Below are 57,671 nucleotides of genomic sequence, written 5' to 3' on the forward strand. Positions count from 1 at the left end.
TGGATTAAAGGGATGGAAGTTGCAATCGATGCTGCAAGACAATCGGGTAAAATTGCAGAAGCAACTATTTGTTATACTGGGGATATTTTAGATGATAACCGTGCGAAATATACTGTCTCATATTATAAAGAAATGGCCAAAGAACTAGAAGCTGCAGGTGCTCATATTTTAGCAATTAAAGATATGGCAGGTTTATTAAAACCTGAAGCTGCTTATCGTCTCGTTTCTGAACTAAAGGATACAGTTTCATTGCCAATACATCTTCATACTCATGATACAAGTGGGAACGGTATTTATTTATATGCAAGAGCAATTGATGCGGGCGTAGATATCGTCGATACTGCACTTGGAACGATGGCTGGATTAACTTCACAACCTAGTGCAAACAGTCTCACATATGCTTTAAAGGGTGCTAAAAGAGAAATTCGTACAAACATTAAAGAAATAGAACAATTATCGAATTACTGGGAAGATGTTCGGAAATATTACCAGGAATTCGAGTCGGGTATGATGAGCCCACATACTGAAGTTTATGTGCATGAAATGCCAGGTGGACAATATAGTAATCTGAAGCAACAGGCAAAAGCAGTGGGACTTGGTGAACGTTTTGAAGAAGTGACAGCTATGTATTCAGTCGTTAATTTAATGTTTGGTGATGTGGTAAAAGTTACTCCTTCTTCCAAAGTGGTAGGGGATATGGCTCTATTTATGGTCCAAAATGACCTAACAGAAGAAACTGTGCTATCACGAGGACTTACTATTGATTTCCCGGACTCAGTTATCGAGTTTTTCCAAGGATATATTGGACAACCTTATGGTGGGTTCCCTAAAGAATTGCAACAAGTGATTTTAAAAGGTCGCGTGGCTATTACAGTTCGCCCAGGTGAATTATTAGAACCTGTCAATTTTGATAAATTAAAAGAAGAACTTTTCCATAAACTAAATCGTCCAGTAGATAGTCATGAAGTACTGGCTTATGCGTTATATCCTAAAGTATTTGATGAATATTCAGTTATGGAGAAAAAGTTTGGAGATGTATCTGTTCTTGATACGCCAACTTTCTTATATGGAATGCGATTAGGTGAAGAAATTGAAGTGGAGATTCAAAAAGGCAAGACGCTAATCATTAAAATGGTTTCAATAAGCCAACCACAATCGGATGGTAATCGGGTCATTTATTTTGAATTAAATGGTCAACCTCGAGAAGTTATTATACAAGACATGACGATCGAGTCTGATGTTACGCAAAAACCGAAAGGGGATGTCGCAAATCCAAATCATATCGGTGCTACAATGCCTGGAACTGTTTTAAAAGTTGCAATAGCTAATGGCAGCCGTGTAAAACGTGGCGATCATTTGCTTATTACAGAAGCTATGAAAATGGAAACAACTGTTCAAGCTCCATATAATGGTGTTATTAAAGAAATTCACGTCTCAACTGGCTCGTCTATTGCGACAGGCGATCTATTAATTGAAATGGAAAAAGAGTAATTAGAAAAACACAGACTGCACCGACAATGAACTGAACCCCGAATAGTGGACACTTTAAAAAAAGTGACATTATCCGGGGGTTTTTCTATTCACAGACCCGTTATACTTGAAGCTAAAAATAATGGACGGGAACTTTTCAGATGAGCAAATTTATATTCAAGACTTCAAAGTTCGCTGCAGTGAAAGAAAATTTGGCTGGAAAAGGTCCTGTTTAAATCTTTACTGAAAATGGATTTGACCTTGAGATCTGCACAATACCGAAGTCATCTAATCGCAACATAAATTACAGGTTCTTTTTAATAAACTGTCAGTTTATAGCTCAATTTAAAATTAAGAATGCGTGTTTTTTCAAATGGTCTTATGGCAGAGGTTGTCTCGTATTTTTATTTTTTGTGCGTTAGGTAATCTTAAATATGAAATGAGTTTCTTCTATTATATAGTCACAACTATAATGATTCTTCATACTCCCTGACTAATTTATAAAAAGTCGTCTTTTTCACACCAATTTCTTGCATTGCTTTCACTGCCGTAATCTTTCCCGATTTCCAGCTAGTGTACGCTTCTTTAAACTCCTCAGTGACCGTAACCTTTGGTCGCCCAAAAATTGTGCCGTTTTGCAAAGCCACATCAATTCCTTCACGCTGCCGTTTTCGAATTCGATCGGGTTCTTCTTCAGCCATCCATGAAAGAATTTGTAAGACAAGATCCGCAATGAATGTCCCTAAGCTGTCCTTATATTGGGTTGTATCTAGTAATGGCATATCCATCACAATAATATCTGCCTGGATGTTTTTAGTAATATCATTCCATTCGTTCAAAATTTCTTCTTTGTTCCGACCAAACCGATCAAGTGAGTGAATATAAAGTACGTCATTTTTTCGGATGATTCGTTTTAGCAATTGGTATTGTGCTCTTTCGAAATCTTTCCCACTTTGTTTATCCATGAAGATGTCTCGTTCACTTAGACCTAATTTTTTCATGGCCTCAAGCTGGCGAACTTCATTTTGATCTTTACTGCTGACTCGTATGTAACCAAACTTTTTATTATCCATTTTTTTACTCCTCATTTGGATTGCTATCTATTATTCTACCAAAAGAGTTCGTAAAAGTATGCATGAAACCATGGACGTTCATAAAGTAATTTTATAGTTTTACGAACTACAAAAACCATTAAATATGAGTAATTTAAAACAGTTCGTAAAAGTGTACTTTTACGAACTCTTTGAAAAGAAGAATAGATTTAATTTTCTCTATTGTTCGAGAAACATGTAAGGTACAATTGAATTAACAAATATTTCAATATTTTTAATTAGGGCTTATAACGCTCAACTTTTCAAGTTTAGTTTGTAAAATAAACAAATAATCTTGAATACGAATTTTTATACATACAGATAGTGGAAGGGGAATCACAATGATATTACATACAGAAGAAATCGGAATAGGCGAACCAATTGTGTTCTTACACACTGGCTTGCAAACAGGTTTAACTGATTTTCAATACCAAAGAGAATTCTTTAAAGATTCTTTTCAGGTTATTCTGCCTGATTTAAGAGGGCATGGGAAATCTGTTAACAACGATTTATCAAATTTTTTCGAGGACGCTGCGAAAGATCTGTTTAGCACACTTGAGGAAAAAGAAATGGAATCCGTTCATATTGTCGGTGCTTCGTTAGGAGCGTTGGTAGGATTGTTTTTCGCTAAAAGGTTTCCGGAGAAAGTCAAAAGTTTGACGCTATCTGGTATTACTCCAGGAAAACCAGAAAATTGGCTTCAGATGCACCAAGAGGATGTTGGCATTCAAACGCAATTACTGCAAAACGAAAAAGCTGTAAATTACTTTGATCAATTGCATTTAGCGGATTGGAAACAGTTTCTTTATATGGGGCGTGATGAAGAGTGGTATCCATTCGACGAAACGAAAGATTTAGCTGGCATCCATTCACCAATTTTGCTTATCGTGGGTGAAGGAAATCCTAACGAGACAAAAGGGGCTATATCTTATCCTTCTATGCAGAATAACGTCCATGTTTCTATTATTCCGTTTGCTTCTCACTTAGTTCATTCTGAACAACCGGAACTATATAGTAAAATATTGGACTTGTTCCTTAAGAGTATTGAGAAGAGTTCATAACAGAGTTTACATATCATGATATTATCGGAAGTAATCTGAAAACAGGTGCTAACTCAAAAACATGGGATATGAGGCTCCCTTTTATAAAAATCTATTATTCCTTCTTGTTTTTTATGAAATAACTTCTACTGTTAATCAGCTTTATTGTCAGACATAGTTTTTTTGTTTAAAAATAATTTTCAAATCTTGAGTCGATACTCATTAATGAGTATCGGCTTTTCTTATCCGTTGATAATAGAAATAATCAAAAAAAGGAAAATTGAGGTGTAGTTATAGAAATGAAGCAGGTAGTGAATGGTTTATCTAAAATAATGATAGAGCATTGGGATACATTGAAAGAGGCTTTGTACAGTGGAGAAACAGAAGGCCTTTCATTAGATGAAATAATTGAGAAGTATACTTTTTTCAAAGTTTTTGATGACTTAGTTAATAATATGGCGCCACAATTCAGCTTTCCGATTAAAGATTTAGGAAGGATGTATAGAGGCGTTGGAGTAAATGAAGATATTGAATTAGATTTTTACCAAAGAATGATTCCTCATCCTGATTATGTGGAAAATCATAATCGGATGAATCCACCAGGTGAGGCGTTTATATATTTAGGGGTAATACCGGTAAAAAAGGGGAAATCTAAAGAAATAGAAAAAAAGTTTATTCTTAAAACAATAGAAGCAGAACTTCGAGTAAAAAAAGGAGACTCTTATACAAGTGCGAAATTTGAGTCCAATTGTGATAAACATATCTTTGATGTAGTAGGAGATTCAAGTCTGCCAACAGACATATATGAACTAGCTGAAATTCTTAGAAAAAAACCAGAGGAAAGAAGTAAAATCACTGCATTATTTTACTTTAACTTATTCAATAATGATCAGATATTTAAGCCTGTTCACAGTACAAAGCAGGATGTCAGAGCAAGGGAATACGCTCCTTTTCAATTTTTAGCTAGATATTTTAAGAGCAAAGGGTATATAGGAATAAAATATAGAAGTACTGTACATAGAGAAGGAACGAATATAGTAATATTCAATTCTGAAAACGTTAAACTAGTTGAATCTTCAATGGAGAAGATTGTTAGTTAAAAAGGAGCAAGTTTATAAAGTTCCTTCTTTTTATCAGATAATATATCTTCGCAAAATATCAATTTAACGAATAAATAGAGTCGCAGTGTAGAGTAACAGAATATAATAGAGAAAGTTAGATATTATATTCCATTTAGGAGGATTTTATGAATTTCGAAAGATGTAGTTGCTGCTTGGATCTCCAAAGCATAATTGAATTTTATGATTCTCACAAGCTTGGCCAGATACCTATGAGTCTAGAAATTTCTGAAACGTTTACAACTGAATGTCCATATTGTAATGAACAACTTGAAGAAGGAGATATTATAATATCGGAAGGAAACACTTTTTTAGAATTAGTTGGGCAAGAAATTGGGGAAGTTTTATCTACTGAAATTGCTGAATGTCAGGATTGTAACGTAGATAAGATCATATATGAGCAACGCTATGGAGATATGGAAAGTTTAAATACTGTTTTCGAATTACTGGATGGATGGCAATTCGGGAATGAAGTAAAAACCTTTGTTTCAGGAAATATTCGTTGTTCAAAATGCAATGAAGTTCTTGCAGAAGATATACCTTATGTTACTGCTGGAGAACTTGCTTCTTGGTATGGCGAGTACGACGAGATCTTTGATCAAGTCTTTGGTATATCTTCGCAAGATGGAGAAGAATTTATAGAATATTTAGCTCAATATCCTATGCTTGGACTTAACCATCCAACTGGTCAAGAGATTTTCAATATGATTAAGGAAAGTACTGTGACAGGGATTGAATTACTGCAGCCTAAACTAAAATTTCTTCGTGGTCGAACTAGAAAAAAATTAGAAAGACTCGTTCCTTATATACCTGAAGAACTCTGGAATCCCCCTGTTGAAGTGTCTACCCAAGGTCGTTATAACCCTGCAGGCGTATCTGTACTATATTTAGCAGAAGTTGAAGAAGTAGTAACTAAAGAAATAGCATTCAATGGTGAAAAAAATAACTTAGATATAGCAGAATTTCAGGTGGAAAAACCTCTCAAAATATTAAATCTATCTGATACAAACAGTAGCGGTTTTAGCCAAATGTATACTGATGAAGACTCGGAAGTAAAAAAGAAGTATCTCTTCCCTAACTTTATTATGCAGTGTCTTATGCTGAACGATTTTCAGGGAATCATTTATGACAGTGTAAAGGAAGATGGTATTAACCTTTGCTTATTCAATTTCGAAAAAGACAAAGATATCTCAATATCTAACATTTATACCTATAAATAATTATTCGTTAAAATTACATTTTGTGAACAATTAAGATAAAAAAATAGAAGACAACTTTTTTTATCTTCTTCTCTTCAATATCTTAAAGATATTTCTAATAAGGCATCAAACCCATATTACTTTACATATGACGGCTTATCGGAAGTTGCCAAAGATATATTAGAACCCCCAACAACCTTGTCTTAACAGGATTGCTGGGGGTTCTCAATTTATATGCAAAATAGCACTTGAAATAGGTGCAAAATAACATCTAAAGTGACAGATGCTTTTTTAATCATTTGTGCCGTGTTCAGAAAAGGACGAGTTTTGGATCACAATATGATGAATAATGCTAAATGAAAAAGCATCACTAAAAGTGAACGTTCCACTTTTGTTGATGCTGGATGTTGAAAAAGTTCAAAAAATATTCAAGTGCAAAATAGGAGGACTCAAGAAAAAGTGATTATTTAGTTGGTTAAATGATAATTATTTAATCGTGGCATACCCATCCCGGGTATATTATGATATGTTGATAGGAAGGTACGGGAAATAAATATTAAAAACTTTTTAAATAGAAACCAAAGAGGAGTGAGAGCATTGGGAAAGCAAGGTAAAGATAAAAATCACAACCATCACAATCACAGTATGCATGAAGATCCCAACCAAAAAAAACACGGTGAACCTAATCACAGCCTGCATGAAGACCACAATCAATCAGATCACACTCAACATGACCACAATTTACATGAGGGACATAATAATCACATGGAACATGGTAATCATGGCGGGGGTCATTCAAAACATCACGGTCATATGGTCGAGGATTTTAAAAAGCGCTTCTGGATATCTTTAGCGTTAGCTATACCTATTTCATACTTATCAATGATGATTCAAATGCTTTTTGGTTATGATGTGAATTTTACTGGTGACACCTTTTTATTATTCTTACTTTCAACTATTATCTTTTTCTATGGAGGAAAACCATTTTTACTTGGTGCATGGAATGAGCTGAAAGACAAAGCTCCTGGAATGATGCTTTTAATCTCACTAGCAATTGTAACTGCTTATGTATATAGCACATTGACAGCTTTTTTCATTGCAGGAAGTGACTTTTTCTTTGAGCTAGCTACTTTGATTGTTATTATGCTACTCGGACATTGGATTGAAATGAAATCAATTATGGGAGCTTCCAAGGCGTTAGAAGAATTAATCAAGTTAATGCCAAAGGATGCTCATAAAATTGATGAATCAGGAAATCTTGTAGATGTAACTATAGAGGTTTTGAAAGCAGGGGATCAAATTCTTGTTAAATCCGGAGAGAAAATTCCTATTGATGGGCAAATTTTTGAGGGGGTATCAACAGTTGATGAATCCATGTTAACAGGTGAATCTGTTCCTGTAGAAAAAAGTCCTGGTATGGAAGCAATTGGTGGTGCTGTAAATGGTGAAGGTGTACTAAAAATAAAAGTTAGTAAAACAGGTAATGATACTTATCTTTCACAAGTTATTCAATTAGTGAGTGATGCGGAAAAAACGAAATCGAAAGCCCAAGGATTTGCGGATATTGCTGCTAAATGGCTTTTTTATGTTGCAGTAGTTACAGGGGTTATTACTCTTACTTACTGGGCGATGACCGGAGATTTTGACTTTGCATTAGAAAGAATGGTAACTGTCTTGATTATCGCTTGTCCACACGCACTAGGTTTAGCTTCCCCATTAGTAACTTCAAGATCTACTTCCATTGCAGCGAAAAAAGGTTTGTTAATCCGTAATCGAACAGCATTTGAAGGGGCATTTAAAATTAATCGTGTTGTATTTGATAAAACGGGTACCTTAACAGAAGGAAACTTTGGTGTGACAGATATCCATCCAAGCAATGGTATTAGTGAAGACGATTTATTAAAACTGGCTTACTCTGTTGAAGTTCAATCTGATCATCCAATTGCAAAAGGAATTGTCAAAGAAGGCAAGATTCGAAATCTAGAACTTTATGAAGTAAAAGATTATCAAAACCTAACTGGAAAAGGGCTAGTCGCACAAGTTAATGGTGTAGAAGTTGCAGCTGTCAGTCCAGGGGCGATGAGAGCAAATCAAATCTCATTTGATGAAAATACGTACGAAGAACTTGCGCAACAAGGAAAAACTGTAATATTCGTGTTAAAGGAAAATGTGTTACAAGGAATGATAGCTTTGGCTGACATTATAAGAGAATCCTCCTATCAAGTAATTAAAGAATTAAATGATCTTGGTATAGAAACAATTATGATGACCGGGGATAATACTCGTGTGGCAAACTATGTAGGTGAAAAACTTGGTCTTTCAAAAGTAATTGCAGAGGTTTTACCGCATGAAAAGTCAAATAACGTGAAAAAGCTAAAAAAAGGTGGCAAAAAAGTAGCGATGATAGGTGATGGCATTAATGATGCACCTGCATTAGCCGAGGCAGATCTAGGAATTGCGATTGGTGCAGGGACAGATGTTGCGATTGAAACAGCAGACGTCATCCTTGTTAACAGTAACCCAGTAGATATCTTAAATATCTTAAAACTTTCTAAGGCCAGTCATAGAAAAATGAAACAAAACTTATGGTGGGCTGCTGGATATAATATTCTCGCAATTCCATTAGCGGCAGGGGTTTTGATTAGTGTAGGTATTGTAATAACTCCTGCAATTGGGGCTGTCGTTATGTCACTAAGTACAATTATTTGTGCAATAAATGCTCAATTGTTAAAAATTGATTAAAAGTGTACAAATATATAAAAATAAAAACCAGAAATGTGAAGAAACAGAACCTCACCAAAGGGTTGCCTCTATTGCTTTGGTTGACATATTCTTCAACATAACTAATATTACTGCAAAATCAAAAACAAAAATAAGCTTGGTAATAATTCGCCCGAAAAGTTTCGGGCGAATTTTTTCCTTTTCTCTATATAAAGTAATTTATTTCATCAAGGAGAACACTATTTAATCAGGATTATTGGTTAGTCGTATTATTGTATTTTATTAATTAATGTGGATTCTATTTCTGGTCTCAGAAAAAATTGGAAATAGTAAATAATATAGCCTTTAAAAGAAGCGATATTTTAATTATTGTAGAAGATTTGTATACGATATAGGAGTATAAAGTATAAAGTATAAATTATATCATGGAATAGTTGATAGAATTACTGCTGCGTTTTCAGCAATTACATACAACTAAGAATTTAAAAAGGAAGGAACACTCCAGTGCTCCTTCCTTTTTTTGGGTATTTTTTTCAAATACTTTTGCCACCACTTGGATTTCTTTTTATTAATCTAACCAAAAGAGTTCGTAAAAGTATGAAAGAAAACGTGAACATTCATAAAGTTTATTTATATCTTTACGAACTGGTTTTTTCTTTTTTAATGCCATAAATGTCTAGTTATTGTCTCGAATATCGATTTCGTCCCTTCAATGCGCTGAGAATGTGAAGCGATACACCTAAACTAATGAGTAGCTTAGTGAAAGAATATCTTTCATCTTCTAAAGTTTAGCTGTAGATTTCTGCTAATGGAATAAACAAGACAAGTATTCTTTTTGCTGAAAAAGGAAAGGAAGAGGCTTATATACTACAGAAACGTTGTTGTAAATAGGAGGGATTTACAAATCACTTGTAGGCTTAATATTCCTCAATCAATTGCAATAATTTTCAGAAAAAAAGAGAATAATAGGTTGTTTTTTTACATTCAGTACATTAAAATAACTTAAAGCCTAGTAAATTTATAGGCATTGTTTGTTTTAAGGATAGGGGAGACTGCATATGTCCGTTAATATGATGGAAGTAAAGAATATAGAGAAATCATTCGGCGTTGGGGAGAAGAAGTTGCAAGTCCTTTCAAATGTAAGTTTTCAAGTGAAAAAGGGAGAAATCGTCACCTTATTCGGGAAAAGCGGATGTGGGAAAAGCACATTGCTGAATATCATTGGAGGCTTTGAAAAAGCGGAAAAGGGTTCAGTCCTACATAACGGAGAATCTGTTTTAAAGCCTACTAAATCATGTGTCATGCTTTTTCAGCAAATCAATTTATTGCCTTGGCGAACAGTGTTGAAAAATGTGGAGTTGGGGCTTGAAGGAGAGAAGTTGCCTGCGGATAAGCAGCGCGAACGCGTCATCGATGCCTTGAAATTGGTCGGGCTTGAAACATCGCTGGATAAGTTTCCGCACGAATTGTCAGGCGGAATGCAGCAGCGTGTAGCAATTGCACGGGCTCTTGCTATTCAGCCGGATGTCATATTGATGGATGAACCATTTGCAGCGCTGGATTCGTTTAATCGCTATAACCTTCAGCAAGAACTGCTGCGTATTCAGGAGAAAAAGAACACGACAATCGTTCTTGTCACGCACGATATTGATGAAGCCGTGTATCTTTCGGATCGTGTAATGGTCATGGGTTCTCATCCGGGTAGGATTCAAAAGGAAATTGCCATCACCCAGATGAAGCCCAGGGATCGTACCCATAGCGACTTCCAGTATTTCCGCAGAAAAATTCTTGATGAATTCCAGTTAAGTACGGAGCGAATAGCTCCGGAATACAATATTTAAGATAGGGGTGGGATTTGTGAAGAAAAGGAAAGTAGCATTATCCATTTTGGCAGCAAGTATATTGCTTTTCCTGACGGCTTGCGGCCAGCCGAGTATGCAGGCGGCAGTGGACAAACCCGTCATTAAAATCGGCTATTTACCGATAACGCATGCCGGGCCCCTCTATATGGACGAACACATGGAAGAGGGGAAATACGGGGAGTATGAACTAGAAATGGTCAAGTTCAATTCGTGGCCGGATCTTATGGATGCTTTGAATACGGGTAGGATAGATGGTGCATCGGTATTGGTCGAACTGGCGATGAAAGCGAAGGAAAAAGGTATTGACCTAAAAGCTGTTGCACTCGGGCATAAAGATGGGAATGTAGTGATTTCATCCAAGGATATTAAAAGTGCCAAAGACTTAAAAGGAAAGACATTTGCGATTCCCCATACCTATTCAAGCCATAATATCCTTTTGTATGAAATGCTGAAAAATGAAGGGCTTTCGCTGGAGGATGTCAACATAGTGGAAATGGCGCCTCCTGAGATGCCGGCAGCCTTATCGGAACAGCGGATTTCCGGCTATGTAGTGGCTGAACCGTTCGGTGCCTTGGCTGTGAAAAATAACATCGGCAAAGTGCTTCATCATTCGGATGCAATATGGGCAGATTCCTATTGCTGTGTATTGGTGCTGCGCCAAGACTTTATGGACCTTCAGCCGAAGGCTACGCAGTCACTGGTCACCCAATATGTTGAGTCGGGTGAACATGCAGAGAAAAAGGATGAAGCAGTTTATGAAGCCTTTAGTCAATACATGAAGGTGGAAAGGGAGGTACTCGAACTTTCCTTAGGGTGGATTTCATTTGAAAATCTGCGTATCGAAGAAACGGAGTACAATACATTGCGTGATTTTGTCCTTGAAATGGAACTGATGGAAATTCCACCGGTTTTTGAAGACTTTGTAGACAATACTTATATTGATGAAGCGATGTGACCTAAGATGAATTTAACGAAGAAGCTCATGAATTTTGGGATTGGAATGGCGATTCTGGTCATCATTTGGCAAGTGGTTATTTGGTTAGGCGGTTATCAGGAAGCACTCCTTCCGTCGCCTTTAAGTGTTTGGAAAGCAATTATTGACTTGATAATTGAAGGAATCATCTTTGTCCATCTGCAGGTCAGTCTGGGCAGATTTGCGGCAGGGTATTTAATGGCTGTTATCCCAGCCATTCTATTGGGAATGTTTCTGGGCAGATCGCCGAGAGTCTGGCAAGTAATCGATCCGATTGTCCAGGTACTGCGGCCGGTTGCGCCAGTAGCCTGGTCCCCTTTTATAGTCTTATGGTTTGGAATCGGCAATATGCCGGCGATTGCCATTATTTTTATTGCAGCATTTTTTCCTGTCCTGCTCTCGACTGTCGCAGGAGTCAAAAAAATCAATCCATCGTATTTAAAAATTGCAGAAAACCTGGAAATCCGCAATTGGGAATTGATGTATAAATTCATTTTCCCTGCAGCTTTTCCAGCTGTGGTGAGCGGTTTGCGTCTGGCACTAGGTACAGCCTGGATCTTCCTGGTTGCTGGAGAAATGATCGGGGCGCAATCCGGTCTTGGGTTTCTGATTGTTGATTCAAGAAATACATTGAATCTCGACTATGTTCTGGCAGGCATTATCTTTATCGGAGTATGTGGATTCCTGTTGGACCGAATGATCAGTGTCCTGGAGCGCTGGGTTGGCAAATATTATGGAATAAAGGCATAAAAAAACTTTGATCAGTGGAAACTTTATCCTGCACTGACAGTAAAAGCGTACTAAAAAAGAATGGAGATGGTCAATCTCCATTCTACTGCAATTCGTATTCAACTGTTTTGACTTGGATGGATTTCGCGCGTTTGCCTGTTTTTTTCGAGTAATAGCCAATTTCAAGCTCTTCGCCAGTAGTGGGGTCAATCAATTTCTTATAGCATTTCTCCAAGTGGATGCTTCCCCAGATGAGGAGGGAATTAAAGACAGGTTCCAATTCTGTTCCTTTTTCAGTCAAGGTGTATTGGTAGCGTGGTGGATGGGCGGAGTAAAGTTCAGATACGACAAGGCCTTGTTCTTCAAGCTCTTTTAATCGCTCGGATAACAGGTTGGAGGAAATGCCGTCCAACGATTTTTTAATATTATTAAAAGTATTTTGGCCGATTAGAATCTCATGGATGATGAGTAAAGTCCATCGATCACCGATGATGTTCAATGTTTGGGCAATATTGCATGGCAGATTATATCTCGTTTTCATATTTCAGCACTCCTTTTGCCTATATTTTAACATAGACTATATAAAAGTGAATAAGGTTGCTTTAACTAACTAAGTATAATAATATAACTTACTAGAAGAGAGAATCTTCAAAAAAATGAAGTGAGGGATCAGCATGACATTATATCTTATTGAAGCATCATTAAAAGGAATCGTTTCGAATAAAGAGGAATTGGAACAAAAGGTGGCTGCACTTCAAGAGCAGTTGAAGCAACATTCATCTGAGTTGATTGAAGTACAAGTATCAAACGACTATGCACGCTCGTTCTTCATTATCGAAGGCGCTGACCAGAAAACAGCAGTTGAAGTTTTGAAAAATGCAGGCATCTCTGCAGATCTTGTGAAAGATGTCCGTTTGGTCGGCAAAGAACTCGATGATGTAAAATCAGGCAAGGACGTCATCAATTATCTGGTGGAATGGAATTTGCCGGAAGATTTGACGATGGATCAATACTTAGCGAGAAAGAAAAAGAATTCGGTTCATTATGAAGAAGTTCCGGAAGTGGTATTCTCGAGAACATATGTCTGTGAAGATATGTCCAAATGCCTGTGCTTCTACGACGCTCCAGATGAAGCTGCTGTTAAACGTGCTCGTGAAGCAGTAAAAACACCAATTGATTCCATTACGGAAATTCAGTCAAACTAAGAAAAAACAATTAGCAGGAGTTGGTTACGATGGTGAACAGCGGATTGGAAACAGGCACAACGCTTGAACAGCTGATTGCGCAGGAGTTGAAGCCTTATGTGAAGCGAATCGACGCGGAAGCTTTTTATGCCAAAGATTTCCTGAAAAAAATCGGTCAGGCTGGATGGCTGTCTTCTGATGGGAAATCGCAAGAGGATCTTTTGTTAGATGAAATGGAATTGGTGGAAAGCGTCGCAAAAGTATGCATGACAACCGCTTTTTGTCTTTGGTGCCATCTCGCTGCATTAACGTATCTTCGAAATACAAGCAATGACGAGCTCCAAAAGAAGCTATTGCCTGCTCTGGAAAATGGCCAAATTCTTGGCGCTACCGGTCTATCAAATCCGATGAAGCATTTAGCGGGGCTTGAAAAACTGCAACTTCAGGCTGAACCGGCAGACGGAGGATATACGGTTTCCGGGGTCCTGCCTTCCGTTTCCAACCTTGGCCAAAACCATTGGATGGGCATCATTGCGAATGTGGAGGGCAAACAACCAATCATGTGTTTTATTCCTTGTGAGGCCAAAGGAGTTAGCTTGAAAGAAAAAGTCGGTTATTTGGCGGTGAACGGCAGCGCTACTTATGCATGTTCATTCAGCAATGTGTTCATTCCGGATGAATGGATAGTCGCTGAGGATGCAGACAGCTATGTCGAGAAAATCCGTCCTGCTTTTCTTTCTTACCAAATTTCGCTGGGTTTCGGTGTAACTCAAGCTTCCATCGAATCGATCGAAAAGGTCCACAACAAGCAGAATGGCTGCAATCGCTTTTTACAGACGCAATCGAACGAACTGCAACAAAAAGAAGCCGTATTGAAAGATAAAATACGCCGTTTAGTAAAGCAGGAAAAAGTAAATTGGAAAGATATTGCGGTTCTCCGCCTAGAATCGGTCTACTTGACGCTGGACGCGGTCCAAGCGAGCATGCTCCATAACGGCAGTGCCGGGTATATCCAAGACAGTGCACCGTCGCGGCGCTTGCGGGAAGCTTATTTCTTTGCGAACTTGACTCCGACCGTCAAACATTTGGAGAAAATACTTCAAGGACAAAGTTAAGAAAAAACCGTCATCGAAATCATCAATGGTTTCCATGGCGGTTTTTATCTTGTTTGTGCATCAAATATAAAAAACATAAGGAATTTTTCCGGGCTTCCTTTGTATTCAAATGATTTTCTACTAAATTAGTCCATCCTTCTTCTTTGGTAAAGCTTGTATTTTATTAAAGTCTTTTTCTTCATATAATCGCATAAATCCCTTTTGGTTACCTTTCAATTCTATTGCCATAATAAAAATCCTTCCTTGAATTTATTCTAAATCTAGTCTAATCTGACCTACCCTGTTAGTTGAATAAGAAACTAGATAATCCGTCCGTAAAAGCTCAATTCACTTACTCAACTGGATTGTATTACGTATGTATCCTAGGTTGACATAACACTCCGATTGGGAAATTTTAAACTAGGTTCATTATACAATCTGGACCGTTTGCTTAAGAAGGGCCCAGGTATCTTTCTCTGGAAAACATCCGCAAGTTTTTGTTACATTTCCATTTATATTTAAAATTCCATACCTAAATAATTTAAGAGAATATTTGGATATTTATGTTAAAATAAAATTATATGTGAAGACCCAACGCAGCAGGTTAGTGCAACAAATACAAGACATTGGATTAGCTAGTTTGAAGCAAGAAGTAAAGGGTGGTGATTAGCATAGAAGCCTTAGGAGTTATTCTGTTTTTATGGATCTTTTTATGGTCTATTACAAAAACGTTAGAAAAATTAACAGCTAAGATTTTAGAGAAACAAGATATGCAGTATAAATTATTAGAGGAAATAAAATCGAACTTAAATGACAAGTTAGAATAGAAAATTATATTTCTATATAAAACATAATAATGCAATTCCATCTTCGACTAGTGGTGCTTTACTTCAAGAATAGGTAAAGCTTTTTGCTTGTTGAACTAACGGCGCAGGTTAGTTGAAGAGCGTGGTTTAACTTGTGTTCAATAATCGGGCCATTCAGAGTATTTTGTTGGTGACAAGAAAACAGAATGAGTGACGCAAGGAATAAATGTAATTTACACTTTGCTACGGGGGTACTTATGAAAACTCACTGTTATTTAGGCTGGTTTAACAATTTATTTCCAGAGAATCTGGGCAGGGTGTTACAGGAGGATATAATTGATAGAAAATCGCTTGCTATGATTAGCTCGAATCCATCTATTTATGAAGATGATGGTGCTACTGAACGCTCGTGGCTTGACCAGGCTGGCATTATGTTTGATGAATATCATTTAATAAATTATCGCTTACAGAAGGAAGATGCCCAAACTATAATTCAAAATGCTTCAGTCATTTTCTTGTTGGGTGGGAATACTCTTAAACAAAATGTTTTTTTTGTGGAATATGAATTATCGAATTCGATTAAAAAAAGCAGCGCTATTGTGATGGGAGCAAGCGCTGGTGCAATCAACATGTCAGCTAAATGGTTATGTTCGAAAAACTTTGGATATAAAGTTGAAATGAGCTCTGTTTACGACGGAATCGGTCTTGACAATTTTTCCGTCCTGTCTCATTTTGATCTTGAAAATAACATTGCACTGGTTCAAAGCGAACTATCTCTCTTATCGGAAGAAATAAATATTTATGCGTCGAACAAAGATTGCGCTGTACGTGTAAAGGGAGACAAAATCGACGTTTTTGGCAATGTTTTTTTAATTTCCCACTTAAAGATTCAGAAATTGGATGAGACGCTCTAGTTGTAGTGAATGGCTATGGCTTAATTGAATTAATTTCTTTATGCAAGGACTCTATTTTATATTTAGTGAAGGAGAACTAGGTAAAATAGGATTGTCCAGAAAGCATAGATGTGCAAAACGGTCTACTGCAATCGGGCGCGAGTGTTGAATATGTCTCTCTCTTTTCTTCTTCAACTAACGATTGACATCCTATTAGCGGACTTAAAGATTCGGATTCCGAAACTAAAAAACTATTAGAGCCTTACTACATAGTCTAATGTAGTAAGGCTCTAATAGTTTTAGAAGAAAATTAAATGACTGATTATATCTACAAATGGAAATCTAATGTGTAAAATGAGTTTCTTCTATTAAATAAATAGCTATAATAATTCTTCATACTCTCTGACTAGTTTATAAAAAGTTGTCTTTTTTAAACCGATTTCTTCCATTGCTTTTACGGCGGTTATTTCAATTAATATTGAGATCTCTCAAAATCTTTTCCTCGTTGTTTATCCATAAAGTGGGTGAAAAACGGGGGACGTTCGAAAATGGTTTTTATAGTTTTACGAACTGTTTTCACTGAACAGAAGTTTCTTTATAAATTACTTATTTTGAATGGTAATATAAGTATATATAAGTTAGACAAATAGAAAGTCATGTGTTAAATACTTAAAAAAGTGATGTGAGTAATTTTATGGCGGAAAAACCGATTTATGTGGAAATTGAAATTCAAGATGATATCGAAAGAATATGGGAGTATAGCCAGCAGCCGAAACTGCATGAACAATGGGATTTGCGGTTTTCTTCTATAATATACAATGACAGGTTACCCGGAGAGACGTTGCAGACCTTTACCTACTCAACAAAAGTTATGCCAGGCATTCAAGTTTCAGGTTGGGGGGAGAGCAAAGGCACACATGAGAAAGAGAGCGGTGAAAAAACTTCTTCTCTGCACTTCGGTACAGAACAATTACTATCGCCTATTGCTGAGGGTAGTGGGTATTGGAAATATATTCCTCATGAAGAAGGCACGACTTTTTTAACGCAATATGATTATGATGTCCGATTCGGTGTTGTGGGTAAATTATTTGACCGATTGTTTCGTCCGGGGATGGGCTGGGGAACCGCCTTGAGCTTCGATGTTTTAAAGCGTTGGATTGAATCGGGAGAGAGCCCGAAAACCCAATATCGAAGGTTTTTTGCTTTTTATGCGATCTGTTTTTTATTTTCCTTTGTTTGGTTTTATCAGGGATTGGTTCCCAAGGTATTGATACAACATCCTCTAGAGGTAAGAATGCTAACACAGCTTTCTCCGTTAACTAATGCACAGGCATCCACCACTATTATTTGGGTCGGTATAGCAGAAATGATGTTTGCCTGTTGCTGGCTCATACCGAAGTTGCAGAAATACCTTCTGCAGCTGCAAGTCGTCATTTTTCCTTTTCTTACAATAAGTGCGATAATTGCCGATCCAGCTGTAGTGACTGCACCGTTTAATGTCATTACTCTTAATGTCTCCCTTTGGATTTTATCTATAATCGGTGTACTTCTTCATGAACAGTTGCCGACTGCGAAAAGCTGCAAAAGAAAAAGAGGGGAAGCAACTTGACCATCTATTCGACCTTATTAGCAGAGAAGTTTCAGAAACTGCATCCAAAACTTCAGCATCGCTATGAACTGCCTTTAAATCAGACTTTCCATGCTGAAGGGGTCATGCATCAGATTCAGAACGGCAGTAAGTTGCTTTCTTCTTTTTACCATATTGTTGCAAAGGCAAACTTTCTATTCCCTGAAAGCGGCGAAAATGTCCCTTTTTCAATCGCCAACCGCTGCCGGATAAATAAAGACGAAGAAGCAGAAGTATTTTGGGAGAGAACATTTTATTTTCCCAAGGTCATACGTAAATTCAATGCCAAAATGACAATAGATTTGGAAAAGCAAATTGTAAAGGATTATCTAGGCGATGTCCCCTTCTTCTACTCAGATTTACTATTTGACGTTACAAAGGAAGGTTTTCTGCTGATCACTTCCGGAACACAGAAAGTCGTGATGGGGAAGATGGAAATTCCCATACCGAACATGTTCAAAGGACGTGTTACCGTGCTTGAAGGATACGATGAAGTGAAGGGTGTCTATACAATCCATGTTTCCATCTACAATGATTTGATAGGAAGGATTATGATGTATGCTGGTGAATTTACGGAAAGCGATTTTTAACCCGCTGATTTTATTTGGACTCATTTTATTTTTCTTAAGTTTCTTATTCAGTGAACAAGCCAGTTATTTCTATTATTGAACAGTAGCTCAACTGGTTTTTATCCCATCTTTATTACAAATGATAGTTAAACTTCGTAAATTGGATAAATTAATCCTGGCTGTTGGGATGGCGGCGGTGACGTCGTTAAGCTTCAATATGCCTTATCCGGCCGCGTTGATATGTGCGTTCATTTATCTCCTCGTCACCTTTTGGATTGCCGGGAAAGGAATGGACCGGTTTTTAAAACGAGGGTTTTCAAATACAGCCGAATTAATGATTGATCTGGGACTCATCTATATTGCCGTAGGCGGGATGTGGTTTCTTGCATATATCGGGAGGTTTGATACCGGATTCAGTGAGATGACAACCTGGTTAACAGCGATCCATTTTCATTATTCCGCATTTATGCTTTGTATTTCAGTGGGTCTGATCGGCCGCGTACAGATGACAAAACTCTATAAAATATGTGCGCTTATTATCGCGACAGGACCGATGACAGTAGCGATTGGCATCACATTTTCACACACCATCGAAATCATCTCTGTGTCGCTTTCTGTAATGGCGATCTATGCCATGACATTTTATGCATTCCGTTTGAAGTTTCCCTTGGCACAGGCGATTATCGTCCGAATACCTTTTGTGACATTGTGCGCAACAATTTTAGGGTCATTCCTTTATGCGTACGGTAATTTTTCAGGCAATACAGTGGTGACGATTCCGACCATGCTGATTGTCCACGGCTTTTTGAATTGCTTGCTGTTTGGTTCCTTTACGGTAATTGGCTGGGCATTGCATGTGCCTGCCACGACACATAAACCGTTCAGTTTTCCGGTCAGCAATATACGCGGAAAATTGAAGATGACGGGTGTTCCTCACAAGGGACTGGTTGATGAACTGGATCACTATGTTGACACAAGAAAGCTTCCCATTAAAATAATTGATTTTTATGAGCAGACGGGAAGGTTCCAATTATTCGCATCCGTAAAATGGGCAACCTGGTTTAAGCCTTTTGCATTCATCTACCAGTTTATAAGCCGAAAAATGGGCCAGCTCAATCTGCCTTTTTCGTCGGCTCAGATGGAAATGACAGGCGAAGTTCTATTAGTGGATGAACAGCTCGATGGAAGAACCAAGCCGAGAGTCTGGAAAAGAATGATTGGCAAGGAGGCTGTATTTGTAGCAATTTATTCAAAACACCAATCTAACGGGGAGACGTACATGAACATCGCATTGCCTTTGCCATTTTGCTCTATGCACGGAATTCTAAAATTATCTGTTCAAAATAAACGGCTTAACTTAACAAGCAATGGAGATGGAGACTCTGGAACCTATTTGGCGATAGGTCGATATATTCTTAAATTGCCCCTGCATGAGAATTTTACGATAAATGAGAAGAACGGAGACTTAATAGCTACACATGATATGACGTTATTTGGACTCCACTTTTTACATATCGATTATGTTATAAAAGAGAAAATAAACAGTAATCAACTTTAAAAAATAATTGGTCAAAAATTCAGTTTATTACGAGATAGATGTTTGCTTTCATGAATTATTTCGAAAGATTGTTAGTTTATATATCATGACTTATCGGAAGATACGGGTAAAGTGACGACGATTGAGCTGAAAATGACATACCTAATGTTTCAAGTCTTTTAATAATGGCTAAGCGTTGAACAGGCTGTAATGGGCCAATCTCAAGCGTTAATTATGCCACCACATTTCTCACGTGTAACTCCATATGTTTGTTCCAGTTCCCGAAACGCTGGAATAAGGAATGAAGTATTCCGAGATTCAATACGATAATTATCTACAGGGATTTGACAGTGCTTAGTAAATTTTATAAATGCTTCTCCTGAAATCTTTCCTCCCTAAGGAATTAGAATGAAGTTAACAAGAGAACACCTAGCAGTACAAGTTGTTTAGTGTCTTTTTTGAATGTATTTTATTCTCATCCACTTAGTGTTGATTAGGTACACAAAAAATCAGAAAGCGTGACAACGCCTTCGGTTTCATAAATAGATGGGTCAACAAAAGGCAGATAAGACGATAATCTATCAGAACCACTTAATAAGTAAGTGTGGAGTTAATTGGAGGTAACTAGATGGAAGATAATTATAATGCTAAATTGGCATCTTCTGAACTTGCCTTGTTATGGGGACAATATCAAAACGATACGTTAGGTATTTGTACAATTTCTTATTTATTGAATATAGTAGAGGATCCAAAAATCAAATCTATTTTAGAATACGCCTTAGAGCTAGCGGAAGGTCATGTTAGAGTGATTAAGGAAATCTTTCATGCTGAACAACATCCTATTCCTATGGGTTTTACGGAACAAGATGTAAATGTAAATGCACCGAGACTTTTTTCTGACACATTCATGCTGAACTATATGGCGGGTATGGGGGCAATAGGTTTAAATTCTTACAGTGTGTCATTACCTAATTCAATAAGAAATGATATTCGGGATTTTTATACATCATGTTTATATTCTTCAGCTGAACTTGTTAATCGTTCTGCTAATCTTATGTTAGAAAAAGGAGTCATGGTGCGGCCACCGTATATTCCGTATCCTGATCAAGTTGAATTTGTACAAAAACAACATTTTTTAGCTGGATGGATTGGTGAAGAAAGACAATTGACAACGATTGAAATCACCAATTTATTTTTTAATTTGCAACGAAATGTGCTAGGTAATTCACTTTTAACAGGATTTAGCCAAGTGGCTAGCGAAAAAAGTGCCCGTCAGTATTTTGTGAAAGGGGCAGAAATTTCTAAGCATCATAGTGCTGTATTTGCTGAAATCTTCAGTGCCGACAATTTAGTTACACCAATGTCTTCGGATACAGCAGCAACACTTTCAACGGTATCTCCGTTTTCAGATAAACTCAGGATGTTCCATATCAATGCACTTAATGCAGTAGGTATAGGATATTATGGCGCATCCTTAGGTTCAAGTCCAAGAAGAGATTTAGCGGCTACCTATACCCGTTTAATAGCAGAAGTCGGGGAGTATGCAGAAGATGGTGCAAACATTATGATTAGTAATGGTTGGTTGGAAAAACCGCCATCATCTCCAGACAGAAGAAACTTGGCTAAGGGTTAGAAATAGGAACGGGTTCTGATGAGTCCCCAATAATTTTGCTTAATTCGTTTAAGCTCTTCCCTGGAATAACAACGCTGTATTCCTTCAGGCACTGGGTCTAATGTCGTTTGACGACGAGCAAGAGAAAGACAATCTTTAGCTATATAAACAAGTACTCCATTTTCCACTTTCCAGTGAACACTTGTTAAAACGGGGCGACTTTCAGAGGAATAACAAACTGTCGGTCATCTTGAATTTCTGCGAGTAATGGATATTCCGAAGAATCCAGTTCAATTATATGAAATTCAGACTTCCCTGAACGTATACACAAATATGGTTATTGTTTAAGGAGCTTATGCTCCTCTTTTTTTATAGTTTAAAATGAATCTAATAACGTTTAGAGCGATTTACAATTGAGAAATTGCAGCCATTTTATTAAGACAGGAGCATATAAACATTACAAAAAGAGGCTTCACTTTCTTTAATTAAGAATAGTTAGAGTCCTAACAAACTGAGATTGTATAATTTTTAAAGTAAATAACCGAATTAAGTATGCTTAATCCTAAAATTATAAGAAACATGTATGAAGAAATAGCGTCTTCTGCTAAATTTAATTTTTCTGCAATATATCCCATGATAATAAGATTGATTCCAGAAACAACTAAAGAAATCATTTAAATAATACTAACGGTGAATCCATTAACGATGTTGTTTCGTTTTCTTTGAACCAACAAAAGAATGGAAATTATAATTAAGCTAAGCTTTACCACTTCATACCTTCTGGAAGATCAAGGATGAAAAATATAATTTTCAGAAATGAGAATGTTATACTTGTTATACAAAAATGACTAATTTGCAATAATATCAATCTTCTGCAAACGTGTCATAATGTGGAATAAGAAGATTTGTCCTTATTTTAATGTGTAGTAGACTTAGTGACTACATTTTTTCCTGTTATTTACTTGGAATGAATTTTTTTAAAAAACAAAGAGGAGAGTCAATATGGAAGTAGTATATCTTGCAGGTGGATGTTTATGGGGAGTTCAAGCTTTTATAAAAACTTTACCTGGAGTTAAGTTTTCAGAAGCAGGAAGAGCTAATGGAACAATTCATACACTTGAGGGTGATTATGATGGGTACACCGAATGTGTAAAAACAGGATTTGATCCGACAGTTGTAACTATATGGGAATTGATGGGATATTTATTTGAAATTATTGATCCATACAGTTTGAATAAACAAGGACAGGATGTTGGTGAGAAATACAGAACAGGAGTGTATAGTGAGAAGCCTGAACACTTAAAAGATGCGAAGGCGTTTCTTAGTGAGAGAAATGATTATGACCTTATAGTTGTCGAAGTATTACCTCTTGCAAACTATGTGAGAAGTGCAGAAGAACATCAAGATAGGTTAGCTAGATGTCCAAATGATTATTGTCATATACCAAAAGAAATATTAAGTAGATATAAGTAAGGGAGAATATTAAAAGAAACTTTCCATATTGATCCTTTTCCCTTCAAGTAGAATCAGATATGTAAATAAGTAAAATCGATTAAATCAATGAACAAGGATGAGTTATTATTATATTCAGACTATTCTTGTTGGAAAATCGTTTTCTTAGTCTCTAGATTATATTCAAAGTAGAAATCTAGTATACATATGAACAATTATAGGTAGCTGCCATAAGCTAAGCATATAAATCAAGAAACCCAGTAACTTATTACGTCAAGGTTACTGGGTTTCTAAATCTATGTGCAAAATTGTGCGAGGTATGAGGATGAAAATAAGAGCACTATACTTGTTTTGGGCTATTCTTTTTATTAATTCTGATCCACCTAAAATGCCACTAGAAAGAACCGTCAAGAAGGAGTTGATAAAAATAATGGGTGATAATAAAGATAGCGGTAGCGGATTGTGAAAATCGATCTAATACAAAGAGAAAACTTTATTGGTAAAAATTAAGCATTAATGATATGGGGGCTGAGTACATTTGAATTCACCAAATGAAAGTATTCTTGAGTTAACTACTATTGATCAATGGGTGCAAGCTTTTCCCGTGATGCAACAATTACGAACTGATTTAACCGAGAAATCATTTCTTGATTTACTTCATGAGATGAGGAAAGAAGGATATCAACTATTTTCATTAATTGTAAATAATCAAATTGTCTCTTTAGCAGGAATAGGCTTTCGAACTAACTTTTATAATAAACGGCACGTTTATATTTATGATTTAGTTACGGATTCATCTCACCGGTCTTATGGATATGGGGAAAAATTATTAAGCTATATTCATCACTGGTCACTAGAAAATGGAGCAGTATATGTTGCGCTAGAATCCGGACTTCAACGAACAGATGCACACCGATTTTATGAAGAAAAATTAGATTATGACAAATGGTGTTATTCATTTAGAAGAACTTTGTGATCGAGAGAATTCCTTAGAAGCTTGATATGTTTCCAAGGGACAATAAGAATCTTAAACCTAAACAGACATCCAATTAAACAATTAATTGGATGTCTGTTTTTACAATATTTTCGCTTATATAGGCTATGAAAGCATTTCTTTGACAAGTTCTTTATTGCGGGATTTAAATACATCATTATGCGACGACACCATGGCAACGCTAGCGGCATCCGGTTCGATGTATAGTTTTGCTTTGTTGATGGCATTAGCGGCATCCTGAAAAGTGCCAGAAATCAGGTTAAGTTTGCCTTTGTGCTTTAAAATGTCGCCAGCTGCATAGATACCTGGTATCGAGGATTCACTATTAACGCTACCAGCGATAAAGGAGCCATCTGCTAGTTCAAGTTGTACCTGACTATTCTCAAGCAAGGAGATATCGCGTTCGTAACCATGGTTGATGATGATTTCATCGACTGACAGATACTGTTTTTTTGCAGATATGGCGTTCATCACTTCAACCGTTTCAATACGAGAGTTGTCGCCTGACGCAACGAATGGCACTTGCCTTATCAGGTGCATTGCTCCAGGGGATTACACGTAATGAACTTGCTGACCCCGGTATTATCGGTATTAATGCGGGTGCTGGTGTTGCAGTTGCGATTTTCTTCTTATACTTTCCTGCAGAGGTAGGTTCATTCATTTACATGTTGCCATTTGTAGCATTCCTTGGAGCTTTGCTTACGGCAGTCATTATTTATGTGTTTTCTTACAGCCGAACGACCGGAATGCAACCAGTACGTCTTGTATTGGTAGGGGTCGATCTGTCCATGGCTTTATCTGGACTCATGATTGTGATGATTTCATCTGCAGTTGCGCTTGCAGCTTCAGCCGTTTCGGTAACCGGAGGGATTTCGTTCATTGGTCTTATGGCTCCTCATATCGCGCGTTCTCTAATAGGTCCTCGTCACCAACTGTTTCTGCCAATCAGCATATTGATTGGTGGATGGCTGCTACTGCTTGCAGACACCATCGGCCGAAACATTGTTGAACCGAACGGACTTCCTGCGGGTGTTATGGTGGCATTGATTGGTGCACCTTATTTTATTTACCTGTTGACTAAAAAATAAAAAGCTGACAATCTTCGTAAAACGCACCCACTTATACATGGGGTATATAATGTGGGTGCTAATTTTTTTGGAAATACATCTCTGAACTCAGTTATCTAAACTTCGTTATCTTAAAGTTACTCTTTCTTTGTTGTGTATTGGATGGATGTGTTTTTACCTTTCAACGATCTGGTACCTATTTCTGCAAATTCACTAGCGAGTTCTGCTCTAATATTATCTGGTGCAATTTTTTGATGTGTGGATGTGTTCAGAACTTTCAACGCTTTAGAACCTATTTCTGCAAATTCACTAGCTAGTTCTTCATTTATACGACTAGGTGGTATATTTAGGTTTTTCGGCGTTTGAGGTAAAGTATGTTTGCTATTACTTGTAGATTTGTTATCATCTCTGCCCACGTTACATCATCCTTTCTAATTTAAGTTCTTTTTAGTTTGTCTTTTGAAGTCATATTCATGTAAACAAATTCTAAATTTATTTTCTTTTTAACTAAAAATAAGCTCTCAGACAAATCGATTTGTCTGAGAGCTTTTACTATTTTATTTCACAATATATGATTGGAATGATTCCTCCATCCACGAAAGATGGGGATTTTGCGGTTTCAAGAATGGTTGCCTCACATACCGATTCTCGTGAATTAATAGATTGTTAAGGGTAAAGTCTTTGAGGTAGTAGTTATTAGGTTTGAATGGACTGAAACTCAATGAATGATAGGTGGTAAATCTTTTAATTTCTCATCCTTGAAGGAAATAGTTAAATTTCCTTCTTTGTCAAGAGCAGCGAAAAATACTTGATTTATATCTTCTACTCCAGCGGTTCTTAATTTTTCTGTCAACCAAGTCGGACTAAACTGCAAATATGCAAGAACCTCTTTATACAATTTGCCTTCTACAATAACCGGATAAGATATTTCAGTATGTAATTTTACGATTTTTAAATCTTCATTTGTTACGGTTTCTTTTTGCGGTTTTTTCATAACCGTTAAATTCCCGTTTCCTTCAACAATAGCTAAGTGGACACTACTTAGATCGAAAATATCCTTCTCCCTTAACAGTAACAACATATTATCAATAGAGTATTGAATTTTTTTTAGGTTGTTATTTAAAATCACGCCGTCCATTATTACAATTGTAGGTTCGAAAGTAATTAGCTTGCCAAATTTTCGGTATCTAATCTTCAAAATAGCAACCGATTTTTGCAGTATTCCTATAAGTACTACTGCAACAGCCGTATGTATGTGTTCTATATCAGGATCCGCTATGTCTGCTCCTACAACTGCACCTAGAGACATAAGAATTAAAAAATCAAAAATCGGGAGTTCTCCGACAGATCGTCTTCCCATAAATAATGTCACAATAAGCATTAATGGCAAAATCGTAACGACTCGACCTAATAAAATTAACAATTCTTTCACTAACTCCATACTTTACCTCCAACGATATAGTTGTTGATAGTTTAACCAAAATATTTTCAATTAATCGTGAAGGAGTTTAATCGTTATTAAGTTTTACACATAGTTCAGTTTTCTCATCTATCGGAAATAGTAGTATAATCAGTAATTCCATTACTAAAGAAAAAATGTATAGCTAATTAACCTCCATTTGTATGAAACTCATCAAAGATATCTAATTCGTATTTAATCGGGTTAATACTTTGCTTACTTTCAAATAAACATTAAATTTTTATCCTTCAATGCCTGTGACTTTAAGACTAGACTTATGAAATCTGAATAATATTCCAAAAAATTGCGAGTTAATGTGAAATTAAAAATGAGTAATTTAATATCCAAAATAGTGTCTCCGAACGAAATGTCGCCTTTTTCTTTTGCTAAGAGTTAAAGATTCTTGATTGGAAATCGTCGGGACACCAACTGAAATTAGTATCCTCATAATAGAAAAAATCAGCGAAGCTTCCTAGATAAAATTGAGGAAGGTTCGCTGATTTTGTATACACTGTACTGAATTAGATGTAATTGATATGCCATGGGAGAACCAGCGTAGGCGCCTTTCAAGTGGTAGCCGGAGCGAGAAGATTAGCAATGATTTTCTGCCTGGCTTCTCGCGGGTGGCGTACACAAAGCGCCGAAGCGTTTAGGATAGGGAATACTTAGTCTAGTCTTTTTATATCCAACCACGTTCGTATTGAACTGGAGATTTTATTTCTGTGTGTAATTCTTTTGCTGCTCGGTAAGCCCAGTATGGGTCACGAAGCAATTCCCGTGCAAGGAAAATCAAGTCCGCGCGATCATTTTTCAATATTTCTTCTGCTTGAAGTGGGGAAGTGATCATGCCAACTGCGCCTGTTGCAATCGGTGTCTCGTGTTTTATGGTTTCAGAGAATTTCACTTGATAACCAGGATAAGAATCAATAGTTGCTGGTACATTGGCACCTGAACTCACATCTATTAAATCAACGTCTTGTTCTTTCATCCATTTCGTCATTACAAGATAAGCTTCTGGTGTCATTCCCCCTTCTTTGTAATCATGTGCAGAAATACGCACAAATAATGGACCTTCCCAAACAGAACGTACAGCGTCAATTGTTTCACGGAGCATGCGGTAGCGATTTTCTTCACTGCCCCCATATTCATCTGTTCGTTTATTGGTTAATGGGGATAGAAACTCATTTATTAAGTAGCCGTGAGCACCATGAAGTTCAATAACATCAAAACCTGCTTTTTTCGAACGTATGGCAGCTTCTTTAAAGGCTTCAATTGTTTTAGCAATATCTGCTTTCGTCATCTCGATTGGTGTTTTATAGTGGTAGTTAAATGCAAGTGGGGAGGGGGCAAATATATCACCTTTTACAGTTGCTTTTCGACCAGCATGTGCGAGTTGAATGCCGGTTTTAGCGCCATGAGCTTTTATTAAATCAACAAGCTCTGATAAACCATTCGTCTGCTCGTCACTCCATATACCTAAATCATCTTGAGAAATACGACCTTCTGGTTGTACAGCGGATGCTTCTAATATAATCAAACCTACTTGGCCAACTGCACGTGTCTGGTAATGCACGCGATGCCAATCTTCCACTTGACCATCCTGATTGTGACTTGAATACATGCACATTGGTGCCATGACAATACGATTTTTAAATGTCACATCTTTAATTGTGAATTCCTCAAATAACTTAGACATTAAATAAAACTCCTCCTTATATGTATATTATCAGTATAGCAAATTCACCCTAACTATAGCGGTTCCTTTGCTCATGGCAATGTAAACAGCCTTTTGTCGACATAATAGGTAAAGAATGATTTACTTGTTAAGACACTTTCTATAACACTCAAAATGTATATAATAATTAATTTGTTCAATTATATGTTTTACAACAAGCGTTTTGTGGGAAAATAGAAAATGTAAGCCTTTAACATAAGCAAAAACTCTAACCCTGATTTATAGTGGTAGAGACAGTTAAATGGATAACGATATATTTCTAGCAGAAAAAGGGGATACCAATAATGAGTTTAACACCTAAACAAAGAATTGAATTACATGGCTTTAACAACCTTACAAAGTCATTAAGTTTTAACATGTATGATATCTGTTACACAAGAACGAAGGAAGAACGAGAGGCATATATCAAGTATATTGATGAGCAATACAATGCAGATCGTCTAACAAGTATATTAACCAAAGTTACTGATATTATTGAAGCAAATATTTTAAACGTCGCCAAGCAAGATTATGAGCCACAGGGGGCGAGTGTGACAATTTTGATTTCAGAGGGTCCGGTTGATGAGTCTTCAATTGAGTCTTTTCAGGAATCACCAGGACCTTTTCCTGAAGCGGTAGTCGGTCATTTAGATAAAAGTCATATAACTGTCCATACATATCCTGAATATCACCCTGATGAGGGAATTAGTACATTCCGTGCTGATATAGATATTTCAACTTGCGGAGAAATTTCACCTCTAAAAGCATTGAATTATTTAATTCATTCTTTTGAAACAGATGTCATGGTGATGGATTATCGGGTCCGCGGCTTTACGAGAGACTTAAAAGGCCATAAGTTATTCATTGATCATGATATAAATTCCATTCAAAACTATATTCCAGAAGGTCTAGAAGAAAATTTTGAAATGATCGATGTGAATGTTTATCAAGAAAATATTTTTCATACAAAATGTAAGCTCAAAAAATTTGATTTAAATAATTACTTATTTGGTTATTCAGAAGACGCTTTATCTGAAGAAGAAAGAAAATCAATTACTATGAAGCTGAAAAAAGAGATGGATGAGATTTTTTATGCAAAAAATATGTCGTGATATTATTGGCGTTTATTTACATTTAAGGCGATAAAGGAAAATAGTAGTTCTGAAAATTCCAGAATTTAAGATACGAACAAATTGCTTCGATAATTGAATTATGCACAAAAAAGGACCAAATAGGTCCTTTTTTGTGTTACATATTAATCTTTCCTTATTACTTAACTTTTTGTACTATACATAAAGCTTTCCGAGCTCACGTGAGCGTGTTTCAGCTTCTTTTAAACAACCAGCAAGTATTTCGACAAAGCCGCTTTGTTGTAAAGCTTGAATACCAGCTTCTGTTGTCCCACCTGGACTTGTGACTTGCATACGAAGAGTAGATGGTGATTTATCGGATTGTTTTAACATTTCAGCAGATCCGGCAAGTGTTTGAACTATCAAGTCTCGTGCTATTTTTGGATTGAGTCCACTAGCAACAGCTGCTTGCTCGAACGCTTCAACAAAGTAATATACATAGGCCGGTCCACTACCAGATAAAGCAGTAACAACATGCAATTCTTCTTCGGCTACTTCTATTACTGAACCAATGGTTTCTAATAATTGAATGATTTGTTGTTTGTCTTCATTTTTCATAAGTTCATTCCAAGCTAAAGCACTAGCGGACATGCCGATTGTTGCTGAAGTGTTTGGCATACAACGAGCGATTGGGCGAGTGCCAAGTCCTTTTTCAATGGTATCCATAGGAACACCTGCAAGAACTGATAACACAATTGCAGTTGATGATATGTAGGTGGCAATTGATTGCATGCCAGATTGAACATCTTTCGGTTTCATAGCTAATATGATTAAATCAGCTTTTTTTAAAATTTCTTTTTCATCACCAACTAGCTGTACTCCATAGGTTTCATTAAGAGAAGTCAATTTTTCTTGATCTGATTTGTTCATTACATACACATTCTCTGGGTCAACAGTAGCCTCTTTCATCCAGCCATGAATAATTGCTTGCGCCATGGAACCTGCTCCAACAAATACAATCTTTTTCATTGTTACTCCTCCTTTTAGTTTTTAATTTGCATAAAAAAATGCGCTCTCATCCTAATAAAAGGACGAAAACACATGTTTCCGCGGTACCACCTTGTTTTGCTCAAAACTTGAGCACAACTTTTAATCCTTCTTAACGCGAAGGCACGGTCATGTTTGCATGACAGCTCCAAAGTAGGTTCATCGTGTGAGTGGGAAGTGTGTCTTTCAGCCAGTGGACATACTCTCTAAATTCCTTCAACACGAATACTAGTCTTCATCAAAGCTTGAACGTTGTTAATTATTGAAATTATAGACTTCCAAATGATTATTTGTCAAACAAGGAAGTGGGCATAGCCTAATTTAAGATATCTTTCTCGTTTCTTACAATAAACCAATTTACTATGAATTACAATTCTATTCAAAGTAAATTGAAAAGATGACGACTGCCCAAAAAACTTGTACAATAGAGTGAATAGCGATTCATTTTTAAGGAGAATGCCTAATGATTCATAAACTAATTTTACCTACACCATTTGCTGTAGGGGACGTCAATGCCTATTTATTAAAAGGAGACTCGTTATCACTAATTGATGCGGGCCCTAAAACGCCTGAAGCTTACGAAGCATTAGAACGAGGCATAAAAGAAGCAGGTTATTCATTTAATGATATAGAACAAGTGTTTTTAACACATCATCATCCAGATCATGCAGGATGGATTGATGCTTTTCCTCAAGCTAAAGTATATGGACATGTCTACAATAATCTTTGGCTAACACGTGATCCAGCATTTTTTGCCTATCATGATGAATTTTATTTAAAACGTTTAAAAGAAGAAGGCGTACCGGAAACATATCATTCATGGGTAGAAAAAATGAAACGGCCTGTGTCTTTTCTCGGAAACCGTCCACTTGATGAGACGCTTGCAGAAGGTGATGTACTCCCTGGGCATCCGGGTTGGACAGTACTTGAAACACTTGGTCATGCACAGAGTCATATTTCTTTTTGGCACCCAGAGAGCAAAGTAATGATCGGTGGAGACCATATTTTAGAAAAAATTTCATCTAACCCTTTGATTGAACCACCACTAAATCCAAGTGACGGGCGTCCTAAATCGATGCTTCAATACAATGAATCATTGAAAAGAGTCTTATCCATGCCTGTTGAGAAAATTTATAGTGGACATGGAAATGAAGTTTTCAATGTTCATGAACTGATAGAGCATCGTTTAGAAAGACAACATGAGCGTGCTATGAAAGTACATTCGATGATATCACAACAACCATTGACCATTTATGAAATCACACAGAAACTATTTCCGACCGTATATGAGAAGGAACTCGGTTTGACGCTTTCAGAAACCATTGGGCAAGTCGATTACTTGTTAGCAGAAGGTCTGGCATTTGAGTCTAGTGATGAACATGGAGTATTCTCCTATGCAAGAGCATAAAACCGTTCTTGTTACGGGAGCTACCAGTGGTGTAGGATTGCAAGTCGCAAAAGACCTTCATGCGAAAGGATACAGCGTTTATGCAACAGGTCGTTCTAAAAAAGCCCTTCAAGAACTCGAATCTCTCGGCATTCATGCAATCGAAGCAGATTTACTAATAGAAGATTCACTTGAAGAAGTTATCAGCCAATGTCCAGACCTCGATATAGTTGTGTTTTCTGCAGGAATAGCAACATTTGCATTAGCGCATAACACAACCGATGAACAAATTGAACAAATGATGCGCGTTAATGTAATGGCTCCCATGAAGTTAACGAGTCGAATTTTATCGAATATGTTAGCAAAAAAATCGGGTCATCTCATCTATGTCGCTTCACAAGCAGGGAAAATTGCTACACCCAAAGCATCTGTTTATGCAGCAACAAAACATGCACTCCTAGGTTACGCAAACGCTACACGTATGGAAGTTCAGCCATACGGCATTTATGTGACAACCATCAACCCAGGACCCATCGATACACCATTTCTAGATTTGGCTGACTCTACTGGTTCATATAAAACATCCTTAAGAAAATTTTTATTGTCCGTTGAAGAAGTGTCAAATGCAATTGTCCGTGTGATCGAGCGTCCGGCCCGTGAAGTGAATTTGCCATGGTATATGGGTATTTCAAGTAAAGTATATGGTATGGCACCTGGAGTCATTGAACGAGTGGGTAGAGAGTTTTTTACAAAGAAATAATAGGTAAGAAGAGCAGCCAACGAGGTTGCTCTATTTTTTGAATAGTTAAACTTCTCTATATGTATGAAAATACGCTTGATTACATTTATTCTACATGTTATCATTCGTGTATATTAATTCAATGTAAATGAATAAACATACACTCAGGAGGAATAAAAAATGAACAAAAAAGTCGTTCTCGCATATTCAGGTGGTCTAGATACTTCAGTAGCAATTCCATGGTTAAAAGAACAAGGATACGATGTAATCGCAGTTTGTCTAGATGTTGGTGAAGGTAAAGATTTAGATTTTATTAAAAAGAAAGCCATTCAAGTAGGTGCTGTTGAAAGTTATATGATCGATGCAAGAGACGAATTTGCAAACGAATATGCATTGCTTTCACTTCAAGCCCATACTTGGTACGAGAATAAATATCCATTAGTTTCGGCATTGTCTCGTCCGTTAATTTCAAAAAAACTAGTTGAAATTGCACATCAAACGGGCTCACATGCAGTGGCGCATGGTTGTACAGGGAAAGGCAATGATCAAGTCCGTTTTGAAGTGTCAATTAATGCACTAGATCCTACTTTAGAAGTTATCGCACCTGTACGTGGATGGGGCTGGTCACGTGAAGAAGAAATTGACTATGCTAAGAAGAATAACATTCCGATTCCAGTTAAATTAGATAGCCCATTTTCAATTGACCAAAACTTATGGGGCCGTGCTAATGAATGTGGAATTTTAGAAGACCCGTGGGCTACACCTCCAGCAGATGCTTATGATATTACGGTTGCGATAGAAGATGCACCAGATACAGCTGATATTGTTGAAATTACATTTAATCAAGGAGTACCAACGGAATTAGATGGCGTTCCATATTCATTAGTTGATTTAATTCTAAAGTTGAATGATGTTGCTGGAAAACACGGAGTTGGACGTATTGATCATGTGGAAAATCGTTTAGTCGGTATTAAATCTCGTGAAGTATACGAAGTACCTGCAGCTCACACATTACTTATTGCTCATAAAGAACTTGAAGACATTACTCTCGTAAAAGAGCTAGCACATTTCAAACCAGTTATTGAGAAAAAGTTAACGGAACTAATTTATGATGGTTTGTGGTTCTCTCCATTAAGAGTAGCACTTGAAGCATTTATTAAAGAAACACAAGTTTATGTAAATGGTGTGGTACGTGTGAAATTATTTAAAGGCCACGCGATAGTAGAAGGACGTAAATCTCCGAATTCACTATATGATGAAAAACTTGCAACGTATTCTACTAATGACGAGTTTAACCATGCATCTGCAGTCGGCTTTATTGAATTATGGGGTCTTCCAACTAAAGTACATGCAATGGTTAATAAAGGAGAAGAGAAGGTGACTGTATGACCAAACTATGGGGCGGTCGTTTTCAAAAGTCTGCTGAACAGTGGGTAGATGAATTTGGCGCATCTATTGGCTTTGATCAGCAACTCGTTATCGAAGACTTGACTGGTAGTATCGCGCACGTAAAAATGCTCGGTGAGTGCAGAATATTACCAATTGAAGACGTTACGGCAATTTTAGATGGTTTAGAGCAGTTGAAAGTAAAAGCGACAAACGATGAGTTAGTTTTCGAAGTTGCGAACGAAGATATTCATTTGAATTTAGAAAAAATGCTGATTGATTTGATTGGACCTGTTGGTGGGAAGCTGCATACAGGGCGCAGTCGTAACGATCAAGTAGCGACAGATATGCACCTCTATTTGAAAAATAGAGTGAGTGAAATTGTCGATAGCATCAAAATGTTCCAGCAAGCGATACTCACTCAAGCTGAGCAACATGTCGAAACCATTGCACCTGGCTATACACACTTACAACGTGCGCAACCAATATCGTTTGCTCATCATCTAATGGCTTACTTTTGGATGTTGGAGCGAGATCAGCAACGTTTGTCTGAATCGCTTAAACGTATTGATATGTCACCATTAGGTGCCGGTGCACTTGCAGGGACGACATTCCCAATTGACCGCGAAAAAGCAGCCAATTATTTAGGGTTTGAGCATGTGTACCAAAATAGCATGGATGCCGTGAGTGACCGTGATTTCATCGTGGAATTTTTAAGTAATGCATCACTTGTGATGATGCACTTATCGCGTTTCGCTGAAGAAATCATTTTGTGGTCGAGCCAAGAGTTTCAATTTATTGAACTCGATGATGCGTTCGCCACAGGCTCAAGCATCATGCCTCAAAAGAAAAACCCTGATATGGCGGAATTGATTCGCGGGAAGACGGGTCGTGTGTACGGAAACTTATTTAGTTTGCTAACTACGCTAAAAGGATTACCACTCACGTATAACAAAGATATGCAAGAAGACAAAGAAGGCATGTTCGATACGGTTAAAACCTTGAATGGATCATTACAAATCTTCGAAGGTATGGTCCGCACGATGACCATTCATACAAAACGATTGAATGAAGCGGTACATCAAGATTTTTCAAATGCCACAGAACTCGCAGATTATTTAGCGACAAAAGGCATGCCATTCCGTGATGCACATGAAGTGACTGGAAAGCTCGTATTTCTTTGTATTCAGCGTAAGATTTACTTGTTGGATCTAACACTTGAAGACTTACAAGAAGCAAGCAACTTAATTGAAGCCGACATTTTTGACGTGTTGTCACCTGTATCCGCAGTGAAGCGTCGCAATTCTCTAGGTGGAACTGGTTTTGATCAAGTTCGATTGCAAATTGAGAAAGCCAAAGCACTTTTATAGCATTACAAATCATTCCACTTGCTGAAATCTATTGGCAGGTGGGTTTTTTGTCCGTTCAGATTCGGGGGCGCATCCTATTTAATAGAAGCGTAGTTATTAATTAAGCTGCTTTACTTGAAATAACTGTGCTTGAGGAAATACGTTGCTTGAAGTCCTTTTTCTCTAAGAACCACGAAACAATCCAACCTCCAATAAGTGCCCAAAACGTTGCACTTATCCCTAAAAAATTCACACCTGACATCGCAATAATTAATGTGAAAAATGCGCCTAATTGAAATTGTTTTCCGTGAAAAGAACGCTGTAAGCTTTTTAGTAACACGCCAATAAGTGCTAAACCCGCAATAAGTTTAATCAATGACTGAGGCATTAATAAAATAAAAGAAAGTGATAAGGATGCTAATAAACCAAAGATTACTAACCATACGCCTGATATAAATGCTGCTACATAACGTGTTTCCTTTGGACCAACATCTTTAGATGCACATAGTGCGGACATTATTCCACCCATACATGCACTGTGTCCACCAAAAATTCCCGCAAACATAGTTCCAATCCCACTTATCATAATTATTTTTTTTGCTTGAGGTTGATATCCCTCATCTTTCAATACCGTTATTCCTTGTGCTGATTCTGTGCTAAGTAACATGACGGTAATAGGAATAGAAATAGCTAAAATTGCACTTAAGGAAAAATCAGGCATCCAAATAGCTGGCATTTCAAACGTAAAATTCATTTTCGAGGAACTCTGGGCTAAAAATGGAAATAAGGTAAATCCAACAATTACCGCACCAATGATGGGAGGGATCTTTGGGAATATCTTCGCAAAAATAAAATAGGACAAAAGAGTGATGGTACCAAGTAGTGGCAACGTAGATAAAGACTTAATCATATCTGTTCCAAAATGAATCATAGACCCTGCGATCATGGCCATTACCAGTTCTGAAGGCAACCAAATAAGTAATCTATCAAACCATCCTAGAAATCCTATAATAAATATGAGGGAACCTGCAATTAAGTATGCACCAACTGCTTCATTAAAAGAATATTGAGTAATAGCTTGTGTCATTAATACAGCTGATGGAATTGAATAGGCTCCGGCAATAGGTTGACCAAATAGCAAAGACATGATTATACCAAGCAACCCACCTACAAAATAGATTCCAAATAACCAAGAAATCGTTTGACTAGTAGTCAAGTTTCCATTTTGAGCAGCAGTGATGACGATAAGGACAGGACCGGTACAACAAATGATGGCAGCAACAGTTCCAGCTGACATATTTTTAATAGATAAATATTTGGGGATAGATAGTGCATTTTTAATAAATGGAACGTTCTTATTTAGCAATATGAAGTACCCCCTTTTTGAAATTATATAAATATTCTGAAATTATTACAATGTTTTCTTTTTGTAGATTAATAACTTACTTAAATAGGTCAGCATCAAGTCGGATTTTAAAATTATTTTTAAAATAAATAGACTTCATCCATACATCGTCTGATACTAGATGTGTTATATAACTAAGCATAAAATCATTTCGTATTTCAGAATGATATTTTTTAATAAAAGCATGATAATTTGCAAATAATGTACCATCATTCTTCCTTAATAATAGTGTAATTTATTTTTGTAATCACGTGTAAAGGAGCTCATCATCGCAAGGGGAATACGATTTTGAAAAGACTGAGAAATCGGAAGTTTATTCTTTACAAATATTTTTATTATGTTATGATTACGAAAATTAACAGCGATGAAGAGAAGAGTAAGTCATCTGAATTCTTTTACAGAGAGCCCTGGAAGCTGCAAAAGGGTAAGTGTTCATTGACTGAAACAAGACTTTGAGCTTCACATGGGACTTACAAATTCCGGAAAATTGTAGGGTATTATGTGACAGGTGCTCCTGTTATCGAGCTAAAGTATAAACATGACATTCATGCCGTACTTGAAAAGGTGCTGATGGCGACATCAGGACAAACTGGGGTGGTACCACGACGTGTTAAATCTCGTCCCCAAGACAATTGTCTTGGAGGTGGGATGTTTTTATTTGGTAAATAAAAACATGTCGTGGGGGAAGTCAGGTGAACTTACTAAAATGGAAGTTTCAAGCGCTTTATTTGAGCGCAGTTGGTATTGCCAATATTGGGCAATGGATATATTTATTAGCCATTAATTTAATGGTTTATGAAATGACAGGGTCTGCTTTAGCGGTTGCAGGACTGTATATGATTAAACCGTTTGCTCATATGTTCGTGGGATTATGGGCGGGTAGTGTGATTGACCGTGTTTCTACAAAGCATTTGATGATCACTTTAGATGTAATTAGAGCGTCATTAATCGTACTCATTCCTTTTCTCGATTCCATCTGGATAATCTATGGTTTCGTTTTATTCATTCAAATGGCAGGGGCTATGTTTGATCCTGCATCATTTAAGTATATGACATTGTTGCTACCAAAACACGACCGAAAAAGGTTTAATGCTTTGATTAGTTTTGTACATTCTGGAGCTTTTGTGATGGGTCCAGCACTAGCTGGGATACTATTTATAATAGGGTCTCTTGAAATGGCTTTATTTGTTAACGTTGGGACGTTTTTATTATCTGCGGTATTGACAAGTCTACTCCCTATACGTTTCAATACAACGTCTTCTGAAAAAACGAATATAACCTGGAGTGACATCCGAACAGATTGGCACTTAGTTTGGAATTTTAGTAAGAAAGCGTTACCTTTTGTTGTTGTGTATATGGTCTTTCAAGGAGTCATGCTTTTGACGGCTGCCCTTGATTCAATGGAAGTAGCATTTGCGAAGGACGTCCTTCAATTATCAGACGCAGCTTATGGCTCGCTCGTTAGTCTGGCAGGAGTCGGCTTTTTAATGGGTGCTATCTGTACAAATCTGATCGTTAAATTTACGTCTTCTAAACAGTTAATGGGAATTGGAATTATTTTAGTGGCGGTGGGCTATCTCATCTACAGTTTTTCGACAACTTACCTGATGGCCAGTATCGGATTTTTCATTCTCTCTTATTTTCTTTCATTCGCAAATACGGGATTCATGACGTTTATTCAAGAAAATATTCCAATCACCATCATGGGTAGAATCTATAGTTTGTATGCAATGGTTTCCAGCTCGATACAAATATTGGTCATTTTGTTATTGGGGTTTGCTGCACAATTAGTTTCTGTACAAGAAGTGGTTATAGGAGGATCTATTCTTATGTTTGGCGTCGCGTGTTTCTTAACCTTATTGGTGAAGAGTTCTCTATCTTCAGACTATGTTACCGAATGAGGCATTCCTGAAAATATTCTAAGTACACATCAAAAAGAATCCAGCAACTAGCTTCGTTGCTGGATTCTTTTTTGTCTAATATTTTTAATTATTAATGGTTTTTTTGGAATATCCTGTTATTACTACTTTAAATTTACTCTAATCTATTTTACTGGAATTAAAAAAGAAAAGAGTTTAGGGATTCTTTCTCTAAAGAACAAATAGTTATGTTCCGCATCGTTAATAATTTCAAACTTCGCATTTGGTATTTTCTCTTTTAAGATTTCATAAATGGCTCTATTTGAAGCTGAAAATTCCTTATTTATTACGTCATCATATCCAGCTTCTTTAGTTCCGCAGTCTAAGTAAACTCTTTCAATTAATGACAAGTCAGTATCCTTTATTAACTTTTCAATTTCTTCCTGATTACGGTAAAAAGCTGAAGATAAAACGGCTATGCTTTTAAACACTTGAGGATAACGGCACATAGCGTAAGTGGAAATAAGTCCTCCTAAGGAGATTCCTGCCATTGCAGTACGATCTTTTAACGTACGGTATTTATTGTCTATGAATGGCTTTAGTTCATCCGCGATAAAGTCTACATACCGTATCCCTTTTCCACCAGCTGAACTAGCTTGACCTAATATTTTCTTGCTATATTCCCCATTTATCCAAGGACAATATTCATTAATTCGTTCATCGCTATTTTGGTCTATTCCGACAACGATAACTTCTAATTCATTTTCATCTAAGTAGTTTTCAAGTTCTAAAGATATGCCACCAATTGCAACATCATCCTGAAAAATATTTTGTCCATCGTGCATATATAACACAGGGTAAATCTGATTTTCCTTGTTGTAATTTCTAGGTAGATATACTCTAATCAGTCTTTCTTGTTTGAATGAAGTTATATACATGGGGAATATTTCTAACACGACTTTTCCTCCTTTCGTTATCATTTCTATATTTAAAATATCATGATCTTTATTCTTGCATCCTTGTTGAGTTAGCCTGGTCCCTTTAGTTTAGGGGGGTATTCAGATGTAACTGATCATAGAAACATCCATTCTCTCTCGAAACTACTTCTTTCCCCTCGGTTATCTCTAATTGATACTACTTCCTCACGATGATTCTTCCAGTAATGATACACTTTTTCCTTACAGTTAAAATCGCGTCCCAGGGTTGAAAATAATTATGGTCAAGAAGGATTTATAAGGTGAAAAGACGAATATCCCTATGAATAGTAATCTTCCAACTGAATTAGCGAAGCCAGCACAGCGAGCACTTGAGAGAGCGGGTTATTTGCAACTTGAGCAATTTTCCAAACTTAGTGAAGTTGAAGTCATGAAATTACACGGTATGGGACCTAAAGCACTTGAGCAAATTCGTCGTGCTCTTAATGATAGAGGATTATCGTTTGTCAAAGGCTCTTAAAAGTTTCCAGTTATTAAATGCATGCAAACTTACGTTTAATTATTTCTAAAAACTATTTTTGATAAGGAGAGATTTAACATATGTATGAACTAAAAACGAGAGAAACAGAAAGCAGTGTCATTGAGTTCATTGAAAATGTCGAAAATATTAAAAAGCGAGAAGACGCCTATAAATTATTAGATATTTTTTCTGAAACGACAGGTTTTACTGCAAAGATGTGGGGACCAAGTATCATTGGTTTTGGTTCATATCATTATAAATACGAATCTGGCCACGAAGGTGATGCAGCAGTTGTTGGTTTTTCACCTCGGAAAGCAAAGATTAGTTTGTATTTTGCACCAGGTGATGCGAAACGAGAAGATTTATTAAAAGACTTTGGAAAACATACGTCAGGAAAAGCTTGTGTTTACATTAATAAAGTAGCAGATATTGACGTGGATGTCTTGAAAGCTTTAATCAATCAATCTGTCATTTTTTTGCGAAATACCTATCCAGCTTGTTAATGAGCTTGCTTATTCAGCTCTATAAGCAAATATGCAAATGCGTAGGATATTTATTTTGTATTAAATTAAGTAGTACTTATTAAGTTTGAATCTCCTTATCTATGAATCATTAAAGACAGGAGATACAAAATCAATAAATGTAATGGGTAAAAAGATCGATAGAATAGTCTATGAATTTTCACTACAGGAAGGTGTTTTTTGAAAATTATGATAAACGTAGCGATGATACTAAATGATTGAATGGAGTGCCACGAATCAAAGTAGTTCAAGCTATATAAGACGTCTAAAAATAAATGACCTATTAGTAGAGCAAAAGGTTTTTCTTTCAGAAAATAGTAGAGTAAAAATAAGCTATATCCATACAGACCATAGTCGGTGAAATCTGAAATTGGCATCATTATGATACCAAGAGTTGTGAGAATGATAATTCCCCAAAATCGGATTACTTTTTCATAAAGTACAACTGCACTTGCTCCGTATAATAAGGTGAAGATTACGTTTAAAGAGTAGGTTTCGAAAAGTAGTGTAAAAGGAATTTGCGCTATTACAGCAATAATGACTAATCTCTTAAAATAGGTTGATCGACTTCTTGTTAATGTCAAACCCCTTACTAATAGGAATGTGTAAACTGGAAAAGCTACTCTTCCTATAGTTCTCCAAGTAAGATCAGACGGGAAAAATTCATATCCTATATGGTCAACTAACATTGTTATTATAGCTATCCATTCCAACATAAAGAAAACCTCGTTTGCTTAAATAAATTAGGTTTATTATACCTTTCTATACCCCAATCTACTAGTCATGTTGATTTAAAAACAATTGTATAAATATACCATTATTATGAGGGGTTTTATAAATATCGTAATTTGAAGTAAAAGGAAAATATGTTTACTTGTAGAGGTATAAAAAATGGGTATTACTATGAATCAAATTCACAAAAGGGGATTAGGAAAATGGTACAAATTACGTTAAAAGAACATCTATGTCAGCTAGAAGAAAAATTGTTGCACCCCGAAATTCGTACATCTCCAGTGGAACTTGAAAAGTTACTTGAAAACGATTTTTTCGAATTTGGGAGTTCAGGTAATGTATGGTACAAGGACGGTATTCAGACAGATGGAATAGGTGTAGTAAAGATGTTATTAAGTAATTTTGAAGTTCATCAATTAGCTCCAAATATAGTGTTAACGACTTACCGTATATTTAACGAAGTAAAAATGCAGCATACACTGCGTAGTTCCATATGGAAATTTAGTGATGGAATTTGGAAAATGTTTTTCCATCAAGGGACACCAACTCAATCAGAAACTTGCGAATACCGCAATTGCTAAATACATAATTATTACCATTTGATTTATAAGCTGTAATTTGTGATAGAAACGAGGAGGAAAACACAATGTGGACAAAACCAAGAAATGAAGAATTTCCCGCTTATTTTGGAAAGTATATAGATCTAGTTTCAGAGGGATATCTAGAAGAAACACTTAGCACTCAACTTGAAAATACAACGGTTTTGCTTTCAGACATTTCTGAGATACAGGCAAATTATCGTTATGCATTTGGAAAATGGACGCTGAAAGAAGTTATTGGTCATATCGTAGATACTGAACGAATTATGAGTTACCGGTTGCTCCATATAGCAAGGGGAGACAAAACTCCACTTGCTGGCTACGATGACGAGCAATATGTGAAAGAAGCTTTATTTCATTCCCGCTCGTTACCAGATTTACTAGAAGAATTTACTGTTCTAAGGCATTCAACTCTTTCCCTATTGCGTGGGTTGTCAGAAGAAGTTTGGTCTAGAAAAGGAATCGCCAACAACAACGAAATTTCCGTAAGTGCTCTAGCTTACATTATTGCAGGTCATGAAATTCATCATGTGAAAATCATCAAGGAGAAGTATTTAATATAGAAAGAAAAAAAGGATGTGATAGAGGGTGGGAGGGAGTGTGTGAATTTAAAAAATTTGAAGGAAGAATTTTTATGCCTCTTTTTTCTTGACGCATTTTAAACATCACTACACCCGTGATAGCCGTACTGGCACGGGTAACGCAATAGGATACTGAACTCATTAATACCATTTCAGACTATAAAAGTGATCTTCAACTTCCAACGACTGATGCACTTAAATTCGGCTGTGACAAGTTGATTGAAAGTATTTTTGATAGATGCAAAAGAAATAATTTAGAAGTTTGGGATGAAGTTACTTTCAACCTAAACTACGGTGCTCTTCTTCCTTTAATGCTTCTCCGTATGTTTATAAACAGCATATTGATTAAATTTAATTATTTGGAGCTGTCCTAAAAGTCCTGAAAAGTGACTAAGGGCAGTTCCTTTTTTACGTTTAGCAGAGGTCGATTTCCGTTACAACGTACTTTCATGTTTAAGTTAGCAAACGAGTAGTGAAAATTGTTTATCACTACTTGTTTTGTGCGATGAGTCACCGCAGGAGCACATGTTTTCTCGCCGCCCTTTCACTCCAATCAACCCGTTGTTCATCATGTGCCAAACAGAAATAGGGACCTTCACCGGAAGCAGTAAAACCCTTGACTCAATCTGAATGTGCTTCCATTAGTTTATTTTAATAACCCACGGGTAAAGTGTAAGGTACTAAAAATTTATAAACCCTTTTGCATAATGTCTAGGAACTGACATTATCAAACATCGGCAACTAATTCCTAAGTAACTTAATAATAGCAATGTTTATAATAAAGGAGAGAAAAATAATGCAAACTGACTTTACCCGTATATATATAGATGGAAAATGGTTGAACGGAAATAGTGAAAAATCAATAATCAATGTAAACCCTTTTAATGGAGAAGAGCTTTTTACAATACAGTCTGCCAATAAAGAAGACTTAGACTCAGCTTACAAAGCTGCTCAGTTAGCACAGGAAGAGTGGGCAAAAGAACTCCCTCAGAATAAACGTGCAATATTGGAAAATGCGCATGTTGTCATGCAAGAAAATAAAGAGCTGATTATTGAATGGTTAATTAAAGAGGCGGGTAGTACCTTTATGAAAGCAAGTGCTGAATTCGGAGCCTCGATTAATATTTTAAAAGAAGCAACGACCTATCCTTTCCGCATGGAAGGAAAAATCCTGCCTTCTCAAACACTTGGCAAAGAAAACCGAGTGTATCGCAATCCCTTAGGTGTCATTGGAATTATTAGTCCTTGGAACTTCCCTTTCCACTTAGCCATTCGCTCGATAGCTCCTGCTATAGCTACAGGAAATGCAGTAGTTATTAAACCAGCCACGGATACACCTGTTACAGGCGGTTTGTTATTCGCTAGCATTTTTGAAGCAGCGGGTCTGCCAAAAGGGTTGTTGAATGTCATTGTGGGACGTGGCTCTGAGATTGGTGATGAAATTGTCACTCACAAAACGCCTCGCCTAATTTCGTTTACTGGTTCAACTGATGTAGGTAGACATATCGGAGAACTCGCTGGAAAAGGGCTGAAAAAAACAGCTCTCGAGCTGGGCGGAAATAACGTCTTTATCGTTATGGATGATGCAAATATTCAGCAAGCTGTTGAATCAGCTTTGTTTGGTAAGTTCTATCATCAAGGTCAAATCTGCATGTCCATTAATCGGATCTTTGTTCACAAAAAAGTTTATGATGAGTTTGCTGAGTTATTTATTAAAATGGCTAAAAACCTTAAATACGGCAATCCTGCCGACAAAGATACGAACGTTGGCCCCCTAATTAATCGCGACCAAGTTGAGCGTATTTTAAGCGACTTAAAAACAAGTGTTGAACAAGGAGCTAAGATTCGTCTAGGTGGAACAGCTGAGGGTAATCTATTAGCCCCTACTGTTTTAACTAATGTTACGAATACAATGTCTATTGCAGAAAATGAAATTTTCGGTCCAGTTGCCATCCTTATTCCGTTTGAAAGTGAAGAAGAAGTAATTGAAATGGCCAATGTTTACCCATTTGGTTTAAGCGGAGCTGTTCACTCTTCTAATATTGAGCGAGGAACAGCGATTGCACATAAAATACACACAGGAATGATTCATGTGAATGATCAATCCGTAAACGATGAAGCCCATATGCCTTTTGGCGGTGAAAAAGATTCTGGTCTTGGCCGCTTCAATGGTGAATGGGTACTCGAAGAATTTACTACGTTAAAATGGTTATCGGTACAACATACCCGTCGTGACTATGGCCCATTTATTAATCAACTAAAATGAAGTTAAGATTAAAAAACCAGCCGCTACTACAGGTAGGCCACTGAAAAAGTACACTTAGTTTACCAAATCCACCCAATCTCGATTTTTCGAGATTGGGTGGATTTTCTATTTAATTGACCTGTTAAAGATATGCATTATTTTCTGCTCCTTTTACTCGAAACATTCATCTTATAATCTCCTGAATCTTATTTTGTATGCTGAAACCTTCATGTTTCTAGTTCAATTCCATATATAAAGAATCAAAATTCCACTTTAAATTTGTCACAGTATAAAAAGACTTGATTCACGAGGATGATAATTTTGAAAACAACAATGGATATGGAGGTCGGATTGAACAAAATTGGAATACAATGAAAAATTAATGGAAATAATACGAATATGCAAAAGAAGTTGAATATTTGCTTAATGCATAGTTCGAACCTATTTTGCAGTAGAAGGGAGTGGGAAAATGGAATTATCACGGTGCCCAATTTGTGGAGTATTTTGTGGCAGTAAAAAAAAAATGATAGACCATATGAACGGATTTCACAGCTCGGACCTTGCTTCAGGTGAATTGATCCAGTCACAATTTAAAACTGAATTACCTCAAAAAGAACAATGGGTGGAAGTCACCACTACGGATGGACAGAAATTCAAAGGAATCATCTCAGAAGCTTATCACGATATTTCGATTGTTGAATTATTTGGATTGAATTATACTCCTGGCAAGCTGTACAAACGTTTTTTTAAGTCTTATCCAAATAATTGTATAACCCCTTTACCTAGTGATGTAAAATCACAAGATATCGATATGCTGATTGATTTAGCTCTAGCCATGCACGATGAAGAATGGTTTCGAAAATTAACGATTCTGCAAAATCAATAATAAGTAATTACATGGTTTCCGCACTTTTTCACTTCATGACGATTTTCAGAATCCGGTCAAACCATTCAATTTTACTTAATATGGGAGATAATCACCAAACTTTATTTCACCAACAACTATTCCATTTTCAGTTTTCAATAGTACTGTATAATTTATTACTTCATCAATTCCATTTTGTTTATTCATTATTTTAAGTTCCGAATATATCTGATCTGTTATTTCAATCTGCTTTTTTGTATCTAAACTATTGATTGAGGTATTAATAATAATCGACTTATTATCGTATTTTATATCTTTTACTTCATCGATGTCTCTCAATTCTTCTACTATTATTATGTTTAAAAATGCCAATAGGTCATTCTCTACTATTGTTTCTTCTTTAGATAATTGTTTATGATCTAGCCATTCTAGGGAGTAAATTAGAACAAAGAATAAACCTAAAAACAGAAAAAGCTAAAACTAATTAAAATTTTTTTCAAAAAAACACACCTCCACATAAAAAAATTATGTTCCCGAACAGCACTGTTTTCCTAAGTTAAATTGGTAGGAGAACAGTGCTGTAGTGGACTTTTTGGGGGGGTCAGTAAAATGACTAGACCTCTTCTCTTAGTGGAAAGCATTATTATCAGAATACGCCTCCATTAATTCAATTATGTCTAGCTCTGGCATATGTATATAGGTTTATACATTCAAATATTCCATTTAGTTCAATCAAATAATGAAACAGCAATGATTAATCGGGATGAAGACACCTTTGGAACATTAACAAAAAATAACGCTCAGACTTTAAAAGGAATATTAAAAGAACAAATAAAAGACACTTAACTAGATTCGAAGTGTCTTAACGGTCTCTGTGCCGATTGAAAGTTGTGTATTGCCTCTCTTATTTCGCATAATGGAGTAAAGGAGGGATGGACAATGGACAAAAACGTACTCGTTGTAGGTGCGGGGATTGGTGGATTAACTGCTGCTTCTCTATTAGCTAAACATGGTGCAAAAGTGACACTTCTTGAATCGTCGTCAGAACTAGGCGGATGTGCAGGTAAATTCAAACGACATAATTATGTGTTTCCTGTAGGGGCCACTCTTGGCATGGGGCTTGAGGAAGGTGGAATTCACGAACGCGTTTTCCGTTTTTTGCAAAAGCCTCTTTCCATAGAACCACTCGAGCGTGTCATGCAAATGGTGCATCCACATGACACGTTCACTTTTTATAAAGATCGAGCGCAGCATGTTCACCATATGGTACAGCACTTCCCGCAGTTTACAGCTGGCATTAAATCCTTCTATCACGAAATTTATCAAACCGCTCGTATTGTTCGCACTTTAATGGATCGCTTGCCAGTACTTCCTCCGACCACAGCGAAAGAATGGCTTTACTTACTTGGCTCTTTGCAACCAAAGCACATTCGATTACTGCCATATTTTAATCAAACACTCGATAAGTGCCTTCGTGTGCATGGGCTTCAAGATGTTCAGGAGTTTCGACAGATGATTGATGGATTGTTAATTGATAGTATGCAAACGGGGAGTGAGGATGTGTCCTATCTACTCGCAGCTGTCGCACTTGATATATATCACGAAGGGGCTTATTACGTACCAGGCGGTGTATACCAATTTGCTGAAAGAATGGGAGAAAGCTTAGTAGAAAATGGCGGCATCCTTAGAAAGCGACGGACAGTTTCGATGCTTGAGCGGATTAATGACATGTGGCAAGCAACCGATCATCGAGGCAATACATATGAAGCAACACACGTAATTTTAAATGTTCCAATTCACCAATTGCCAAATATCCTTTCGCCTAATTTGCTCATACAGTTAATGAAACCCTTGCGTGAAGGGATTACTACACCAACATGGACGACTTTGACGCTATACATTGCTGTCAACTGGAGAAAGCTTCAATCACCACTCCCATCCTTTCGGCAAATTTCATTAGATAGTGCACAGGGTCTTGCAGAAGGAGGACATTTTTTCATGTCAGCCTCTAAGCCTGAAGACATCCTTCGAGCACCTGATGGCATTCAAACAATCACCATTTCTACCCACTCAGAGGCACATCGTTGGGACACAAAAGAAAAGTATGATGCGGTCCGAGACGAGTTAAGCGAACGCATGCTCCAAGCGATAGAAAAAGTGGTTCCACATTTTCGGGAATCAATTGTTCATTTTGAAACTGGCGCACCAAAGGGCTGGGAGCGCTTCACGGGTCGACCAAACGGCCATGTCGGTGGATTTCCTCAAACGCTGAAGTCTTCTTTATTTAATTCCATCTCTCATCGGTCAGGACTTCCGAATTTTTATGTATGTGGCGATCATATTTTCCCAGGTGGAGGCACGATTGGGTCTGCAACAAGCGGAATTCATGCAGCACGGTCCATTTCAGGTGAAAGACTCATATAAATATAAAAGTATTCGATAAGTCTCGAATACTTTTTTGTTGTGGATTAAATTGAGTCAGGTATTTTTGATATCTTATCACCAGTGGCTTCGGGCAAGGGAAATCAGGGGAGGAATTTATGTTCATTAGAAATGGTACATCTTTTTATCAGTAGAAATGCTAGTAAAGCGCGATTAACTTTGTAGCATATCGGGACTCCTCATAGAAAATATAGCAAATTGAAAATATTTACCATCCATTGATTAAGAACGTTCGTTCGGTGTATACTTGTAGAAAGAACATTTGTTCGTTTTGGAGGAGGATGGCATCATGTATGAACAATACCCAGATCGAAAAATTATCTGTCTCGATATGCGAAGCTTTTATGCTAGCTGTGCGGCAGCCGATGAAGGTCTTGACGTGATGAAAACCCCGATTGCGATTATTGGGAATCTAGAACAGCGAGGAAGTATCGTTTTAGCGGCTTCACCCCCATTAAAAAAAGAATTTGGTGTGAAAACAGGCACACGCTTATTTGAAATACCTGATCATCCGGACATTCGATTAATTGAACCGAAAATGGGTTTTTTTGTACGGGTATCGATGGAAATTACCCGATTGCTTAGTGAGTATGTGCCGAAGGAATCGATTCACGTTTACAGTGTGGATGAAAGTTTTATCGATTTAGCAGGAACGGAGCGGCTGTGGGGACCTATTGAGCAAACCATTCAGCGCATTCAGGACGATTTGCTGGAGCAGTTTCAATTACCTTCTGCGATGGGCATGGGACCGAATATGTTAATGTCGAAATTAGCGCTTGATTTAGATGCAAAAAAAACAGGATTTGCTCGGTGGACCTATGAAGATGTGCCAACTAAGTTATGGCCAATATCACCTCTTAGTGAAATGTGGGGCATCGGACCTCGAATGGAAAAAAACTTAAATGCCATGGGGATTTTTTCAGTTGGTGATTTGGCAAAAACGGAGTTAGCGACACTTGAATCGAAGTTTGGCGTGATGGGGAACCAATTGTATCACCACGCGTGGGGAATTGATTTATCCGAACTTGGTGCTCCCATCGTGGAAGGTCAAATTAGTTACGGTAAAGGACAGGTTCTATTCCGTGATTACTGCAAACTGGAAGATATTCTGGCGGTTGTACTTGAAATGACAGAAGACGTGGCGAGACGTACGCGCGAAGCGGGGAAAGTAGGTCGTACCGTTCATCTCGGAGTCGAGTATAGCAAGAATGCTTTTGGGGGAGGGTTCCATCGTAGTCATTCCATGGAAGAAGCTACAAACGACACGATGAAAATTTATAATATATGCGTGAAATTGTTACATGAACATTTTGATGATCGGCCTGTGAGGCGTTTGTCTGTGACCTTATCGAATTTAGAATCTGAGCATTCTATGCAACTCAGCCTATTCGAGGCGGAAAAGTGGCGCAAACGCAAGCTTGGTTCCGCTATGGATCAAATTCGCAGTAAGTATGGCTCAGCGGCGTTACTACGCGCCGTTTCCTATACAGAAGCGGGAACCGCTCGAGCTCGCTCAAAATTAATTGGGGGACACAAAGCCTAATAAAAAAGGAGGAATGATATATGTTACGCGACCGTGGACGTATTAAATGGACCGCAATGATGCTACCGGAGCATGTGAAGATGTTAAGAGAGTGGCAACAAGAGGAAGGACGCGTGAAAGCTGTTGAAGTAGATGAACAACAATTAGAAGAATGGCATTACACGATTTCTGAATCAATGGCTGCCGGTACGCTGATTCGTATACGATTTACAGAATACGAAGGACGAGGAGCTCAAGATGCTCTTGGAATAATTCATCACATCGATTTAAATCGAAGGGTATTCAAACTAGTGACGGAAAAAGAATTGACGATATGGATTCCTTTTCAAGATATTCAAACTATTTCACAACCCGAATAACATTTTGTATCTTCACTAAATTCCGAACATTTGCTAAACTAAAAAAGGCTAAAAAAGAAATCGGGGGATACATGCGTGAAAGTGTTTTTGGATTTAGGGTGGTTTTTTAAAGAGAGAAAGAAACAGTATATCTTCGGTATCATCATGCTGATGGTTGTTGCATTATTGCAATTGCTGCCACCTAAAATAATTGGTTACGTGGTCGATGAAATTCGACTAGGTACCTTAACGAGCGAAACGCTTTTTAAAGTGTTGCTGTTGCTTGCTGGTGCGGCACTTGCCATGTATACCATTCGCTATTACTGGAGAATGTTAATTTTCGGCTCAGCAATTTTGCTCGCACGACAATTGCGCGAGCGTTTATTTCGTCACTTTACTCGCATGTCACCGCGCTTTTATCAAAAGCGACGTGTTGGGGATTTAATGGCACATGCAACCAATGATTTATCAGCAGTTCAACAAACAGCGGGAGCGGGTGTCTTAACGCTTGTCGATTCAGTGACTACAGGCAGTTTTGTCATTGCAGCAATGGCGATTACCATAGACTGGAAATTAACGCTTATTGCCCTTATTCCAATGCCGATTATGGCATATTTAACGAATTACTACGGTAAACAATTACACAATCGCTTCCACTTTGCCCAAGAAGCATTCTCGAACTTAAACGACAAGACACAAGAAAGTATTTCGGGAATAAAGGTCATCAAAACGTTTGGCCAGGAAAAAGAAGATATCCAAGACTTTGTAAAGTTATCGGATGACGTGGTAGAAAAGAATATTCATGTAGCGAAAGTTGATTCGTTATTTGATCCCACTATTTCTGCAATTGTCGGTGTTTCATTTTTCTTATCAATTGTGTTTGGTGCAAGATTCATTATTGCTGGAGATATGACAATTGGTGATTTAATTGCGTTTACAGCCTATTTAGGATTACTCGTCTGGCCGATGCTGGCCTTTGGATGGCTGTTTAACATTGTCGAGCGTGGTCGAGCTTCTTACGACCGGATTCGGACGCTACTCGCTGAACCAGTCGATATTGATGACGCGGAACATGCACTTGACGTAAAAGCACAAGGTGATTTAGACGTTCATATCGATGAGTTTAAGTTCCCAGACGATGAGCGTAACGCACTTAACAATGTTCACTTCACATTAAAACGCGGTGAAACCTTAGGAATTGTTGGAAAGACGGGTTCTGGGAAAACCGCTATATTAAAGTTGTTACTACGTGAATTTGAAGGGTATGACGGGACTATTACATACGGTGGTTATTCAATAAATGCCTACAAAAAAGAACGTCTACGTTCAGCTATTGGGTACGTACCACAAGATCACTTCTTATTTTCAACTACAGTGGCTGGAAACATTGCTTTTACGAATACCAGTGCTCCACTGGAAGATGTCTATAAAGCATCTCGTCTTGCACATATTCATGAGGATATTTTAAAATTCACAAGTGGTTATGACACGATTGTTGGTGAACGAGGGGTGTCCTTATCAGGCGGTCAAAAGCAGCGAATTGCGATTGCTCGTGCATTAATGATGAAACCGGAATTGTTAATTTTAGACGATTCACTATCTGCTGTTGATGCTCGAACAGAAGAAGCGATACTCGAGTCATTGAAAGCGTCTCGTATTGATGAGACCACTATTATTACGGCACATCGATTAAGTGCTATTCAACATGCGCATCAAATCATCGTTTTGCATGAAGGAACCATTGTTGAAAAAGGTTCACATGAAGAACTTATGGAGCGACAAGGACGTTACTACGAAATGTATCAATTACAACAACTAGAAGCGCTCGTCGAAATGGGAGGTGAGGCGTAATGGACCAACAGCCGAAACTTACCAACAAAGACCAAAGCATCATATTAAAAAGACTTATTTCATATTTGAAGCCACACAAAAAAGTCATAGCATTCGCCTTATTCTTACTGGGACTTACCGTTATTGGAGACGTAGTTGGACCTATCCTAATCAAAACGTTTATCGATGATTATTTAATCGTTGGAAATTTTCCAACAGGGCCACTTGTCGGACTGGCAAGCGCATATATATTTATACAAATATCCAATATTTTTATTAGTTATTTCCAATTGCTGAAATTTCAAGAAATTGCACTAAAAATCATTCAGCAAATGCGCATTGATGTCTTTACCAAAGTACAAAACCTAGGGCTGCGTTATTTTGACAAAACGCCTGCTGGCAGTATCGTATCTCGCGTAACGAATGATACAGAAGCAATTAAAGATATGTTCGTCAGTGTACTGGTTGGCTTTGTACAGAGCGCATTTTTAGTTGTAGGTGTGTATATTGCCATGTTTATATTAAATGCAAAATTAGCATTGGTCACACTGTTGCTATTGCCTATACTATTTTTAATCATTCGTACATACCGCCGTTATAGCTCGGTATTTTATCAAGATTTACGTGAACGATTGAGTCAATTAAATGCAAAACTGGCGGAATCTTTACAAGGAATGTCCATGATTCAAGCATTCCGTCAAGAGCCACGTTTAAAAGATGAGTTTAATGACATAAACGAGCAACACTGGAAAGCAGGTAAGCGCAATATTAAAATGGATAGTTTGCTGCTAAGACCCGCAATTGATTTGGTGTATGCGCTCGCACTTATTATGCTATTAAGCTATTTCGGCATTACCTCCTTCAGTAATACAATTGAAGTGGGTGTAATTTATGCCTTTGTGACGTATATTGATCGTTTCTTTGAACCAATTAACCAAGTGATGCAGCGTTTATCTATCTTCCAACAAGCCATTGTTGCGGCTTCACGTGTCTTCAAATTGCTAGATGAAGAGGAACTAGTGCCTACTCAAGCCAATACAAATGCAAAAATTGGGGCTGGTAAAATTGAATTCAATAATGTGAGATTTTCATATGACGGACAAACGGATGTCCTAAAAAACATTTCCTTTACTGCGAACCCCGGGGAGACAGTAGCACTGGTCGGCCATACGGGAAGCGGGAAAAGTTCCATTATCAATTTATTGATGCGTTTTTATGAATTCGAACAAGGTGATATTTTGATAGATGGACAGTCAGTTAAAGATTTCAAATCACAAGAGTTACGCGAAACAATGGGACTCGTTCTTCAAGACCCATTCTTATTCTTCGGTAACATAGAAAGCAATATTCGGTTGCACAATCAAGCTATGACAGACGAAGAAGTACGAGCTGCAGCTGAATTCGTGCAAGCGGATGTATTTATTAATCAGTTGCCAGATGGCTATAAACAAAAAGTAACAGAGCGTGGCTCGACATTTTCAAGTGGTCAACGTCAGCTCGTCGCATTCGCACGCACGATGGCAACAGATCCTAAAATTTTGGTGCTAGATGAAGCGACCGCAAATATTGATACAGAAACAGAAGTTGCCATTCAAAGAAGTTTAGAAAAAATGCGCCAGGGGCGAACAACAATAGCGATTGCGCACCGATTAAGCACAATTCAAGATGCTGAATTAATTCTTGTTCTTCATCAAGGTGAAGTAGTCGAAAGAGGCAATCATCAACAGTTACTCGCAAGCAAAGGTCTCTATCACAAAATGTATTTACTGCAAAATGGAATTGTGGAAGAAACTATATAAGATAAAAAAGAGGGCACATTTGTGTCCTCTTTTGTTTAGACAAAAAAATGTCACAAGCAATAATGAAGTCTTTAGACAAATAATTTGTTACGATATTAGAAGAGTAATAAAGGAGCGAACTAAATGACGACAGACATCAATTTATTATTGGCATTTGGAGCAGGCTTTCTAAGCTTCATATCACCGTGTACTTTACCTTTGTATCCAGCATTTCTTTCTTATATTACGGGCATGACGTTAGACGAATTGAAAACGGATCGCGGTGTAATGCAAAAACGGGGAATGATTCATACACTATTTTTCCTACTGGGCTTTTCAATCATCTTTATTGCTCTTGGGTTTAGCACGAGTTTATTTTATACCTTATTCCAACAAAATCAAGATTTAATTCGCCAAGTCGGTGCCATTTTTATCGTCATATTTGGACTAATTGTCATTGGTGTGTTCACTCCTGCATTTTTGATGAAAGACCGAAAAATTCATTTTAAAAACAGACCAGCAGGCTATTTTGGAACAGTATTGATCGGAATGGCGTTTGCTGCAGGATGGCAACCGTGCACAGGTCCTATTTTAGCATCTGTTTTTGTATTAGCATCGGCTAATCCAGGTTCAGGTGTATGGTATATGTTGGCGTATGTTCTTGGATTTGCTATACCATTCTTCGTGTTGTCTCTATTCATTACGCGTCTTAGCTGGATTCGAAAACATAATGCGAAAATCGTTAAAATTGGCGGTATTATAATGATTGCGGTCGGTATTTTATTGTTCTTTGATGGCATGGTGTATATCATTCGCATTTTAAGTCCGATTTTTGGTGACTTCCAAGGGTTTTAACAGGTACACTGTAATGAGGGAGAGGTGGAGTGTTGAAGATGAAATCTATAACAACGTACGAGCAATGGCAAGAAATCTCTCAACATAAGAAACACCTCTTGTTATTTGTAAAAACGACAAATTGTTCGGTGTGCGAAGGTTTATACCCGCAAATTAAAGTGCTTGAAAACGATACATCTGTTCCGTTTTATGTTGCCAATATAGCAGAAGTACCTGAACTAGCAGGGCAACTCAGCTTATTCACCGCACCTGTTGTCATATTGATGCGTGAAGGTAAAGAATTCGTTCGTTTTGCTCGATTTGTTCCTGTACAGGATGTAATTAAAAAACTACAAGAATTAAAAAAGTGGGAGGAATAAGATGTTTGAACAAATTCCTTCGCAGTGGTTAGTAATTGGATCGACAATTGTAGCAATCGTTATGGGTACACTTGTTATGACAGTGCGAGCGAGATCCGCAAAAAAGCCAGCTAGCGCTAAGAAAATTATTTTACCACCACTTTTCATGTCGACGGGTGCCTTGATGTTTGTATTTGAGTATTTCCGTGTAGCTCCGCTTCAAATAGTGGAAGCATTTAGTGTAGGACTCTTTTTTTCAATCGTCTTAATCTGGACATCCAGATTTGAAGTCAAAGATGGCGATATTTATTTGAAACAATCAAAAGCCTTTGTTTTTATTTTAGTTGGATTGTTGATTGTACGTTTAATTGCAAAGATCATCTTAAGCTCAACCATTCATATAGGAGAGTTGAGCGGTATGTTTTGGATACTCGCTTTCGGAATGATTGTGCCATGGCGTATTGCTATGTTTGTTCAATATAAAAAATTAGAAAAAACGATTGTGACTAATTCCAAACAAAAGCCGACCTTTACTTCATAGGTCGGCTTTTTCTTATGGTCTGGCTTCATCACTTTTCAGTTTTAAAATAAATGTTCGTAAGGCGTCATATCAATTTCCATCGATTTTAACTTTTTACGTAAAAATTTGTGATCTCGCTTCGGGGTTGCTTGAATATAGCCACGAATAATATGATCGTTCTCAATAGATTTTGCATGTTCTTCTAATGCGATTTTAGCAACTTTACCTGCTATTTTTTGTTTAGCAACTGGGCGAAACAAGTCAGGAACAGGAGTTACGAGTTCGTTCAATAATGCTTTTGCTTGATCTCCCCATAAATGAAGAGATTCATTTACATAATATTCTTCCCAATCGAGCATCGATTTCCCATCGTCTTTCGGTAACACTTTTAAAAACTTGCGGAACATAAAATAGCCACCAATGGCAAATAGCCCGCCCATTACAAAGACCCAAAATACAATAAACCATAAAAACCAACCATCCAACATACTCACCTCTTATACACTATCCTTCTATTATAAAAGGTTCTTCATCAAAAAACACGTCTAATGTATCATTTCTTTGATTTCTCTCTAAGTTTGGAGGAGAAAAAGTATGGAAAAAGCCATAACATTAATAGAAGAAGTAGTTATTACGTTGTTCATAAATGTTTTTTTAGAAAAATTGGTAGACACAAATTCGTTAGAATCATAAGGGTGTGCCACCTTGTATTAGGAAATTTCATTCGTTAAGATAAAAGGAGCGAAAGCGGGGAGAGCCTATGACGAAACTAAAAAAAGCATTTACACTCATCATGTTGAGCGCAATCGTGTTAACAGGATGTAGTTCATCTAAGTTTAAAGCTGAAACAGCATGGGAAGTTGATTCCTTTTCACATGAATCACAAAGAGGCGAAGAAGTTTCTTTAGAAAAGTTAAAAGGTACAGTGTGGTTGGCTACATTTATCTTTACTAATTGTGAAACGGTATGCCCACCGATGACGATGAATATGACCATGGTGCAGGATGAATTAATTAAATTAGGTGTAGAGGATTATAAAATAGTAGCTTTTAGCGTAGATCCAAAAGTGGATACACATGAAATCATGACTGAATTTTTAGCGAAGTTTAATCCACCTGATGAATCTAAATGGGAATTACTTACAGGTTATGACCCTATATATATGGAACAATTTGCGCGTGATTCATTTAAAACACTTGTGAAAGATGACCCGAAATCAAATCAAGTCATTCATGGTACAAGTTATTATTTAGTTGATCAAAAGGGGATTGTTGTAAAGAGCTATAACGGCTATCTAGATGTTCCGAAGGAAGAAATCGCTACAGATATGAAAGCTTTAATTGAACATGGTAATTAAAAAGAACGGGCACAGTGCCGTTCTTTTTTTGTCTATAAGGTCTTCTGGTTTTTTAATAAGTCCCGAATTTCTACAAGCAATGCTTCTTTTGCATCAATAGCTGGACCTTCCTCAATTAATTCTTCTTTTTTGCGTTGAAATTTCACCATTATTCGAATAACCATGAAGATAGCTAAAGCTACAATGATAAAGTCGAAGATTGATTGTATAAAGTTCCCATACATTACTGATGCGCTACCAACTTCAAATACCAAACCTGAGAAATTCACTCCACCCATTAAAATGCCGATTAACGGTGTGATAATGTCTGCTACAAGGGAAGTTATGATTTTACCGAAAGCTGCTCCAATAACAACTGCAAGTGCCAAATCGATAACATTTCCTTTTAATGCAAATTCCTTAAAATCTTGCCACATTTTTCTCGCCTCCTATAAATAATTAGTGTACAAAAGGATGCTCTTTTTGTATACGAGTTTTTTATTTCACGTAGTAATTTCATGTGTCTTTATCTATTCTTTAAATAAAGAGTACTTGGCATACCAAAGGGGTTATATGAAATCAAGTGACTGACTCATCGGATTTGTGATAAAATAATAAAAAACAGGTACAGGATGCGACAAAATGAAAATACGAAAAAAAAAGAAACAATTATCCGTAGTAGCAAAAGGCTTATTGATCATTCTTATGGTTCCAATCTCTATGACAATTTTTGTTTTAACAAGTGTTTACTGGGGCGATATTCAGAGACTTCCTATAGTTCATACATTAACAGAATCTTTAAAAGATACACCTAAAAAGCTGCTGGATATGGACATTCCAGAAGAATATATACCTATCTATAAAGAAGCTGCAAAAAAATATGAAATTCCATGGACATTACTAGCTGCACATCACCGTATTGAAACCAAATTCTCTACCATGAATCCATTGCTATCGCCGGTAGGTGCAGAAGGACATATGCAGTTCATGCCTTGCACATTCGTTGGTTGGCAGCATCCAAGTTGTTCAGGGAAAGGTAAAGGTGCAATTTCAGATGAAGACAAAACTAATCCAGATGTTATTGCAAAATATGGAGGGTATGGTATAGATGCTAATCAAGACGGAAAAGCAGATCCATATCAATTAGAAGATGCCATGTTTAGTGCGGCAAATTATTTAGCGAGTAGTGGAGCTGCTGAGGGTGATATAGAAAAAGCCATATTTATGTACAATCACAGCG

Annotated in this window: 51 protein-coding genes, 2 pseudogenes and 2 other annotated features (1 of these 55 running past the window's edge); of the genes and pseudogenes, 40 read left to right on the top strand and 13 right to left on the bottom strand. The window is 37.1% G+C overall.

What is annotated here, in order from left to right:
• Positions 1-1,491 (top strand): biotin/lipoyl-containing protein (locus C406_RS0114215; RefSeq protein ID WP_017381316.1); only part of this gene is annotated, 1,491 nt, incomplete at its 5' end.
• 446 nt (positions 1,492-1,937) lie between these two features.
• Here C406_RS0114215 and C406_RS0114220 read toward each other — a convergent pair.
• Entirely contained in the window at positions 1,938-2,543 is a 606-nt protein-coding gene (locus C406_RS0114220) for a recombinase family protein (RefSeq protein ID WP_017381317.1), read from the bottom strand.
• A 359-nt stretch (positions 2,544-2,902) separates the two neighbouring features.
• Between C406_RS0114220 and C406_RS0114225 the strand changes: the two genes are divergently transcribed.
• The 7 genes from C406_RS0114225 (at position 2,903) to C406_RS0114260 (ending at position 12,224) form a co-directional block, all read left to right on the top strand.
• Positions 2,903-3,622: an alpha/beta fold hydrolase gene (locus C406_RS0114225; RefSeq protein ID WP_017381318.1), complete on the top strand. Its 720-nt coding sequence runs from the start codon at positions 2,903-2,905 to the stop codon at positions 3,620-3,622.
• Positions 3,623-3,900: 278 nt separating this feature from the next.
• Positions 3,901-4,701 carry an RES family NAD+ phosphorylase gene (locus C406_RS0114230; RefSeq protein ID WP_017381319.1) on the top strand — a complete coding sequence of 267 codons (801 nt, stop codon included), beginning with the start codon at positions 3,901-3,903 and terminating at the stop codon, positions 4,699-4,701.
• Between the two features lie 146 nt (positions 4,702-4,847).
• Positions 4,848-5,939 carry an RES family NAD+ phosphorylase gene (locus tag C406_RS0114235; RefSeq protein WP_017381320.1) on the top strand — a complete coding sequence of 364 codons (1,092 nt, stop codon included), beginning with the start codon at positions 4,848-4,850 and terminating at the stop codon, positions 5,937-5,939.
• Positions 5,940-6,515: 576 nt separating this feature from the next.
• Positions 6,516-8,660, top strand: coding sequence for a copper-translocating P-type ATPase (locus tag C406_RS0114245; protein WP_017381322.1), 2,145 nt, complete (start codon positions 6,516-6,518; stop codon positions 8,658-8,660).
• A 1,037-nt stretch (positions 8,661-9,697) separates the two neighbouring features.
• Positions 9,698-10,480 carry an ABC transporter ATP-binding protein gene (locus C406_RS0114250; RefSeq protein WP_017381323.1) on the top strand — a complete coding sequence of 261 codons (783 nt, stop codon included), beginning with the start codon at positions 9,698-9,700 and terminating at the stop codon, positions 10,478-10,480.
• Positions 10,481-10,496: 16 nt separating this feature from the next.
• A complete protein-coding gene (locus C406_RS0114255) occupies positions 10,497-11,456 on the top strand; it encodes an ABC transporter substrate-binding protein (protein ID WP_017381324.1) in 960 nt (319 codons plus the stop codon).
• Positions 11,457-11,462: 6 nt separating this feature from the next.
• Positions 11,463-12,224, top strand: a complete 762-nt coding sequence (locus tag C406_RS0114260) for an ABC transporter permease (RefSeq protein ID WP_017381325.1) — start codon at positions 11,463-11,465, stop codon at positions 12,222-12,224.
• 82 nt (positions 12,225-12,306) lie between these two features.
• Here the strand turns inward: C406_RS0114260 and C406_RS0114265 are convergent, their stop codons facing one another.
• Complete coding sequence (locus C406_RS0114265) at positions 12,307-12,744, bottom strand: winged helix-turn-helix transcriptional regulator (RefSeq protein WP_017381326.1); 438 nt, start codon at positions 12,742-12,744, stop codon at positions 12,307-12,309.
• 133 nt (positions 12,745-12,877) lie between these two features.
• On the opposite strand from C406_RS0114265, the gene C406_RS0114270 reads away from it, so the two are divergent.
• The 9 genes from C406_RS0114270 (at position 12,878) to C406_RS0114330 (ending at position 23,953) form a co-directional block, all read left to right on the top strand.
• Positions 12,878-13,408, top strand: coding sequence for a DUF4242 domain-containing protein (locus C406_RS0114270; protein ID WP_017381327.1), 531 nt, complete (start codon positions 12,878-12,880; stop codon positions 13,406-13,408).
• A gap of 29 nt (positions 13,409-13,437) precedes the next feature.
• Positions 13,438-14,502: an acyl-CoA dehydrogenase family protein gene (locus C406_RS0114275; RefSeq protein WP_017381328.1), complete on the top strand. Its 1,065-nt coding sequence runs from the start codon at positions 13,438-13,440 to the stop codon at positions 14,500-14,502.
• A 1,042-nt stretch (positions 14,503-15,544) separates the two neighbouring features.
• Positions 15,545-16,201, top strand: coding sequence for a Type 1 glutamine amidotransferase-like domain-containing protein (locus C406_RS0114295; RefSeq protein ID WP_017381332.1), 657 nt, complete (start codon positions 15,545-15,547; stop codon positions 16,199-16,201).
• Between the two features lie 673 nt (positions 16,202-16,874).
• Complete coding sequence (locus C406_RS0114300; protein ID WP_017381333.1) at positions 16,875-17,789, top strand: DoxX-like family protein; 915 nt, start codon at positions 16,875-16,877, stop codon at positions 17,787-17,789.
• Complete coding sequence (locus tag C406_RS0114305) at positions 17,786-18,397, top strand: DUF4166 domain-containing protein (RefSeq protein WP_017381334.1); 612 nt, start codon at positions 17,786-17,788, stop codon at positions 18,395-18,397. Before C406_RS0114300 ends, C406_RS0114305 begins: the two co-directional genes overlap by 4 nt.
• A gap of 91 nt (positions 18,398-18,488) precedes the next feature.
• Entirely contained in the window at positions 18,489-19,934 is a 1,446-nt protein-coding gene (locus tag C406_RS0114310; protein WP_272943010.1) for a YndJ family protein, read from the top strand.
• A gap of 607 nt (positions 19,935-20,541) precedes the next feature.
• Positions 20,542-21,546, top strand: a complete 1,005-nt coding sequence (locus tag C406_RS0114315) for a DUF3231 family protein (protein ID WP_017381336.1) — start codon at positions 20,542-20,544, stop codon at positions 21,544-21,546.
• Positions 21,547-22,527: 981 nt separating this feature from the next.
• Positions 22,528-22,998, top strand: coding sequence for a peptide-methionine (S)-S-oxide reductase (locus C406_RS0114320; protein ID WP_017381337.1), 471 nt, complete (start codon positions 22,528-22,530; stop codon positions 22,996-22,998).
• A 517-nt stretch (positions 22,999-23,515) separates the two neighbouring features.
• Positions 23,516-23,953: a GNAT family N-acetyltransferase gene (locus C406_RS0114330; RefSeq protein ID WP_017381339.1), complete on the top strand. Its 438-nt coding sequence runs from the start codon at positions 23,516-23,518 to the stop codon at positions 23,951-23,953.
• 123 nt (positions 23,954-24,076) lie between these two features.
• On the opposite strand, the pseudogene C406_RS0114335 reads toward C406_RS0114330, so the two are convergent.
• Positions 24,077-24,484: pseudogene (locus C406_RS0114335) on the bottom strand (FAD-dependent oxidoreductase); the annotation flags it as partial.
• Between the two features lie 2 nt (positions 24,485-24,486).
• On the opposite strand from C406_RS0114335, the pseudogene C406_RS19640 reads away from it, so the two are divergent.
• Positions 24,487-25,059: pseudogene (locus tag C406_RS19640) on the top strand (FecCD family ABC transporter permease); the annotation flags it as partial.
• A gap of 116 nt (positions 25,060-25,175) precedes the next feature.
• On the opposite strand, the gene C406_RS0114345 reads toward C406_RS19640, so the two are convergent.
• The 3 genes from C406_RS0114345 to namA all read right to left on the bottom strand — a co-directional run bounded on the left by C406_RS0114345 (position 25,176) and on the right by namA (position 28,193).
• The gene (locus tag C406_RS0114345) at positions 25,176-25,454 is read right to left on the bottom strand and encodes a hypothetical protein (protein WP_017381342.1); all 279 of its coding nucleotides are present in this window, start codon (positions 25,452-25,454) and stop codon (positions 25,176-25,178) included.
• 302 nt (positions 25,455-25,756) lie between these two features.
• A complete protein-coding gene (locus C406_RS0114350; protein ID WP_017381343.1) occupies positions 25,757-26,479 on the bottom strand; it encodes a YetF domain-containing protein in 723 nt (240 codons plus the stop codon).
• A 697-nt stretch (positions 26,480-27,176) separates the two neighbouring features.
• Positions 27,177-28,193, bottom strand: a complete 1,017-nt coding sequence (gene namA, locus C406_RS0114355; protein ID WP_017381344.1) for an NADPH dehydrogenase NamA — start codon at positions 28,191-28,193, stop codon at positions 27,177-27,179.
• Positions 28,194-28,516: 323 nt separating this feature from the next.
• On the opposite strand from namA, the gene speD reads away from it, so the two are divergent.
• Positions 28,517-29,323 (top strand): adenosylmethionine decarboxylase, encoded by an 807-nt coding sequence (speD, locus tag C406_RS0114360; protein ID WP_017381345.1) that lies wholly within the window; start codon positions 28,517-28,519, stop codon positions 29,321-29,323.
• 174 nt (positions 29,324-29,497) lie between these two features.
• On the opposite strand, the gene proC is transcribed toward speD, so the two are convergent.
• Positions 29,498-30,310 (bottom strand): pyrroline-5-carboxylate reductase, encoded by an 813-nt coding sequence (gene proC / locus C406_RS0114365; protein ID WP_017381346.1) that lies wholly within the window; start codon positions 30,308-30,310, stop codon positions 29,498-29,500.
• A gap of 55 nt (positions 30,311-30,365) precedes the next feature.
• Positions 30,366-30,579 (bottom strand) — a binding site (T-box leader).
• Between the two features lie 212 nt (positions 30,580-30,791).
• Between proC and C406_RS0114370 the strand changes: the two genes are divergently transcribed.
• The 4 genes from C406_RS0114370 to argH all read left to right on the top strand — a co-directional run bounded on the left by C406_RS0114370 (position 30,792) and on the right by argH (position 35,210).
• Positions 30,792-31,736 (top strand): MBL fold metallo-hydrolase, encoded by a 945-nt coding sequence (locus C406_RS0114370; protein ID WP_017381347.1) that lies wholly within the window; start codon positions 30,792-30,794, stop codon positions 31,734-31,736.
• Complete coding sequence (locus tag C406_RS0114375) at positions 31,723-32,475, top strand: SDR family NAD(P)-dependent oxidoreductase (RefSeq protein WP_017381348.1); 753 nt, start codon at positions 31,723-31,725, stop codon at positions 32,473-32,475. Before C406_RS0114370 ends, C406_RS0114375 begins: the two co-directional genes overlap by 14 nt.
• 159 nt (positions 32,476-32,634) lie before the next feature.
• Positions 32,635-33,843, top strand: a complete 1,209-nt coding sequence (locus C406_RS0114380) for an argininosuccinate synthase (protein ID WP_017381349.1) — start codon at positions 32,635-32,637, stop codon at positions 33,841-33,843.
• Positions 33,840-35,210 carry an argininosuccinate lyase gene (gene argH / locus C406_RS0114385; protein WP_017381350.1) on the top strand — a complete coding sequence of 457 codons (1,371 nt, stop codon included), beginning with the start codon at positions 33,840-33,842 and terminating at the stop codon, positions 35,208-35,210. The genes C406_RS0114380 and argH overlap by 4 nt, the downstream gene beginning before the upstream one ends.
• Before the next feature lie 100 nt (positions 35,211-35,310).
• Here the strand turns inward: argH and C406_RS0114390 are convergent, their stop codons facing one another.
• Complete coding sequence (locus tag C406_RS0114390) at positions 35,311-36,555, bottom strand: benzoate/H(+) symporter BenE family transporter (protein WP_017381351.1); 1,245 nt, start codon at positions 36,553-36,555, stop codon at positions 35,311-35,313.
• Positions 36,556-36,949: 394 nt separating this feature from the next.
• Positions 36,950-37,222, top strand: a binding site (T-box leader).
• A 64-nt stretch (positions 37,223-37,286) separates the two neighbouring features.
• On the opposite strand from C406_RS0114390, the gene C406_RS0114405 reads away from it, so the two are divergent.
• Positions 37,287-38,495, top strand: coding sequence for an MFS transporter (locus C406_RS0114405; RefSeq protein WP_017381354.1), 1,209 nt, complete (start codon positions 37,287-37,289; stop codon positions 38,493-38,495).
• A gap of 143 nt (positions 38,496-38,638) precedes the next feature.
• Here C406_RS0114405 and C406_RS0114410 read toward each other — a convergent pair whose 3' ends face one another.
• A complete protein-coding gene (locus C406_RS0114410) occupies positions 38,639-39,409 on the bottom strand; it encodes an alpha/beta hydrolase (RefSeq protein ID WP_017381355.1) in 771 nt (256 codons plus the stop codon).
• 301 nt (positions 39,410-39,710) lie between these two features.
• Between C406_RS0114410 and C406_RS0114415 the strand changes: the two genes are divergently transcribed.
• The gene (locus C406_RS0114415) at positions 39,711-39,908 is read left to right on the top strand and encodes a hypothetical protein (RefSeq protein WP_017381356.1); all 198 of its coding nucleotides are present in this window, start codon (positions 39,711-39,713) and stop codon (positions 39,906-39,908) included.
• Between the two features lie 80 nt (positions 39,909-39,988).
• Complete coding sequence (locus tag C406_RS0114420; protein WP_017381357.1) at positions 39,989-40,411, top strand: DUF1801 domain-containing protein; 423 nt, start codon at positions 39,989-39,991, stop codon at positions 40,409-40,411.
• Between the two features lie 95 nt (positions 40,412-40,506).
• Here the strand turns inward: C406_RS0114420 and C406_RS0114425 are convergent, their stop codons facing one another.
• Positions 40,507-41,145 (bottom strand): TraX family protein, encoded by a 639-nt coding sequence (locus tag C406_RS0114425; protein ID WP_017381358.1) that lies wholly within the window; start codon positions 41,143-41,145, stop codon positions 40,507-40,509.
• A gap of 219 nt (positions 41,146-41,364) precedes the next feature.
• On the opposite strand from C406_RS0114425, the gene C406_RS0114430 reads away from it, so the two are divergent.
• The 4 genes from C406_RS0114430 to C406_RS0114445 all read left to right on the top strand — a co-directional run bounded on the left by C406_RS0114430 (position 41,365) and on the right by C406_RS0114445 (position 45,472).
• The gene (locus C406_RS0114430) at positions 41,365-41,742 is read left to right on the top strand and encodes a nuclear transport factor 2 family protein (RefSeq protein ID WP_017381359.1); all 378 of its coding nucleotides are present in this window, start codon (positions 41,365-41,367) and stop codon (positions 41,740-41,742) included.
• 65 nt (positions 41,743-41,807) lie between these two features.
• Positions 41,808-42,323 (top strand): DinB family protein, encoded by a 516-nt coding sequence (locus C406_RS0114435; protein WP_017381360.1) that lies wholly within the window; start codon positions 41,808-41,810, stop codon positions 42,321-42,323.
• Positions 42,324-43,137: 814 nt separating this feature from the next.
• Positions 43,138-44,607 (top strand): aldehyde dehydrogenase family protein, encoded by a 1,470-nt coding sequence (locus tag C406_RS0114440; RefSeq protein WP_017381361.1) that lies wholly within the window; start codon positions 43,138-43,140, stop codon positions 44,605-44,607.
• A gap of 448 nt (positions 44,608-45,055) precedes the next feature.
• Entirely contained in the window at positions 45,056-45,472 is a 417-nt protein-coding gene (locus C406_RS0114445; RefSeq protein ID WP_017381362.1) for an IDEAL domain-containing protein, read from the top strand.
• Positions 45,473-45,547: 75 nt separating this feature from the next.
• Here the strand turns inward: C406_RS0114445 and C406_RS0114450 are convergent, their stop codons facing one another.
• The gene (locus tag C406_RS0114450; RefSeq protein WP_017381363.1) at positions 45,548-45,823 is read right to left on the bottom strand and encodes a hypothetical protein; all 276 of its coding nucleotides are present in this window, start codon (positions 45,821-45,823) and stop codon (positions 45,548-45,550) included.
• Between the two features lie 567 nt (positions 45,824-46,390).
• On the opposite strand from C406_RS0114450, the gene C406_RS0114455 reads away from it, so the two are divergent.
• From C406_RS0114455 to C406_RS0114490, 8 genes are all read left to right on the top strand, one after another.
• Entirely contained in the window at positions 46,391-47,875 is a 1,485-nt protein-coding gene (locus tag C406_RS0114455; RefSeq protein ID WP_017381364.1) for a phytoene desaturase family protein, read from the top strand.
• Between the two features lie 307 nt (positions 47,876-48,182).
• Positions 48,183-49,436 carry a Y-family DNA polymerase gene (locus tag C406_RS0114460; RefSeq protein ID WP_017381365.1) on the top strand — a complete coding sequence of 418 codons (1,254 nt, stop codon included), beginning with the start codon at positions 48,183-48,185 and terminating at the stop codon, positions 49,434-49,436.
• A 20-nt stretch (positions 49,437-49,456) separates the two neighbouring features.
• On the top strand, positions 49,457-49,795 hold the full coding sequence (locus tag C406_RS0114465; RefSeq protein ID WP_017381366.1) for a YolD-like family protein: 339 nt from the start codon (positions 49,457-49,459) through the stop codon (positions 49,793-49,795).
• A 75-nt stretch (positions 49,796-49,870) separates the two neighbouring features.
• Positions 49,871-51,625, top strand: coding sequence for an ABC transporter transmembrane domain-containing protein (locus tag C406_RS0114470; protein WP_017381367.1), 1,755 nt, complete (start codon positions 49,871-49,873; stop codon positions 51,623-51,625).
• Positions 51,625-53,403, top strand: coding sequence for an ABC transporter ATP-binding protein (locus C406_RS0114475; protein ID WP_017381368.1), 1,779 nt, complete (start codon positions 51,625-51,627; stop codon positions 53,401-53,403). The genes C406_RS0114470 and C406_RS0114475 overlap by 1 nt, the downstream gene beginning before the upstream one ends.
• A gap of 123 nt (positions 53,404-53,526) precedes the next feature.
• On the top strand, positions 53,527-54,237 hold the full coding sequence (locus C406_RS0114480; RefSeq protein WP_017381369.1) for a cytochrome c biogenesis CcdA family protein: 711 nt from the start codon (positions 53,527-53,529) through the stop codon (positions 54,235-54,237).
• 38 nt (positions 54,238-54,275) lie between these two features.
• Positions 54,276-54,596, top strand: coding sequence for a thioredoxin family protein (locus C406_RS0114485; protein ID WP_017381370.1), 321 nt, complete (start codon positions 54,276-54,278; stop codon positions 54,594-54,596).
• Between the two features lies 1 nt (position 54,597).
• The gene (locus C406_RS0114490) at positions 54,598-55,116 is read left to right on the top strand and encodes a CcdC family protein (RefSeq protein WP_017381371.1); all 519 of its coding nucleotides are present in this window, start codon (positions 54,598-54,600) and stop codon (positions 55,114-55,116) included.
• Between the two features lie 41 nt (positions 55,117-55,157).
• On the opposite strand, the gene C406_RS0114495 is transcribed toward C406_RS0114490, so the two are convergent.
• Positions 55,158-55,583 carry a DUF2621 domain-containing protein gene (locus C406_RS0114495; protein ID WP_017381372.1) on the bottom strand — a complete coding sequence of 142 codons (426 nt, stop codon included), beginning with the start codon at positions 55,581-55,583 and terminating at the stop codon, positions 55,158-55,160.
• 272 nt (positions 55,584-55,855) lie between these two features.
• Between C406_RS0114495 and C406_RS0114505 the strand changes: the two genes are divergently transcribed.
• Entirely contained in the window at positions 55,856-56,452 is a 597-nt protein-coding gene (locus C406_RS0114505; protein ID WP_017381374.1) for an SCO family protein, read from the top strand.
• Positions 56,453-56,484: 32 nt separating this feature from the next.
• Here C406_RS0114505 and mscL read toward each other — a convergent pair whose 3' ends face one another.
• Positions 56,485-56,868 (bottom strand): large conductance mechanosensitive channel protein MscL, encoded by a 384-nt coding sequence (mscL, locus tag C406_RS0114510; RefSeq protein WP_017381375.1) that lies wholly within the window; start codon positions 56,866-56,868, stop codon positions 56,485-56,487.
• 205 nt (positions 56,869-57,073) lie between these two features.
• Here mscL and C406_RS0114515 point away from each other — a divergent pair, with 205 nt between their 5' ends.
• Positions 57,074-57,671 carry the 5' portion of a lytic transglycosylase domain-containing protein gene (locus tag C406_RS0114515; RefSeq protein ID WP_017381376.1) on the top strand. It continues 89 nt past the right edge of the window, so only the first 598 of its 687 coding nucleotides appear in the window; it begins with the start codon at positions 57,074-57,076; its stop codon lies beyond the right edge, outside the window.

Origin of the sequence: Paenisporosarcina sp. TG-14, from assembly GCF_000297555.1 — a bacterium.
In the GTDB taxonomy this organism is placed as follows: Bacteria; Bacillota; Bacilli; order Bacillales_A; family Planococcaceae; genus Paenisporosarcina; species Paenisporosarcina antarctica.

Bases quoted from the DNA above. Each gene is read 5' to 3' on its own strand.
- C406_RS0114220 (WP_017381317.1), bottom strand. From the start codon at position 2,543: ATGGATAATAAAAAGTTTGGTTACATACGAGTCAGCAGTAAAGATCAA.
- C406_RS0114225 (WP_017381318.1), top strand. From the start codon at position 2,903: ATGATATTACATACAGAAGAAATCGGAATAGGCGAACCAATTGTGTTC.
- C406_RS0114230 (WP_017381319.1), top strand. From the start codon at position 3,901: ATGAAGCAGGTAGTGAATGGTTTATCTAAAATAATGATAGAGCATTGG.
- C406_RS0114235 (WP_017381320.1), top strand. From the start codon at position 4,848: ATGAATTTCGAAAGATGTAGTTGCTGCTTGGATCTCCAAAGCATAATT.
- C406_RS0114250 (WP_017381323.1), top strand. From the start codon at position 9,698: ATGTCCGTTAATATGATGGAAGTAAAGAATATAGAGAAATCATTCGGC.
- C406_RS0114260 (WP_017381325.1), top strand. From the start codon at position 11,463: ATGAATTTAACGAAGAAGCTCATGAATTTTGGGATTGGAATGGCGATT.
- C406_RS0114265 (WP_017381326.1), bottom strand. From the start codon at position 12,744: ATGAAAACGAGATATAATCTGCCATGCAATATTGCCCAAACATTGAAC.
- C406_RS0114270 (WP_017381327.1), top strand. From the start codon at position 12,878: ATGACATTATATCTTATTGAAGCATCATTAAAAGGAATCGTTTCGAAT.
- C406_RS0114275 (WP_017381328.1), top strand. From the start codon at position 13,438: ATGGTGAACAGCGGATTGGAAACAGGCACAACGCTTGAACAGCTGATT.
- C406_RS0114295 (WP_017381332.1), top strand. From the start codon at position 15,545: ATGAAAACTCACTGTTATTTAGGCTGGTTTAACAATTTATTTCCAGAG.
- C406_RS0114300 (WP_017381333.1), top strand. From the start codon at position 16,875: ATGGCGGAAAAACCGATTTATGTGGAAATTGAAATTCAAGATGATATC.
- C406_RS0114315 (WP_017381336.1), top strand. From the start codon at position 20,542: ATGGAAGATAATTATAATGCTAAATTGGCATCTTCTGAACTTGCCTTG.
- C406_RS0114320 (WP_017381337.1), top strand. From the start codon at position 22,528: ATGGAAGTAGTATATCTTGCAGGTGGATGTTTATGGGGAGTTCAAGCT.
- C406_RS0114350 (WP_017381343.1), bottom strand. From the start codon at position 26,479: ATGGAGTTAGTGAAAGAATTGTTAATTTTATTAGGTCGAGTCGTTACG.
- namA (WP_017381344.1), bottom strand. From the start codon at position 28,193: ATGTCTAAGTTATTTGAGGAATTCACAATTAAAGATGTGACATTTAAA.
- speD (WP_017381345.1), top strand. From the start codon at position 28,517: ATGAGTTTAACACCTAAACAAAGAATTGAATTACATGGCTTTAACAAC.
- proC (WP_017381346.1), bottom strand. From the start codon at position 30,310: ATGAAAAAGATTGTATTTGTTGGAGCAGGTTCCATGGCGCAAGCAATT.
- C406_RS0114370 (WP_017381347.1), top strand. From the start codon at position 30,792: ATGATTCATAAACTAATTTTACCTACACCATTTGCTGTAGGGGACGTC.
- C406_RS0114375 (WP_017381348.1), top strand. From the start codon at position 31,723: ATGCAAGAGCATAAAACCGTTCTTGTTACGGGAGCTACCAGTGGTGTA.
- C406_RS0114380 (WP_017381349.1), top strand. From the start codon at position 32,635: ATGAACAAAAAAGTCGTTCTCGCATATTCAGGTGGTCTAGATACTTCA.
- argH (WP_017381350.1), top strand. From the start codon at position 33,840: ATGACCAAACTATGGGGCGGTCGTTTTCAAAAGTCTGCTGAACAGTGG.
- C406_RS0114415 (WP_017381356.1), top strand. From the start codon at position 39,711: ATGAATAGTAATCTTCCAACTGAATTAGCGAAGCCAGCACAGCGAGCA.
- C406_RS0114420 (WP_017381357.1), top strand. From the start codon at position 39,989: ATGTATGAACTAAAAACGAGAGAAACAGAAAGCAGTGTCATTGAGTTC.
- C406_RS0114425 (WP_017381358.1), bottom strand. From the start codon at position 41,145: ATGTTGGAATGGATAGCTATAATAACAATGTTAGTTGACCATATAGGA.
- C406_RS0114430 (WP_017381359.1), top strand. From the start codon at position 41,365: ATGGTACAAATTACGTTAAAAGAACATCTATGTCAGCTAGAAGAAAAA.
- C406_RS0114435 (WP_017381360.1), top strand. From the start codon at position 41,808: ATGTGGACAAAACCAAGAAATGAAGAATTTCCCGCTTATTTTGGAAAG.
- C406_RS0114440 (WP_017381361.1), top strand. From the start codon at position 43,138: ATGCAAACTGACTTTACCCGTATATATATAGATGGAAAATGGTTGAAC.
- C406_RS0114445 (WP_017381362.1), top strand. From the start codon at position 45,056: ATGGAATTATCACGGTGCCCAATTTGTGGAGTATTTTGTGGCAGTAAA.
- C406_RS0114455 (WP_017381364.1), top strand. From the start codon at position 46,391: ATGGACAAAAACGTACTCGTTGTAGGTGCGGGGATTGGTGGATTAACT.
- C406_RS0114460 (WP_017381365.1), top strand. From the start codon at position 48,183: ATGTATGAACAATACCCAGATCGAAAAATTATCTGTCTCGATATGCGA.
- C406_RS0114465 (WP_017381366.1), top strand. From the start codon at position 49,457: ATGTTACGCGACCGTGGACGTATTAAATGGACCGCAATGATGCTACCG.
- C406_RS0114475 (WP_017381368.1), top strand. From the start codon at position 51,625: ATGGACCAACAGCCGAAACTTACCAACAAAGACCAAAGCATCATATTA.
- C406_RS0114480 (WP_017381369.1), top strand. From the start codon at position 53,527: ATGACGACAGACATCAATTTATTATTGGCATTTGGAGCAGGCTTTCTA.
- C406_RS0114485 (WP_017381370.1), top strand. From the start codon at position 54,276: ATGAAATCTATAACAACGTACGAGCAATGGCAAGAAATCTCTCAACAT.
- C406_RS0114490 (WP_017381371.1), top strand. From the start codon at position 54,598: ATGTTTGAACAAATTCCTTCGCAGTGGTTAGTAATTGGATCGACAATT.
- C406_RS0114495 (WP_017381372.1), bottom strand. From the start codon at position 55,583: ATGTTGGATGGTTGGTTTTTATGGTTTATTGTATTTTGGGTCTTTGTA.
- C406_RS0114505 (WP_017381374.1), top strand. From the start codon at position 55,856: ATGACGAAACTAAAAAAAGCATTTACACTCATCATGTTGAGCGCAATC.
- mscL (WP_017381375.1), bottom strand. From the start codon at position 56,868: ATGTGGCAAGATTTTAAGGAATTTGCATTAAAAGGAAATGTTATCGAT.